We start from the raw sequence: 57671 nt of genomic DNA, 5'->3' as shown, positions 1-57671 counted from the left end.
TGTGGAACTTATCCATCATATTCTTACCCATCCCCGCGTTCTGGATCAGTTGTTGTGAAAACATGACAGTATGGATCTCCACATCATCCGACGCTGCCAGCAACTGTACGAAACTCTCTGGCGGAAGCGCTATCAACTCATTCGCCCGAATCCGGTATTCGGTATGATTGATGATTGTTTTCAGGGAACCTTTGCTGCAGAGGACAAAAATCCCTCCCTCTGTCTTATAGGATTTCTCCAATAAAGGTTCCAACTTATGAACTGTGATACACTTGTAAGCAGTGAAGCCTGCATGTATATTGAATTTACTTATGCTCATCTCTTTCCTTTTAGGTATGCAAAATTGAAAGATATCGGTATATAATCAACAGGAATAACCGTTAAATCCGACTCTTTATCTCTTTCTGTCCCGTTAAAAGATGTAAAGGTGTGAACGATGGAATATATCTGTGCCAAAATGGAATATTGATTTCTTCCGGTTTGTTTGCCAACTACCTGTTTATGCCCGACCTTTGTCACCCTACACGATAAACATAATCCTATGAACCCCGATATACCTCAGGAAGTACGGATAGTGAACGCCATTGCCGAACAATTGTTCGATGTATGGCCCGTAAGCATTGTCATGATCGATCTTGAAGACCGCATCTGGCGTATGAACAAGCAGATGAGTGATGAACTTCAACAGGATGCGGACATCATTGGAAAGCCCGTCGTCGACATGCTAGAAGTGGTGCAGGACCGAGAGAACGTCCTGCCCCGTTACCTACAGGATCTGCATGAAGGCCGTCAGAGCATTATCCACTTGTCTTCCAATTGCTTCATGCTTGAACCAAAGAGACATATTAGTTTTCTTATACAAGGTGCTCTGATGGGCATATATGAGGAAAACCGGCTGGTAAGAATCGTACTTTACTACCGCAACGTGCTGGAAGAAAGTACCCGAAAACATCTGCTGAACATCGCCCTGAGCCGCACGCAGATATTCCAATGGTCTTACGACATGGAGCGTAACCTTATGATTATCGATCCCCGCTACTTCGAATATTTGGGTATTCCCACAAGAGATTATACTCTTACTCCTGAAGAATTTGCTTATTTGATGCATCCCGATGACCGTCAGTCGGTATTTGACGCTTTGACCCTCCAACTGGATGGCAGTCTGTATGAAGCCCCCGTGGAATACCGTCTTCGCCGTGACGACGGCAGTTGGGAGTGGTTCGAAGCCCAGTCCACCTACGTCGGGCAGTTGAAAGAAACCCCTTTCCGCGTTGTCGGCATCTGCATGAGTACCCAGAAATATAAGGATACCGAAGAAAGGCTGAATGAAGCCTTGCGCAAAGCCCGGCGCAGTGACGAACTAAAAAGTATCTTTCTTGCCAATATGAGTCACGAAATACGTACGCCACTCAATGCTATCGTAGGTTTTTCTTCTCTGCTGGCTTATGGCGAATCGGACTTGACCAAAGAAGATATCATCGAATTTACCTCTCTGATTGAAAAGAACAGCCGGCTGTTGATGGTCTTGATCTCCGATATCTTGGACCTTTCCAAGATAGAGTCAAACACCATGGAATTTAGTTTTTGCAGTGTTTCCCTCCATCGGGTATTGAATGAGATAGGCAGTGCGCAAAGGATAAATATGCGCGAAGGAGTGGAACTGCTGCTGGACCTTCCCGGACAGGAGGTGACTGTTTATACCGATCCCGCCCGGTTGAGCCAGGTGATAAACAATCTGGTGAACAATGCGATAAAGTTTACTTCCGAAGGAAATATTCGTATCGGATACCGACCGGCCGCTTCCGGGTATGTAAATATATTTGTGGAAGATACCGGAACAGGTATGTCAAGAGAAGTGCTTGAACATATTTTTGACCGTTTTTACAAAGGAGACTCTTTCAAGCAAGGCACGGGCCTGGGGCTGTCCATTTGCAAAACAATCGTTAAACGTTTTGAAGGCAAGATCGAAGTGACGTCCACACCCGGAAAGGGTACATGCTTTACAATCACCTTGCCGCTGAAAGTAGAAGAATAAGTTGGTGCATACCGGAAAAGAAAAGAATACAAGAGTGATAAGGTGGTAAGGTGATAGGGCGATAAGGTAGCTGCACTATATACCACAGAGCGTTATCCCGCTATCACTTTATCACCCTACCACCTTATCACATTTTGTTCATTACCGTATAGAAGTGAATGAATTCCGCCAACGAGTTACAATAATATAGGCTTCCGATGTCATATCCCACAGGAAATCGTTACCTTTGCAGCCCTGAACGATAAATTCATTGACACTATGATATCAGTAGAAGGACTGAAGGTAGAATTTAATGCAACCCCTCTGTTCGAAGACGTCTCTTACGTAATCAACAAAAAAGACCACATCGCCCTGGTGGGCAAGAATGGTGCGGGTAAGTCTACCATGCTCAAGATATTGGCCGGACTACAGCAGCCCACTTCCGGCGTCGTTGCCATTCCCCGCGAATGTACTATCGGTTACCTGCCACAGGTGATGATTCTCAGTGATAAGCGTACCGTGATGCAAGAGGCGGAACTGGCTTTCGAACACATCTTCGAAATGCAAGCAGACATCGAACGCATGAACCGGCAACTTGCCGAACGCACCGATTATGACAGCGAAGAATACCATAAACTCATCGACCGTTTCACTCATGAGAACGAACGTTTCCTGATGATGGGCGGCACCAACTTCCGTGCTGAAATAGAACGAACCCTGCAAGGTTTAGGTTTTAGCCGCGAAGACTTCGACCGCTCCACCAGTGAGTTTTCCGGTGGTTGGCGTATGCGTATCGAGCTTGCCAAACTCCTGCTTCGCCGTCCCGATGTGCTGTTGCTCGACGAACCTACCAACCACCTGGATATTGAGAGTATCCAATGGCTTGAAAATTTCCTTTCCACACGTGCCAATGCCGTGGTATTGGTGAGTCACGACCGTGCATTTCTCAATAATGTCACCACACGTACCATTGAAATTACTTGCGGACAGATTTACGACTACAAAGTGAAGTATGACGAATTTGTCGTACTGCGGAAGGAACGTCGTGAACAGCAACTCCGTGCCTATGAGAATCAGCAAAAACAGATAGAAGATACGGAAGCCTTTATCGAGCGCTTCCGCTATAAAGCCACGAAAGCCGTGCAGGTGCAGAGCCGCATCAAACAACTGGAAAAGATAGAACGCATCGAGGTAGACGAGGAAGACAACTCTGCATTGCGCCTGAAGTTTGCTTGCAGCAGCCGTAGCGGAAGTTACCCTGTCATCTGTGAGGATGTCCGGAAGGCCTATGGCGACCATGTCATCTTCCACGATGTCAACCTGACCATAAACCGTGGTGAGAAAGTGGCGTTCGTAGGTAAGAACGGTGAAGGTAAATCCACCCTGGTAAAGTGTATCATGGGAGAAATCACCGACTATACCGGTAAGCTCACCCTCGGTCATAATGTACAGATCGGTTACTTCGCTCAGAACCAGGCACAACTCTTGGATGAAAGCCTGACTGTATTTGATACCATCGACCGCGTAGCCGTAGGCGATATCCGCACGAAGATACGTGATATCCTCGGTGCCTTTATGTTCGGCGGTGAAGCTTCTGATAAGAAAGTGAAAGTGTTGTCCGGTGGAGAGCGTACCCGCCTCGCAATGATCAAACTCCTGCTGGAACCCGTGAACTTCCTGATACTGGACGAACCGACCAACCATCTTGATATGCGTTCGAAGGATGTGCTGAAAGATGCCATCCGCGAATTTGACGGTACAGTCATTTTAGTAAGCCACGACCGTGATTTCCTGGACGGACTTGCGACTAAAGTATATGAGTTCGGTGGTGGAATTGTGAAAGAACACCTCGGTGGCATCTACGACTTCCTGCAAAAGAAGCAGATAGAACACCTGAACGAATTACAGAAAGCACCCGCACTTTCTACCTCACCTTCCGGTGGAAGAGAGAATACGGATACCGCCACTCAATCTTCCGGTGCCAAGCTTTCCTACGAAGAACAGAAGGAACTGAACAAGAAGCTCAAAAAACTAGAACGTCGCGTTGCTGACTGTGAATCGGAGATTGAACAGACCGAGTCTGCCATCGCCATTCTCGAAGCCCGAATGGCAACTCCTGAGGGAGCTTCGGATATGGCCCTTTACGAGCAGCATCAGAAACTGAAGCAACAGCTCGACTCTGTGATGGAAGAGTGGGATGCCGTCTCTACCGAACTGGAAGAAGCCAAGCGAGAACAATAAAACGATATGGTGAATACCTTCCCCTTATCACTTTATCACGCTATCACTTAAATATTATTTATATCTTATGAAAGTAACTCATTATTTACCTTTAGCCGCAGCTTGCCTTATGATGGTGGGATGTGGTACGGGCAAGCAGAAAGCTGAAATGACAGCCGGTATCCAGCTTGCCAATCTTGACACAACTGCCCTTCCGGGGAGTAGTTTTTATCAGTACGCCTGTGGCGGTTGGATTGAAAGCCATCCACTTTCACCTGAGTATTCACAGTACGGTTCTTTTACAGAACTTGCCGAGAATAATCGTAAGCAGATACAAGGTCTGATTGAAGAACTGGCTGCCACTCAGCACGAAGCAGGCAGTGTAGCGCAAAAGGTAGGCGACCTCTACAAGATTGTCATGGACAGCGTGAAGCTGAATAAGGAAGGTGTTGCTCCTATCAAAGCCGATCTGGAACAGATTGCTTCCCTGAAAGATAAAGAAGCTGTTTATGCTTTGCTCGCCGATCTGCGCAAACAGGGCATCGGTGCTTACCTCGGCCTTTATGTGGCTGCTGACGAAATGAACAGTAACGAGAACGCCGTGCAGCTTTATCAAAGCGGCTTGAGCATGGGCGAACGCGATTACTATCTGGCTACTGATCCTTCTACTACCGCTATCCGTGATGCCTTCCGTACTCATGTACAGAAAATGTATCAGTTGGCAGGTTTCGATGAGGCTACTGCCAAGAAAGGTATGGAAGTGGTTATGGACGTGGAAACCCGTCTTGCTAAAGCTTTCCGTTCTCGTACCGAACTGCGTGACCCGCATGCTAACTACAATAAGATGAGCATGGAAGAGGTGAAGAAGAATTATCCTACTTTCAACTGGGACGCTTACCTTTCAGGTCTTGGCCTGACAGATGTGAAGGAGATCATTGTCGGCCAACCCGCTTCGGTTGCTGAAGCTGCCAACATCCTGAATACCTTACCCGTCGATCAGCAAGCTCTTTATCTGCAATGGAAACTGATTGATTCAGCTGCCGGTTATTTGAATGATGAGATGGCTCAACAGAATTTCGACTTCTACGAACGTACCATGTCCGGAACGCAGGAAATGCAACCCCGTTGGAAGACTGCCGTTTCTGTGGTAAGTTCCGCACTGGGTGAAGCCGTAGGACAGATGTATGTAGAGAAATACTTCCCTGCTGCTGCCAAGGAACGTATGATATCTTTGGTGAAGAACCTTCAGACCAGCTTGGGCGAACGCATCAACAACCTTGCCTGGATGAGCGACGAAACCAAGAAGAAAGCACAGGAGAAACTGGCCACTTTCCACGTGAAGATCGGTTATCCTGATAAATGGAAAGACTACTCTACCTTGGAGATCAAAGACGATTCATATTGGAACAACATCAAACGTGCCAATCTTTGGGGATATGCCGAAATGGTTGCCAAAGCCGGTAAACCGGTGGACAAAGACGAGTGGTTGATGACTCCGCAAACCGTAAACGCTTATTACAACCCGACAACGAACGAAATCTGTTTCCCTGCCGGTATCCTGCAATATCCATTCTTCGATATGAATGCTGACGACGCCTTCAATTACGGTGCAATCGGTGTTGTAATCGGTCATGAGATGACACACGGCTTCGACGACCAGGGGCGTCAGTACGACAAAGACGGTAATCTGAAAGATTGGTGGACGGAAGAAGATGCCAAGAACTTCGAGAAACGTGCCGATGTAATGGTTGCTTTCTTTGACAGCATCGAAGTTGCACCGGGGGTACATGCCAACGGTCGTATGACACTGGGTGAGAACATTGCCGACCACGGAGGTTTGCAAGTATCTTACCAGGCATTCAAGAAGGCTACCGCTGCCGCTCCGCTGGAAGTAAAGGACGGTTTCACTCCCGAACAGCGTTTCTTCCTGGCTTATGCCAATGTTTGGGCTAACAATACTCGTCCCGAAGCCATCCTGCAATTGACGAAGATCGACGTGCACTCTTTGGGCAAATGGCGTGTAGACGCTGCATTGCCGCACATTGCAGCATGGTATGAGGCATTCGGCATTACAGAGAAAGATCCGATGTACGTACCGGTGGCAGAACGTGTCTCTATTTGGTAAGTCTTGCCATCGCTTTGGCACAGTTGTGCCATGAGCATGGCATAGTCTTGCCAAGGTGATGGCAAAACTGTGCCAAGGCCGTGGCACAACTCTGGCACAGTGGAGTGGTTACTTCTCCGTTTAGCAAAAAAGAAAGAGAAAGGCAGTAAATCCTAAATAGGATTGCTGCCTTTTTTAATTATACCTAATTTATTGTGTTTGAGTATGTGTGCAAATAAACATTTTTAGTACCTTTGCACATCAAATACTTATATACGCAATTCCATGTCTGAAACAAAAAGAATTAAAACCGCTTTAGTATCGGTTTATCATAAGGAAGGTTTGGATGAAATCATCACCAAACTGCATGAAGAAGGAGTTGAGTTTCTGTCAACAGGCGGAACTCGTCAGTTTATAGAATCACTGGGTTATCCCTGTAAAGCAGTGGAAGACTTGACCACGTATCCCTCTATTCTGGGTGGACGTGTGAAGACCCTGCATCCGAAAGTGTTCGGTGGTATTCTCTGCCGTCGCGGACTGGAACAGGATATGCAACAGATAGAAAAATATGAAATTCCCGAAATAGACCTCGTTATCGTCGATTTGTATCCGTTTGAAGCTACCGTAGCTTCCGGTGCCGACGAGCCGACTATCATCGAGAAAATAGATATAGGCGGTATCTCACTGATCCGTGCTGCTGCCAAGAATTACAATGATGTGGTTATCATTGCTTCTCAGGCACAATACCAGCCGTTCCGCGATATGTTGATGGAACATGGAGCTACCACTTCGCTGGAAGAACGTCGTTGGTTTGCCAAAGAGGCGTTTTCCGTTTCTTCCCATTACGATTCAGCCATCTTCAACTACTTCGATGGCGAAGAAGGTTCTGCGTTCCGTTGCTCTGCCAATAATCAGAAGTCTTTGCGCTACGGCGAGAACCCGCACCAGAAGGGTTACTTCTACGGAAATCTGGAAGCTATGTTCGACCAGATTCACGGAAAGGAGATCTCTTACAACAATCTGCTCGATATCAATGCAGCCGTTGACTTGATCGATGAATTTGAAGAGACTACGTTTGCCGTATTGAAGCATAACAATGCTTGCGGTCTGGCTTCACGTCCCACGGTGCTCGAAGCATGGAACGATGCATTGGCCGGCGATCCTGTTTCTGCTTTTGGTGGTGTGCTCATCACAAACGGAGTGGTCGATAAGGAGGCTGCTGAGGAAATCAATAAAATCTTCTTTGAAGTAATTATTGCCCCTGATTACGATGTAGACGCATTGGAAATCCTGGGACAGAAGAAAAACCGTATTATTCTGGTTCGCAAGCCTGCCTCACTGCCTAAGAAGCAGTTCCGTTCTCTCCTGAATGGTGTATTGGTACAGGACCGCGACCTGAACATCGAGAAGCCTGAAGATTTGAAAACTGCAACCACGAAAACACCTACCGCACAGGAAATAGAAGACATGCTCTTTGCTAACAAGATTGTGAAGAACAGCAAGTCCAACGCTATCGTACTGGCTAAAGGCAAGCAATTGCTGGCAAGCGGTGTGGGACAGACTTCACGTGTGGATGCTTTGAAGCAGGCTATCGAAAAAGCTAAGAACTTCGGCTTCGACCTGAAAGGTGCCGTGATGGCATCCGACGCTTTTTTCCCCTTCCCCGATTGCGTGGAGATTGCCGGAAATGAAGGTGTGACCGCAGTTATTCAACCGGGTGGTTCCATCAAGGATCAGCTTTCGTTCGACTATTGCAACGAACATGGCATCGCGATGGTGACCACAGGAATTCGTCATTTCAAACACTAATATTAATGATGAATTATGAATGATGAGTTAGTTGCGCCGAGCATGCTGTCATCTTCATAATTCATAATTTATAATTCATAATTAACAACATGGGATTATTCTCTTTTACGCAAGAAATAGCGATGGACCTTGGTACCGCCAATACCATTATCACAACCAATGGTAAGATTGTGGTGGATGAGCCTTCGGTGGTAGCTCTCGACCGTCGCACCGATAAGATGATTGCCGTGGGTGATAAGGCAAAGATGATGCACGAAAAGACCCACGAAAACATACGTACCATCCGTCCGCTTCGTGACGGTGTAATTGCCGACTTCTATGCTTGCGAGCAGATGATACGCGGTTTGATAAAGATGGTGAATAATCGTAACCGTCTGTTTTCTCCTTCGCTCCGTATGGTTATCGGTGTCCCCTCAGGTAGTACTGAAGTGGAGCTGCGTGCCGTGCGCGACTCTGCCGAACATGCCGGCGGACGTGACGTCTACCTGATTTTCGAACCTATGGCTGCTGCTATCGGTATCGGTATTGATGTGGAGGCTCCGGAAGGAAATATGATTGTGGATATAGGTGGTGGTTCTACGGAAATTGCCGTTATCTCCTTGGGTGGTATTGTAGCCAACAACTCCATTCGCATTGCGGGTGATGACTTGACTGCTGATATTCAGGAGTATATGAGCCGTCAACACAATGTGAAGGTCAGCGAGCGTATGGCCGAGCGTATTAAAATCAATGTAGGTGCTGCCTTGACCGAACTGGGTGAGGATGCTCCGGAAGATTATATCGTTCATGGTCCGAACCGTATCACGGCTCTGCCTATGGAAGTGCCTGTATGCTACCAGGAAGTAGCGCACTGTCTGGAGAAATCAATTTCAAAGATTGAAACAGCTATCTTGAATGCATTGGAAAATACGCCTCCCGAATTGTATGCCGATATCGTGCACAACGGTATTTATCTGGCAGGTGGTGGTGCATTGCTCCGTGGACTCGATAAGCGTTTAACTGATAAGATAAACATTCCGTTCCACATTGCCGAAGATCCCCTGCACGCTGTTGCCAAAGGTACGGGTGTGGCGCTGAAGAATGTGGATCGTTTCTCATTCTTGATGCGGTAATAAAGGCATATGCGAAATTTACTGAACTTTCTTATTAAATACAACTACTGGTTCCTCTTTCTACTGTTAGAGGCAGCCAGTTTTGTTTTATTGTTCCGCTTCAATTACTATCAGCAGAGTGTGTTTTTCACATCGGCCAATAGTGTGGCGGGGAAAGTTTACGATGTTTCGGGAACTATAACTTCTTATTTCCATCTGAAATCTGTCAATGAGGACTTGCTCGACCGTAATATGTGGCTGGAGCAACGAGTGGCATTCCTGGAGAAAACATTGAATAATAAAGGAATGGACTCTGTGCGGCTCTATAGTCTGGAACGGCTTGAACCGGAAGAATACCAAATATTCAAGGCGAATGTCATCAAAAACAGTTTGAACCGGGTGGATAACTATATTACACTTGATGAAGGCTCGTCTGCAGGTATCCGTCCGGAAATGGGCGTGGTAGATGCTAATGGAGTAGTGGGCATTGTCTATAAAACTTCTCCGCATTACTCTACCGTTATTCCGTTGCTGAACAGTAAATCGAGCATCAGTTGTAAGATTGTAGGCAGCGAGTATTTTGGCTATTTGAAGTGGGAATATGGAGATTCTCGCTTTGCATATCTGAAGGATTTACCTCGCCATGCAGAGTTCAACTTGGGTGATACGGTGGTGACAAGCGGCTATTCCACAGTATTTCCGGCAGGAGTCATGGTGGGAACGGTGGATGATATGTCCGATTCTCACGACGGTCTCTCTTATCTGTTGAAGATAAAACTGGCTACGGATTTCGGTAAGGTGAGCAATGTGCGGGTAATTGCCCGTACCGGACAAGAGGAGCAGAAAGCGCTGGAGAAGGAAGAGGAGAAGTGATAGAGTGATAAGGTGATAGGAGTGATAAATGATAGGGGAGTAACCTCAATCGTAAATCGTAAATTGTAAAATTGTAAATCAAATTGGTTCTCAATTATCTGCATAAAATAGGTTGGTTTATCGGTTTGGTACTATTGCAGGTACTGATATTGAATAATGTGCATATTGCCGGATATGCCACTCCTTTTCTATATATCTATCTCATACTGAAATTCGAGTCGGAAACGCCGCGGAATGCTTTGATGCTGTGGGCGTTTTTCCTGGGATTGACGGTGGATATCTTCTCGGATACACCGGGTATGAATGCTGCGGCTACGGTGGCTCTGGCTTTCTTACGCCCTACTTTCCTACGTCTGTTTGTACCGCGGGATACGCTTGAAAATATAGTTCCTTCGGTTAAGTCGATGGGGATTGTTCCTTTCCTGAAGTATTTGATTGTTAGCGTTTTTATTCATCATGCAATATTACTTACCATAGAGTTCTTTTCGTTCGCCCATATCGGAACGTTGCTGCTGAGAATTGTGGCAAGTGCGTTGCTGACTGTAACCTGTATCATGGCTATAGAAGGAGTGAAGAAGAAGTAAGATGGCAAAAGATTATACACTCGAAAAGCGGAAATTAGTGATAGGTGGGGTAGCAATTGTGATTGTTATCATTTATATCATGCGTCTTTTTGTGTTGCAGATCATGACTGATACTTACAAGAAGAACGCAGATAGTAACGCTTTCCTCAATAAAATCCAGTATCCTTCACGCGGTGCGATTTATGACCGTAATGGAAAGTTGCTGGTGTTCAATCAACCTGCTTATGACATCACATTCGTGCCGCGAGAGGTGACGGAACTGGATACTCTCGATTTTTGCCGCACACTGAATATTACGAAAGAGCAGTTGCTGAAGCGAATGAAAGATGTGAAGAACCGTTGGATGAATCCCGGTTATTCCAGATATACGCATCAAGTGTTTATGACGCAACTCTCAGCGGAAGAGTGCGGTGTATTCCAGGAAAAGCTTTTCAAATTTCCGGGTTTTTATATTCAGAGGCGTACTATCCGGCAATATACCTATAATGCTGCCGGGCATGCTTTGGGGGATATCGGTGAAGTTTCAATGAGAGATATTGAGGCTGATGATTATTATATCCGTGGTGATTATGTAGGTAAGCAAGGTATAGAGAAGTCTTATGAGAAATACCTGCGTGGTGAAAAGGGGGTAGAGGTTTTGCTTCGTGATGCGCACGGGCGTATTCAGGGGCATTATATGGATGGTAAACTGGATCGGCCATCGATACCGGGAAAGAACCTGAAATTGGGATTGGATATTGATTTGCAGATGTTGGGTGAGCGTCTGATGAAGAATAAAATCGGTGCTATTGTGGCTATTGAGCCGGAAACGGGGGAGATTTTATGTCTGGTATCGGCACCTAATTTTGATCCGCATCTGATGATCGGACGTCAGCGTGGGAAAAACCATAATATGTTGCAGAAAGATAAACAGAAGCCGTTGTTGAACCGTGCGATTATGGGTGTTTATCCTCCGGGATCTACTTTCAAAACAGCCCAGGCGCTGACATTCTTACAAGAAGGTATCATACAGCCGTCCACATCGTTTCCCTGTTCTCATGGATTTATTTATGGAGGCCTGCGTGTGGGATGTCACGGACATGGATCTCCACTTCCGTTGATACCGGCAATTGCCACTTCGTGTAATGCTTATTTCTGTTGGGGGCTTTATCGCATGTTTGGTGATAAGAAATACGGTTCGCCGCAGAATGCACTTACTGTATGGAAAGATCACATGGTTTCTCAAGGATTTGGTTATAAGCTGGGAACGGATTTGCCGGGTGAGAAACGCGGATTTATTCCAAATGCAGGTGTTTATGATAAGGCCTATCGTGGATCATGGAATGGATTGACGGTAATCAGTATTTCTATCGGTCAGGGTGAAGTTTTAAGTACACCTTTGCAAATGGCAAATTTAGCAGCTACCATTGCCAATCGTGGTTATTTTGTGACTCCGCATATCGTGAAGGATATTCAGGATGCAGAATTGGATAGTACCTACCGGGAACGTCGTTACACTTCTATTGACCGCTCTTATTATGAAGAAATTGTAGAAGGTATGCGGGCTGCCGTTACGGGAGTTACCGGAAGTGCTACTTGCCGTATAGCCGGGGCGATCCTGCCGGGGGTAGAAGTCTGTGGGAAGACGGGTACGGCACAGAATCGCGGACATGACCACTCTGCATTTATAGGTTTTGCCCCAATGGACAAGCCGAAGATCGCTATTGCTGTTTATGTGGAGAATGGTGGTTGGGGGGCAACCTACGGAGTACCTTATGGTGCTTTAATGATGGAACAGTATTTGAATGGAAAACTTTCGCCTGCCAGTGAGGAAAGAGCGGAAGAAATGAGTAATCGTGTGATAATGTATGGTGACGAGGAGAGATAGTATATGGAAATCACTGGATTGGGTAACAATCTGTGTTTACTTGATTCTGATTGCATTCGGTTGGTTCAGCGTTTGCGGGGCAAGCTATGATTATGGTGACCGCGACTTCTGGGATTTCTCCACTCGTGCAGGCAAACAATTGGTTTGGATCATCTGCTCTTTCGGATTAGGGTTTGTGCTGTTGATGCTTGAAGATGATATTTATGATATGTTTGCCTATCTGATTTATATAGCACTTGCCATATTACTTGTGGTTACTATCTTTATAGCTCCTGATACGAAGGGATCGAGGTCGTGGCTGGTTATGGGGCCAGTAAGTTTGCAGCCGGCGGAGTTTGCCAAGTTTGCTACGGCACTGGCGTTGGCCAAGTATATGAATTCCTATTCGTTCACCATGAAGAACTGGAAGAATATCTGGATGATGGTTTTTCTTATTCTGTTCCCGATGATGCTTATTATCTTGCAGCGAGAGACTGGATCCGCATTGGTATATACTGCTTTCTTTTTGGTTCTGTATCGGGAGGGGATGCCGGGTGTGGTTCTGTTTTCCGGGTTGTGTGCAGTAGTTTACTTTGTGGTAGGCATTCGTTTTGATCAGGTGTTTATTGCCGATACGCCGACGCCGATAGGAGAGTTTGCCGTACTCTCGATGGTCTTGCTGTCTGCAGCAGGAATGGTGTGGGTTTATAAGAAGAAATGGGAACCAGTACGCAATATATTGTTAGTTACCATTGGAGTGTTGTTGATCGCTTATTTTATATCGGAATATGTGACTCCGTTTAATTTGGTTTGGGTGCAATGGGGACTGTGTGTGCTGGTAGTTGGGTATCTTATTTTCCTTTCGTTAAGTGAACGTCATCTTAGTTATTTTCTGATAGGTATGTTTGCTATCGGTTCTATCGGTTTCTTATATTCCAGTGATTACTTCTTTAATAAAGTATTGGAGCCTCACCAGCAGATACGTATCAAGGTGGTATTAGGCATGGAAGAAGATTTGGCTGGTGCCGGATACAATGTCAACCAGTCGAAGATAGCTATCGGTTCCGGTGGTTTGACAGGGAAAGGATTCCTGAACGGTACTCAGACTAAGTTGAAATATGTACCCGAACAAGATACAGATTTCATTTTCTGTACGGTAGGTGAAGAAGAAGGATTTATAGGTTCTACTGCCGTGCTACTCTTATTCCTTATATTAATACTCCGTCTGATTGCTGTGGCGGAGCGGCAACCGTCTACTTTTGGTCGAGTCTATGGGTACTCGGTCGTTAGTATATTCCTGTTCCACCTATTTATTAATGTAGGTATGGTGCTGGGATTGACACCTGTGATTGGTATTCCGCTGCCATTCTTTAGTTATGGCGGTTCTTCGCTTTGGGGATTCACTATCTTGCTGTTCATCTTCCTGCGGATTGATGCAGGACGTAAAAAGAGACTGTCAGCGTTTTAATTTGATTCCTACATCGTTGATACCGGGAAGAACTTCGTCCGGTAGAAGGTGTATGATTTTGAAGCGGTATTCCCCGGCTTTTCCAATACGGACGAAGCCTGCTGGAAGGGTTGATTGATATAACCCACCCCAGCCATCTCCTAACCAAATACCTGCATTGTCAGCAAGTCGCAGTTCCAATGTATCCCGCTTGATATTTGGGGCTTCCGGACTGTCGTAGTAGACGAGTAAAGGTAGATTCTGATACGGATAATTATTCCGGTTTCTTACTTCTACGGATACATTGTAGAGTGTAGCGGAGTCTGCAACCGAAACATTGAAGAATAGTGTGTCATTCCGCTGCCAGCCTTCCGTTGGCAGGGATTGAAAAGAATGATATACAGTCTGTTCATCGCAGGCTGTGTGGAAGCCTGCGATGAACAGCAGTATTAAACTCTTCAGGAGAGATGTTTTATTCTTGAGCAGGTTTTTCATTTCCGACAGGTTTCTCTCCTTGTGGTCTGGGTGGATTGTTGGGGCGTTTGGGTTTGTTGCGCCTGGGCTGTTCTCCCCGTCGCTGATCGCCTTGTGGTTTGGGCTTATCACCTTGCGGTCTCGGTTCACCTTGTGGACGTGGTCTGGATTGTTGATCTCCGGGTTGATTCGGATTTCCTTTTTTCTTTTTCTTGCGGTTGTTATTACCGCCGTTTCCATTTCCACCACCGTTATTTTCTCCGCCGTTTTTACCTTTACGGCTACGGTCAAAGCGGGTTAAGCTTTCCTGTTCCAACAAATCTATTGGCTTCTTGGGTTCCACTTGGCGTGCTTCTTCTACAAGACTTTCTGGTTTAGTACCCCGTTTGTTCATACCGATGATTTCAAATGCACGCTTACCACTGATTGTTACCAGATTGGCAGGAATGTTCTTGTCGGTAGAGTAGGTTATCTGATTGCTCAGAATATCTGCCTTAAAGAAATAGAAAGTACCGTCTTTGGTTTCCAACTCGATCTCCCTGGAAGGAAGACGCTTCTGAGCTTCCACATAGCAGTCCACTTCATAGTTGAGACAGCATTTCAGTTTGGCACATTGTCCTGCCAGTTTTTGCGGATTGAGAGAAATATCCTGATAACGGGCGGCGCTTGTGGATACTGACACGAAGGAAGTCATCCAGGTGGCACAGCAGAGCTCGCGTCCACAAGGACCGATGCCACCGATTCGTCCGGCCTCCTGGCGTGCACCAATCTGCTTCATTTCAATACGGACATGGAAAGCATCTGCTAATACCTTGATCAGCTGGCGGAAGTCTACACGTTCGTCGGCAATATAATAGAAAATAGCTTTGTTGCCGTCTCCCTGATATTCCACATCACCGATTTTCATGTTGAGATTCAGGTTGAGGGCAATCTGCCGGGCACGTATCATGGTGTCATGCTCGCGTCCCTTGGCTTCATTATATTTGTCCATATCTACCTGCTTGGCTTTGCGATAGATGCGCTTGATATCAGCCTCAGACTTGATGTTAGCTTTTCGCATTTGCAGCGGAACAAGGCGTCCGGTTAGGGTCACTACACCGATGTCATGTCCAGGCGTTGCTTCTACGGCCACGATGTCGCCCTTTTCAAGAGGTATATGGTTGCTATTGCGGAAATATCCTTTGCGGGTATTCTTGAACTGAACTTCTACCAGGTCGCTTTCTTCTCCGTTTCCGGGAATGTCGGCCAGCCAGTCGTAGGTGTTCAGTTGCTTGTCTTGCCTGCCGCAACTTTTGCAGCAGAGACTTCCGCTTCCGTTATGTAGTTTAAAATCCATTTTTTTATTTATGATTGAGATTACTACTATATATCTGATTTCTACTGTTTCAATAGAACTATCATTTTCAATGAAAAATCAAAAAAGACCATCCTTGCATTTACATTTTGTTCAATATGTATCTGCGCCTCGCTCAATTCATCCATCATTCCCATTACATTCCGTTCGTTGATAAAAGGGGCGAAGCGGGTGGCAAAGTTTTGTTCGGGCAAAGTCATGTAACTCATCTCTTTGCAATGCAGGTTATAGATGAAATTCTCGCGTATCATACGCTGGGCGTATGTCAGGAAGTTCTTCTGTCGTTCGCGTCCCATGCCTGCCAGTTGCTCACTCCATTGCTTCATTTCACGTATCTTCCGTTGATAGGAAAGACGCATGAGGCTGACAAAGAGTTCAAAGAACAGTTCGTTTTCTTCGTTCAGGTGAATGGTTTCCAATGCTTTGATAAAGTCACCGTTGGCAAGATGCGCCAGAGTGAAACTATCATTAGGGCGTACACCGTATTTCTGTTGCAAAGCGTTGGCAATATCTGTTTCTTCTATTTTACGGATGTTGAAACGTTGCGTACGGCTCAGGATTGTCGGCAGTATCATGTCCGGAGTTTCGGATATCAATAAGAATACTGTCTTTTCGGGAGGTTCTTCCAAAAGCTTCAATAACTTATTGGCACAAACTACGTGCATTTTCTCCGGTAGCCAGACGATAGTAACTTTGTAGCCACCTTCGCTCGATTTCAGACTGAGTTTACGTACTATCTCGTCACTCTCCTTTGCATAGATGATGGCTTGTCCGTTTTCAGCATCCATCTCATTTAGCCAGTGGTTGAGACTGAAATAAGGGCTGTTCAGCACCAAGTGGCGCCAGTCAGCTATGTAATCGTCGCACACTTCTTTCTTCCCTTTTTTTACGATGGGAAAGACGAAGTGTACATCCGGATGTACCAGCTTATTCCACTTTACGCAGGAGGGACAAGTGCCACAGGCATCTGTATCTGTACGGTTCGGGCAACAGATGTAACGGGCATAAGCCATTGCCAACGGAAGTTTTCCCACTCCCGATGGACCGCAGAAGAGCTGAGCATGAGGAATACGCCCCTCTTGCACTTCCTGCCGGAGCCGCTGTTTGGCTGCTTCTTGTCCTATTACCTCTTTGAAAAACACGATATTATATATGGTTTTATAATTTACAACTAATGTTACTTGATTTCGGTCTTAGTATACCAGCTTTGCAACTTCTTTTATACTGTCCACTGCACCGATGGAATAGAAGTGAATACTGGGTACTCCATGTTCCATTAATTCCTTACATTGCTTAACACACCATTCGATGCCTACTTGTTTGGCTTCTTCATCCGTTTTGCATTTCATCGCTTCGCATGTCAGTTCTTCGGGCAAGTCCACTTTGAACGTCTTGGGTATCATGCTGATTTGAGATATCTTCTTGAACGGTTTGATACCTGGAATGATGGGAATGGTAACTCCGGCTTTCCGGGCACGTTCTACGAAATCGAAATATTTTTGGTTATCATAGAAAAGCTGTGTAACGGCATATTCTGCACCGGCTTCCATTTTCTTTTTCAGCCAGTAGATATCAGTGTCAATATTGGGAGCTTCTTCGTGTTTTTCGGGATAACACGCCACGCCATAGGAAAATGGTGTATTGGTCACTTTCATTTCCGAGCCATCTACGAAGATACCTTTATTGAAGTTATTGATTTGTTCTTGCAGTTCAGTGGCATGGTGGTAGCCATCACCTTCGGGAGTGAAGACGGACTCATGTTTTGCTTTATCTCCACGTAACACCAGTAAGTCGGTAATACCTAGGAATTGCAGATCGAGCAGTACATATTCTGTCTCTTCGCGGGTGAAACCACTACAAAGAAGATGCGGAACTACAGTGATATTATATCTGTTTTGGATGGCGGCAGCTACGGCAACAGTTCCCGGACGGCGGCGTAAGCGATTGCGCTGAAACAAACCGTTTCCCAGATCTTTGTACACATATTCGCTGCGATGTGTGGTGATATTGATGTATTTCGGGTCAAACTCCCGTAAAGTATCTATGGTTTCGTACAGCTTTTCGATGCCTGTGCCTTTCAGCGGTGGCAGTATTTCAAAAGAGAAAGCTGTCTTCTCATTGCTGTGTATCAGGTCGATAATTCTCATTTCTTTTTCGTTGTCTTTGTTCGGTGAACAAAACTTATTTGTACATTGGGAACAAAAATACGAAAAAGAAATGAGATATGCTTTTATTTGTTGGGCTATTCTTTTATACAACGTATGGAAAAGGCCTTATAGTAAGTTTCATTTTTAACATGAGTTGCGGCGACAGAAAACTTGGTGCTGCTTCCGGTGAAACTTATTGATTGTTCTGGTATGCTATTTTCTGTCTCATTTAGTGTCCAGTAGCATACTAATTGTTTTTGAGATATATTTTTTCCTGCTCCCCAAATCCCTACGGGATATGCTGAGAAACCGGTTAGATTAGAGCCAGAATCAATCGTGTCACCCTCTTTTAAGACTTCCCATTCTCCGGCTTTTAATATCGAAGCACTGTCTTTGGTGTATTCTTTTAAGGCTTGCCAATCATCACTATCTGGAATTTTCCATCCTGCAGGTGCCAACTCTCCTTCAAGTACAGCTTCTCCATTATAAAAATATGTTTCTGTACTCTGAGGTCTGAAATAGCCAGGACCTTCTCCCAACTGAGTTTTTTTATTCAATGTAGTTCCATTCCTGTACCCCGTCGCACATAAATCTTCTCTCATCCAATATTGAGTGCCTATTTTTACGATTGGATACTCATAAGTATTTCCCTTTCGTATATCCCTGATGGTATAGCTGACAATATCTATGCTGATTGGATCTTCTGTTTCTTCCAGTAGGATTTCCCCCTTTTCATTAAGATAGAATTTGTCAACAGACTGGAGATTCCCTCCTGTATAAGCAAAGGAACTATCGTCTGTATTCCAGTTTATGCTTCCTCCACTTATCGCTCTTTCATCATCCAGTAGTTTCAGAACAACGCCTTTGCTCAGATTGCTCGTTTCATCTTCTTTCACCGGGTATGCAACAATTGCTCTTGAAGTTATTTGATCAGATTTTAGATATTCTTTACAAACTTCTGCCATTGGATTGCCGTCATGGTAGATTCTGTATATGTTCGATTGAGAGAAAGTGAGTGCCGCCAAATGAATAGCTGTAATGCCGCCACTGTTATTAGTATCTTTACTATCTCCGGGCAGCCAGTCTTCAACTGTACTGGTTATTCCGGTAAGAGAATGGCTGGTTGTCTGCATAGCCTCGATATCGATTTGGCATTGTGTACTTCCTGTCATATTCAGTTTTGGCATTGGGCAGGTATATACTTTCCCGTTCCATTCCATTATAAAAGATTGAGCGTTAGCATCAGCATCTTGTGGTATGATGATGAATTCTTTTCCTGTTAAAGTCCCTTTTACTATGTTCCATTCACCATATGGGATGATATCTGCTTCCTCTGTCAGCTTTATAAACTTGTCCGTATCAGTATTATATTCTGCTTTGGTCTTGAAGCCTACTGCGATAATTTGAGGATTCGCTTTATATATCTTTGTTATATCTTCTCCAGTACCGGCTGTGATTGTGATTTTTATCTTGGTCAACTTATGCTTGTAATGAAGTACGACGGCATCTTCGCTGCTTTCTACATTTTTTTCGGAGGCTATCATGAAATCGGATATGGAGAGAGCTTTTGCGCTGCTTTGGTCGGTTTGTACAGATACAGGAATGGTAGATTGGCCTGTTTTTATTCCGGTTGACTGATAGGGGTAATAACTGATAAAATTGAGTGTGGCATCTCCTGCCGGATAGAAAACTGTCTTTTCAGGGATGAATGCATTCTTTTCCCCACATTCCAGTTGTAAATTGTCAATGTAGCGCTTTTCTGTAATTGGAGTAGATGGAAGCATTGCATATAAACCTACTTTATCTCCTTTTTCAAAGGCAGTATTAGTCACGCGTGTATCAGCTTTGCTGACTTTTGTTGTGAAATTGATGGGGATAGTACCGGGAACAGCATCGGGAGAAGTTTCTGAGTCTAATTCATTGACACAAGAACTAAATAAGAAAATAATACAGAATGAGAATAAAGTCAGTCTGTTGTTTTTGATAGTTGTTTTGTTCATAATAGTATGTTTTTTTGTGAAACACGACTGTCGCATTTCAAATTTATGTGTTAATTAAAGCATCGGAATATCTGGGGTGGGTAAGGACCATAATTGGTATAGAAAAGTCAGTGGCTTTGGGATGCTAATTAAGTGAATTCACGCTTGAACTCCGGTTCTGTTCCATCTTAATGTTTTTCAATGTTCATTAACTTTACAGGCGGCAAAGGTAGGATAATATTTTAAATACATGAAAGGAAAGAAGCTTTTTTGTTGATAATTTTATCTATAATGCTTTGTATGAAGAAGATAAATAACTTGAAATAGCTCTACATTTTCATTCTTTCGCGGGAGATTTCAAAATTATCAGTACCTTTGTACTCTAAATTAAAGATAATCTGATAACTTATGCCATTAAATTTACCTGATAAGCTGCCGGCGATAGAGTTGCTGAAAGAAGAGAACATATTTGTTATTGACAACTCCCGCGCCACGCAACAGGACATCCGTCCGTTGCGCATCGTTATCCTGAACTTGATGCCTTTGAAGATTACCACGGAGACAGATCTTGTGCGTTTGCTCTCCAATACACCGCTTCAAGTGGAAATCTCGTTCATGAAAATCAAGAGTCATACATCAAAGAATACGCCTGTAGAACATATGCAGACATTCTATACTGACTTTGAAAAGATGCGTGGCGAGAAGTACGACGGTATGATTATTACCGGTGCCCCTGTAGAACAATTAGATTTCGAAGAGGTGACTTACTGGGATGAAATAATGGAAATATTCGATTGGGCGCGTACGCATGTCACATCTACCCTTTATATATGCTGGGCTGCACAGGCCGGACTCTATCATCATTATGGAGTGCCCAAGTACGCGTTGGACAAGAAGATGTTCGGCATATTCGAGCATCGTCCTTTAGATCCGCTGCACGCTATTTTCCGTGGTTTCGATGATATGTTCTATGTACCCCATAGCCGCCATACGGAAGTACGGAAAGAAGATATCTTGAAAGTGCCTGAACTTACTTTACTTTCGGAATCGGAAGATGCAGGCGTACACCTGGTGGTAGCACGTGGTGGACGTGAGTTCTTTGTCACCGGACATTCGGAATACTCTCCACTAACGCTGGATACGGAATATCGCAGGGATGTGGATAAAGGTCTGCCCATTGAAGTACCTCGTAATTATTATGTGGATAATGATCCGGACAAAGGTGTGATGGTACGTTGGCGTGCCCATGCCAATTTGCTGTTCTCTAATTGGTTGAACTATTTCGTTTATCAGGAAACTCCGTACAATATTAATGATATAAAGTAGTTACAAGTTACGAGCTACGAGTGACAAGACCTTGCGGTATATAGTGTATCACTCGTAGCTTGTAGCCTGTAACTTGTAACTAAAACGATATGATAAAGCAACGAAAGATAGAGTTACTGGCCCCTGCCAAGAACATGGAATGTGGCATTGAAGCTATTAACCACGGTGCGGATGCAGTGTATATCGGTGCGCCTAAGTTTGGCGCACGTGCAGCAGCCGGCAATTCGTTGGAAGATATAGCTGCTTTGGTGGCTCATGCCCATTTATATAATGCCCGGATTTATGTGACTGTCAATACCATCTTAAAAGAAGAAGAACTGGCCGAGACGGAGAAAATGATTTGGGACTTGTATCGTGCGGGAGTAGATGCCCTCATTGTGCAAGACATGGGAATCACTCGCTTAAACCTACCGCCTATTCCCTTGCACGCCAGTACCCAAATGGATAACCGTACACCGGAGAAAGTACGTTTCCTTGCAGAAGCCGGTTTCCGGCAAGTAGTATTGGCACGTGAGCTTTCCCTTCAGGAAATCAGCCATATTCATAAAGCTTGTCCGGAAGTGCCGTTGGAAGTATTTGTACATGGGGCACTTTGCGTCAGTTATAGCGGGCAATGTTATGTCAGCCAAGCTTGTTTCGGACGTAGTGCCAACCGGGGAGAATGTGCACAATTCTGTCGTTTGCCTTTCAGTCTGGTGGATGCCGACGGAAAAGTAATTGTACGTGATAAGCATTTGCTATCTCTCAAAGATTTGAATCAGAGTGATATTCTGGAAGAGTTACTTGATGCAGGTGCTACTTCGCTCAAGATAGAAGGTCGTCTGAAAGATGTTTCTTACGTAAAGAATGTTACGGCTGCTTACCGCCAAAAGCTGGATGCTATCTTTACACGCCGTAAAGAATACGCCCGAGCCTCTTCCGGTACTTGCAATTATACATTCCGTCCCCAGTTAGATAAAAGTTTTAGTCGTGGATTTACGCATTACTTCCTGCACGGACGCAGTGAAGAAATTTTCTCTTTCGATACTCCGAAATCCCTCGGTGAAGAGATGGGAACCATGAAGGAACAACGTGGAAACTACCTCACAGTAGCCGGATTGAAATCATTCAACAACGGTGACGGTGTTTGTTATATTGATGAGCAAGGACGTCTGCAAGGATTCCGTATCAACCGTGTGGACGGGAATAAACTCTATCCGGCAGGTGAGATGCCCCGTATCCGTCCGCGTACTGTGCTTTACCGTAACTACGATCAGGAATTTGAGAAGTTGCTGACACGTAAGTCTTCCGAACGAAAGATTTCCGTATCCTTGCTTTTGGCAGATACCGCCTTCGGCTTTGCTCTGACTATCACGGATGAGGATGATAATAGCGTTACACTTTCTTTCCCTTATCAGAAAGAACTTGCCCGTACCCCACAGGCAGATAACCTGCGTACCCAACTCAGTAAATTGGGAAATACTCCTTTTGAAGCCGGAATATTAGCGGATAATCGTTCGTCCGAAACAAATTCCGCCATAGAAATCCGTTTTTCTGATAATTGGTTCCTTCCCGCTTCCGTAGTAGCCGACTGGCGCCGTCAAGCCGTAGACAAGCTGGTTACCGTTCGCCGTATTAATTATCGGCAGGAAGTGGTAGTCTGGAAACCTACAACTCATGCTTTCCCTTTGCCGGGAACTTCTTCTAAGACAACAACTTCCGCTACTTCATTAACCTACCTCGGTAATGTAATGAATACCCGTGCCGCCTCTTTCTATGCCGATCACGGCATTGCTACCGTAGCTCCGGCTTATGAGAAACAATCTGTACCGGGTGCTGTTTTAATGTTCTGCAAGCATTGTTTGCGTTATAGTATGGGTTGGTGCCCTACTTATCAGAAGGGACGTTCACCCTATCGGGAGCCTTATTGTTTGCAAGGAACTGATGGTAAGCGCTTCCGCTTGGAGTTTGATTGTAAGAATTGTCAGATGAAAGTATATGCAGAATAAGAGAGAACATATTCGTTATCACCACAGAGCGGCACAGAGTAACACAGAGTTTCTTAAATATCAAAAAAGACTCCGTGCAACTCTGTGCTACTCTGTGGTGATAGCGATTATTATCAGTCTGGTTTCCTGCCGTTACTCCCGTCCCAGTCTGGATGATGAAGGTATCAGTGATAAAACCCGCGACTCTCTGACCTACCTTTACGACCGGCATTATACGTTGAATACGAATCTGGAAGTGGTGCAGGATTCCGTGGTGCTTGCCTGTCTGCCGGTGAAGGATTGCTACAATACTCTGTATAGAGGAGACCGTGTAGTAGTGGCCGAATTTGCCATTCATTCTGCTGATAGTGTGGACAGTGTTTGGGTAAAACTGGCTCATTCCCAAGAGATACAGGGCTGGATCGGGGAGCGGGAAATGATGCAAGCTTTTGTACCTACGGACAGTATCTCACAATTCATTTACTTGTTCAGTGATACACATGCTTCTTACTTCGTGATTATTTTCGCCTTGTTTATCGGTGCCTGGGTGTTCCGTCTGTTCCGTCGGAAGCAGTTGAAGATTGTTTATTTCAATGATATTGATAGTGTATATCCGCTTTTACTCTGCCTGTTGATGGCATTCAGTGCTACGGTGTATGAGACGATGCAAGTCTTTGTGCCCGAAACGTGGGAACATTTCTATTTTAATCCTACGCTTTCACCTTTCAAGGTGCCGTTTATTCTCTCAGTCTTTTTGCTGAGCATCTGGTTGTTTATCATTGTACTGCTGGCAGTACTCGATGACTTGTTCCGTCAGTTGACTCCTGCCGCTGCCGTATTCTATCTGTTGGGATTGGCTTCTTGTTGTATCTTCTGTTATTTCTTCTTTATACTGACTACACAAATCTATATCGGCTATATTTTCCTTGTTGTTTTCCTTGGACTTTTCCTAAAGCGAATGTGTACTACACTTGTCATTTACCGCTATCGTTGCGGGCGCTGCGGACAGAAATTAAAAGAAAAGGGGGCTTGCCCAAGCTGTGGTGCTATCAATGAATAATAGGGTGTAGCAAGTTCTCTTAACCCTTTCATGCTTATGATACTTACTTTTCCCCTCTTTCCTGCTTAGATGTAATGTAAAAGATGCCATCTTTTGCATAACGGGTTAGGGAGATGTATGGGGACGGAAGTAATGATCTCTATCAGAACCTGCAACGTAGTTCGATTCCCGCCTGTATGGGGCGGCCTTTCTGCATGAATCCGTTGCCCATGCTTTCAAAGTAGAAAGCAGCGTAGTCTTTATCCAGTGCATTGCGAACCCAGAAGTCAATCTGTCCGTTGCCTTTTTGCAGGCTGAGGCGTCCGTTCAATGTGCCGTAGAAGGCTTGGCTGACATCATTCTGCTCGGTCCAATAGATACGTCCTGCACCGGTGTAGTTGGCATTAAGTTGAATACGGTCCAGCCAATGTCCCGGGTTGATGCGGAAAATGTATTGTCCGCCCAGGCTCAGGGTGTGCTTGGGGACGAAGGGGACGTAATTGCCATTGTAACTTATTTCAATCACTTTATTATCTGCGCTTTTCGCATTCGTCACATACTCTTTGAATGTGGCGTATGTGTAGCCATAATTTGCAGTCAGCGTGAAGTTGGTAGTAACTGCGCCCGCCAGAGATATTTCAGCTCCGAGGCTGCGACTCTTTCCTGCATTTACCGTTTCACGTCCGAGGCCGCTTTGGGCAAAGCGTGATATTTGTTGGTCGCGCGTTTCGAGCCAGAAGAGGGCGGCATCGGCACGCAGACGGTTCTGGAAAAGATTCAGGTGGGTGCCTGCTTCATAGTTCCAGGTCTGTTCAGGTTTGTAGACGGTGGCGGCTTTGGCATCCGGGTTTACTCCGGCGTCAGGAAAATGTCCTTCTACCAATGCCTTATAAGCATCGGGAACATGCGGCATGATTTCTTCTTTAGATTGTTTCATCATATCATTGCGCAGGCTGGATTGCAGCAGGTCGGAGAACATCTGGATGTTGTAGCCGCCCGAACGGTACCCTTTGCTGACAGTCACATAGACGTTACCGGTGTTTTTCTTGAAATCATATTGCAAGGCAAATTTCGGCAACAATTGCAGATAATCTTTGCTGATGGAACCTTCATATCTTGATTCAACAGTCAATGCGGTTTCCGGCATCATCGGGATGTCTCTGATAACTTGTCCGTTCTGTACCATCTGGCCTGTGATGCCTACGGTGTAGTCCATGGCTGTGCCGGAGTTATAGTCCATCTTCATCTTCTCATAGTCCAGTCGAAGCCCGGCGGTGAAAGAGAGTCCGCCAAGTCCGAATACGTCCCGGAAGGTGGATTGGTGAAACAAGGCTCCGTTCAGAAGCGGTGTCTCGAAATCTCCGTTGATGGGCAGGCGGGTGCTGGCTATCTTTAATGACGGCATGATGTTCATGCTCGATGTCGGCCCCATCGGCACTTCTATCTTCGATGGAATCACGCTGCCCAACATCTGATCCATCATCGCCATACCGTCTTCCTTGAATGTGACGGGGGCAGTAGTATTCAGCCATTGATAGAAGCCGAAGATGCCCGTTGCCCATTGCCAGCGGCGGTTTTCCTTGCTCTTCATCACAATTTCTTCACTGATGGTATTGATGCGTTGTTTCTGTTCCAGTGTATACGTATCTGAGGCTGTGAAATCCTGATCCAGAAACATACGATCCTTTAGATGCTGATATCCGGTTACGGCACTGAGTGTGAAATTCTGCGCCTGGTACTCTACATTAAGTCCGGCATTCAGCAGGTTGCGGTAATAGCTACTTTCATCATTGTAAGCCGTCTTGGCTACATCTCCGGTTTCTTTATTGTAGAGTCCATACGGGTAACCGCCTTGGTCACCATATTCATAACTTACATTAAAGTCGAGCTTCCAATTATCGCTGGGCAAGTAGATGGCGCGGATACGTCCACCGGCAGACTGCCCTTTATCTACCTTTTTATTGTTGAGCGCTGCATTGCGGAAGAAACCGCCTTCGTATTCATAAAATCCTCCAGCCGAGAATGCAAAGCGCTCATTCATCCGGTGATAGTGAGTGACGGAAGTATTGTATTGATTGTGTGTACCTGCCCCTATCCGGAAGTCAGTACCTTGATAAGAGAAAGGAGATTTGGTATGTACTTTAATAAGTCCACCCATCGCATTTCGTCCGTACAGTGTACCCTGCGGACCGCGCAGCACATCAATACGCTCGATGTCGGAATAATTGAAATCGAATGCGGATTTATCTATATAAGGTATATTGTCGACGTATAATCCTACGGAAGGGGTGTTGATACGCGAGCCGATACCGCGGATATAAACGGCGGAAGTCAGGCGCGAACCGTAGTCGGGAATAAATATATTGGGGACAAGTGCGGTCAGGTTTTTGATTGAGTTCACTTGTGCAGCCTGCATATCTTGTTGCGAAAGTAAGGTGACGGCATTGGGCAGCTCGCGCAACTTACGGTTCTCTTTGGGTGCTGCAATGATCAGGACTTCTTCAACGTCCACTATTTTCAGGGTATCCACTTCCTCTGCACATACGTTCCCTATCGACAGGAGTGCCAGGGCAAAGGCTAACAATTTACTCTTATTCATTCTTTGTCTTTTATTATTTTGCCTGCAAAGAAAGAGGATTCTCTTCGTTCCCGCAATCCTCATTTATTAGGATTTGTGGGGGCGGAAAGGGATGTTTGTCGTAACGGTACTGTTACGGGCGGCGTAATAGGTCTGTTACGGGTGGCGTAAAAAAAAGGGTGCTCAAATCCGCGCTTAAATATCAATTCGCATTTAGATGCGGTCCGCTTCTACATATCCGTGCATTACAGCATAAATCGTTAGTCCGGCCACTGATTTAATGCCCAGCTTCTCCGTAATATTCTTTCGGTGGGAGATGACGGTAGTCAGGCTGATATTCAGTTTATCGGCTATTTCTTTATTGATAAGTCCTTTGGTTATCAGTACCAGTACTTCTATTTCGCGGGGAGAGAGATCATGTTCGCTGTCGGCATGAGGATTACCGCACGGATGCGCTGTTGCACCGTGGGGATGTCCGTGGGGGTGGCTATGAGGATGTCCGCCTTTGTGTCCGAACTGATGCAGTTGCAGGATGTTTCTGATCAGTGTTTTCTCGTCCTGATAAATATTCAAGGTCGGTATTCCTGCCAGCTGAGGCTGATTGTCACCGTTTGCCAATACAATGGTCTTGGGCTTGCGCGGTAGGAAAAAAGCGGTATGCTCAAAATATATCTGTGCTGAAACAAAATAATGCGCGTACATATCGGGAGTATCGTCCATCAGTTCCTCGAACGAACTGAATACACGGATGACGGCCATCGGGATAATTTCTTCTAGAAGGCTTTGCAATCCCATACATGATAAGGTGTTGGAGTCGACAATTGCTATTTCGGGAGCTACCATAGTATTTCTTGAATTTCTGCAAAAGTACAGATAAATTTTAGGATGTTGGCTATTGTGGCTGAAAAACAGTAACTTTCCTTAATAGGTTTCTATAGAACTTTGTGCTTTTCTCTTTTGTTGTTAAGTATATAATTTACTTAATACTACTGATTTATGAAATATGATATAGCTATCATCGGCGGTGGTCCTGCCGGATATACGGCAGCCGAAAGAGCGGCTGCAAACGGGCTGCAAACAGTTTTGTTTGAAAAGAAAGCTATTGGCGGTGTTTGTCTCAATGAGGGGTGTATTCCTACCAAAACTCTGCTCTATTCCGCCAAGTTGTGGGACAATATGAAAGGCGCGTCCAAATATGGCATCTCAGTGCCCGACGGTTCGGCGTTCGATATGAAAAAGATTATCGACCGTAAAGATAAGATTGTGAAAAAGCTGACCGGTGGTGTGAAGATGACGGTCAATTCGTATGGTGCTGTTATTGTACCACAAGAAGCCATTATTGTGGGTGAGGCGGACGGACGCTTTCAGCTTTCGGCTGCCGGTGAAGTATATGAAGTGACTTATCTGTTGGTATGTACAGGTTCCGATACATTGATCCCTCCCATTAAAGGGTTATCTGAAATTGATTATTGGACATCAAAGGAAGCATTGGAGATCACAACTTTGCCCCGTTCACTTGTCATTATCGGTGGTGGCGTTATCGGAATGGAATTCGCTTCTTTTTTCAATAGCATGGGTGTGCAGGTGCATGTTGTTGAAATGATGCCCGAAATATTGGGTGCCATGGATAAGGAAACCAGTGGTATGCTGCGTTCGGAATATCAGAAGCGTGGGGTTAATTTCCATTTGAATGCCAAAGTAATTGAAGTCGGCAAAGAGGGTGTCACTATTGAAAAGGAAGGTAAGACTGCACTTATCGAAGCCGAAAAGGTACTCGTCAGTGTGGGTAGGAAAGCTAACTTGTCCCAAGTCGGTTTGGATAAACTGAACATTGAACTGCAGCGCAACGGTGTGAAGGTGGATGAGCATATGCGGACTTCCCATCCTCGTGTTTATGCCTGTGGTGATATTACCGGACACTCTATGCTGGCACATACTGCCATTCGTGAAAGTGAAGTTGCTGTCAATCATATCTTGGGAGTGGAAGACCGTATGAATTACGATTGTGTACCCGGTGTGGTGTATACCAATCCCGAAGTAGCGGGAGTAGGTAAGACTGAGGAAGAACTGAAAGCATCCGGTATCAGTTATCAGGTACAGAAGTTACCGATGGCCTATTCCGGTCGTTTTGTAGCCGAGAATGAATTGGTGAACGGGCTTTGTAAGTTGATATTGGACGATGATGATCGGGTGATAGGTTGCCATATGCTGGGAAACCCTGTTTCCGAATTGATTGTTCTTGCCGGGCTTGCCGTGCAGCACGGATATACGGTGGAAGAGTTTCAAAAGACTGTTTTTCCACATCCGACGGTCGGTGAAATCTTCCATGAAACTTTGTTTGCGTAATGTTTTGTATTGATAATCGCTGTACGGATATTTATTTTAATCTGGCAGCAGAAGAGTATTTGTTGAAACAGAAGCGAGGTAACTTCTTTATGCTTTGGCAGTCGGAGCCATCTGTAGTGATTGGGAAACATCAGAGTGTGGCGGCGGAAGCGGACGAGAGGTTTCTGGATGAAAAGGGAATAACCTTGGCACGCCGTTTCTCCGGTGGAGGTGCTGTATATCATGACCGGGGAAACATTAATCTGAGTTTTATTGAAACCGTAAAGCAGCCGGACTTTGTATATTACCTGCAACAGGTCGTTGATTTCCTTGAAAAGGTAGGCATCTCAGCTTATGCTGACCAGCGTCTGGGCATTTATGTGGATGAACGGAAAATATCAGGTAGTGCGCAATGCATACACAAAGATCGTGTGATGTATCATTGTACTTTGTTGTTTTCTACTGATCTGGATACGTTAAATGCGGCATTGAATGGCGATCCAGATGCGGAAAGCCGTATACCGGGCTCTCGTACTGTGCGTGCGGTACCTTCCGTACGGAGTGAAGTTGCTAATATAAAAGAGTTTTTGTCCGAACCCATGGCTATCAAGCGTTTCATACACTTGCTCTTTCACTCCTTTGTAGATGATGACGATAACCGGATTTACCGTTTTTCTGCCGGAGATATGGAAGCCATCGAACGGTTGAAAACGGAAAAGTATGCCTGCAAAGAGTGGATATATCATAAATCCGCATTAACTTTTACTTAAGTTAAAAACTTACTACTCAGTTGTTTGTTGTATAATAATAAACCGAGAACCTAAAACTTAACTATATGTCAAGATTTGAAATAAAGATGCCCAAATTGGGTGAAAGTATAACCGAAGGTACCATCATCTCATGGTCGGTACAAGTAGGAGACATCATTAAAGAAGATGATGTGTTGTTTGAAGTAAATACCGCTAAGGTTAGTGCCGAAATACCATCTCCGGTAGAAGGTAAAGTCGTGGAAATTTTATTTAAGGAAGGAGATACCGTAGCTGTGGGTACGGTGGTGGCTATTGTCGATATCGGAGGTGAGAACTCCGAGGATGAGGATAGCGTAGAGGCTCTCCAAAGTTCCGCTACTGATGAGAGTGTTGCGGTTGTTTCTAAGGCTGCCTCTGAGGAAACTCCTCAAGTCAAGGCTGTAAAATCGGAAGAAGAACGTTGGTATTCGCCTGTAGTTCTTCAGTTGGCTCGTGAGGCCGGCATTCAGCCTAAAGAACTGGATACTATTCCGGGTACCGGATATCAGGGACGGGTGAGCAAAAAGGACATCAAGAGTTACATTGTCCGGAAACAAAGTGGCGGTATAATGATTGCTAAACCTGCTGCAACTCCTGAAGTACAACGTATTACACCAGCTTCCGGCACATTCTCAGCAGAAGGTGTTGAAGTTAAAGAGATGGATCGTGTACGTAAGGTGATAGCCGACCACATGGTAATGTCGAAACATACTTCCCCGCACGTAACTAATGTTGTGGAAGTGGATGTAACGAAACTTGTGAAGTGGCGTGATAAGAATAAAGATGCTTTCTTCCGTCGTGAGGGGGTGAAACTGACTTATATGCCTGCCATCACAGAAGCTGTGGCGAAGGCGCTGGCTGCTTACCCGCAAGTGAATGTATCGGTAGAGGGATATAATATCCTGTTCAAGAAACATATCAATGTCGGTATTGCCGTTTCTCTGAATGATGGCAATCTGATTGTTCCGGTGGTTCGTGATGCCGATCGTCTGAACCTGAACGGACTTGCCGTAGCCATTGATTCACTGGCACTCAAGGCTCGTGATAATAAGCTGATGCCCGATGATATTTCCGGTGGCACTTTTACGATTACGAACTTCGGTACATTCAAGTCTTTGTTCGGTACACCTATCATCAATCAGCCTCAGGTAGCTATCCTGGGAGTAGGATACATCGAGAAAAAGCCCGCCGTAATAGAGACCCCGGAAGGGGATGTGATTGCCATCCGTCGTAAGATGTATCTGTCCCTCTCTTATGACCATAGAGTCGTGGATGGTTCATTAGGTGGCAATTTCCTCTATTTTATTAAAGATTATCTGGAAAATTGGAAAGAATAACTTAATACCTTGATAAGTATGAAAAAGTACAATATAAAAACCACAGATGTGGAACTACTGAAGAAATGGTATTATCTGATGACGCTGGGGCGTGCGCTTGACGAAAAGGCACCCGCTTACCTGTTGCAGTCCCTTGGCTGGTCCTTTCATGCTCCGTATGCTGGACATGACGGGATACAGTTGGCCATCGGACAGGTATTTACCAAAGGAGAAGACTTCCTCTTCCCTTACTACCGTGATATGCTGACTGCCCTTTCCGCCGGAATGACGGCGGAAGAACTTATACTGAATGGCATCTCCAAAGCCACTGATCCGGGAAGTGGCGGACGCCACATGTCCAATCACTTTGCCAAACCCGAATGGCATATCGAGAACATATCCTCGGCTACAGGTACGCATGATCTTCATGCAGCCGGTGTGGCACGTGCAATGGTATATTATGACCATAAAGGAGTTGTTATTACTTCACACGGCGAATCTGCTTCCTCTGAAGGTTTTGTCTACGAAGCTGTCAATGGTGCCAGCCTTGAACGCCTGCCCGTTATTTTTGTATGGCAAGATAATGGATATGGTATATCTGTTCCGAAGAAAGACCAGACGGCAGCCCGTAAAGTGGCGGATAATTTCTCCGGATTCAAGAATCTGAAGATTATCCATTGTAATGGAAAAGATGTGTTCGACTCCATGAATGCCATGACTGAGGCTCGTGAGTATGCATTGTTGAACCGGAATCCGGTAATCGTACATGCCAATTGTGTCCGTATCGGTTCCCATTCCAACTCTGACAAAGATACTTTGTACAGGGATGAAAATGAACTGGCTTATGTGAAAGAAGCTGATCCGTTGCTGAAGTTCCGCCGGATGCTGTTGCGTTACAAGCGTCTCACGGAGGAAGAGCTGAAAGAAATAGAGGAGAAAGCAAAGAAAGATCTGGCTGCAGCTAATCGTAAGGCGCTGACAGCTCCCGATCCTGACCCTAAAACCATTTTCAACTATGTATTGCCGGAACCTTACGAACCGGAAAAATATAAAGATGGAACACATCGTGAGACAGAAGGAGAGAAGAAATTCTTTGTAACTGCCATCAATGAAACGCTGAAAGCAGAGTTCCGCTATAATCCTAATACCTTCATCTGGGGGCAGGATGTTGCCAATCGGGATAAAGGGGGCGTGTTCAATGTAACCAAAGGAATGCAGCAGGAATTCGGCGAAGCTCGTGTATTCAGTGCACCTATCGCTGAAGATTATATTGTCGGCACAGCAAATGGAATGAGCCGTTTTGATCCTAAAATCCGGGTAGTGATAGAGGGGGCGGAGTTTGCCGACTATTTCTGGCCTGCCGTAGAACAATATGTGGAATGTACCCATGAGTATTGGCGCAGCAACGGACAGTTTGTTCCTAATGTAACTTTGCGTTTGGCTTCCGGTGGTTATATCGGTGGCGGACTCTATCACTCGCAAAATCTGGAGGGCGCTTTGGCTACTCTGCCCGGAGCACGGATTGTTTGCCCGTCCTTTGCCGATGATGCTGCCGGACTACTCCGTGCAAGTATACGCTCCCGTGGGTTCACGCTGTTTATTGAACCGAAAGCATTGTATAATTCCGTAGAAGCAGCCACCATTGTTCCTGATGATTTTGAAGTTCCTTTTGGGAAAGCGCGTATTCGCCGTGAGGGCAGTGATCTGAGTATTATCACCTATGGTAACACAACGCATTTCTGCTTGAATGTTGCCGAACGTTTGGAAAAAGAAGGCGGTTGGAGTGTGGAAGTGATTGATATCCGTTCTTTGATACCGTTGGATAAAGAAACCATTTATGAGTCTGTGAAGAAGACCAGTAAAGCCTTGATTGTTCATGAAGATAAAGTCTTTGGTGGCTTCGGTGGTGAGATAGCAGCCAGTATTGGTACAGACTTGTTCCGTTATCTGGATGCACCGGTACAGCGTGTAGGTTCTACCTTTACTCCTGTAGGTTTTAATCCGATACTTGAACGTGCCATTCTGCCGGGTGCAGATAGAATTTATGAAGCAGCCAAGAAGCTGTTGGAATATTAATTTAATAATAAGTTATTATGAAAGAGATAGGATTATTTTATGCAATGAATGCTGCCAAGACTTCTCATATCGCAGAGAAGATACGTGAGAAGCTCGGACACAAAGAAGTAGAAATGATCATGATAGAAAAAGCTTGGCAGAATGATTTCCAGGCTTATGATAAACTGATAGTAGGTGCTTCTACTTGGTTTGACGGTGAATTGCCCACCTATTGGGATGAGATGATACCGGAAATAGAAAGCCTCGATCTGAAAGACAAGAAAGTAGCCCTCTTCGGGCTTGGTGATCAAATCGGTTATCCCGATAATTTTGTGGATGGTCTGGGAATACTGGCTGATGCTTTTGAAAAGGCAGGGGCTATCCTTGTCGGATTTACGTCTGCCGAAGGTTATTCATTTAACCGGTCAAGAGCTTTGAGGGATGGTAAATGGTGTGGACTGGTGATTGATATAGAGAACCAGTCGAAGCTGACGGATAAACGTATAACGGACTGGTGTGAACAGTTGAAAGAGGAATTTTGATATAATATGAGGGGCTCGTTAGAGAGCCCCTTATTTTATATTACTTTGATTCCATCAGGAGCTTTGACCGTAGAAACTATTTTCCCATCAGCTCCTTTGACATGCTTGATGTAGACTATCCCCAATGGAGTAGGGAAGGTGCCTTCCGCCCATTCCAAATCACCAAGATGGGGAGTTATGCGAAGAGTTTTACAGCCTGCATCCACTATCTCAACACCTAAAATATGCTGTGTCATCCAAGGGGTAGGGCCGGAAGCCCAGCCGTGGCAGAAGCTATGTCGGAAACTGGGATAACAATAATCGCCGAAATCTCCATGAATATCATCTTTGCCCTCAGGAACGAAATCATCCAGTCTGGCGGCATTATGGATCCAGTCCAGATTGAAATCTTCCCAAAAAGTGGTTGCTCCTAAATCTAACATTCCTCCCCAGTACTGACGGATAATGTCAAGAGCTTGCTGGTATTCGCCTGCTTGTGCAAGGGCCTGCAACATGTAGTAGCCATAAAAAGTGGAAAAGTCCTTGGCACCATCTACTGAGATAACTTCGCTGCATGCTTGCTCGGGCTTCATTAATCCTGCGATGGACATTAGTGCGGCTGCTTGTTTCAAACCGTTAGGTTGTTTTATTTGTTTTTTCAGTCGCTTGGATATGGCACGGCATTTTTTTGCATGTTCTTGTTCTTCCAGTAGATTGCATAATACCTCTGCATCTTTCAAAGCCCAGCTAAGCAATGCTCTGCATCCTGCTTCAACCCCCGGCTGATTAGGACTTGACGGCCAATCCAGAAAACGTTGTTTTGCCAGATTTTCATTGCCTTCCTCGTCTACACATTCATCTATGCGGTCGATAACTCCGGTGATGTAGGCGCGATGGTGACGTAAAAAATCAATGTTTCCATTATGCACATACCATTCGTGCTGGATAATCAGGTACCACATTGAATAAGTACTGATGCCATTCAGCCATTGGGGCAGGGGGAACTGTTCGCAAGCCAGGTCTATGCTCTTGTTTACTACTTCGTTATGCCCGAATACGCTTATAATGGTTGCTACTTCGGGGTGCATGTCGCCCAGCCATATCAGGCGGTCGCGCTTTATGCCATCCCATAAATATTCCTGCATATTCAGGTGGACGGTGTATGCTCCGGTCATCCATATATCATTCAGACGCTGATCGTTGCAACGGAATGAACCCAGATAAGGGATATTCCGGTAGCGGAAAATGGCCGGAGCTTCTTTCAGATAGATAGTCATATCGGGAGATAGACAGTCGATACGGATGAAGCGGAATCCGGTGCTTCCTATTTCAATTTGTCCGTCACTTGGAACCTGCATAACCATATCACGCATGGCATGGTCGTTTGTGGAATATCCCTTTCTCCGTTTGCCGCCATCATTCTGGCTACAGGCCTCACTTACGGATTCTCCGAAACGAATGCGTACAGAAGCTGTTCTCCAAGGTTTTGCCGAACCTAATACAAGTTTTAAGCCTCCGTGCAACTCCCGTCCATAATCCAGTAGAATGGAAGCTGTATCACTTTTTGTAGTATGCATGGAGCACATGCTCTTTCTGCCAAGTTCCGCTTGTCCCGTACCGGGAAGAAGCAGTACTTCCGCATTGCTGACTAAAGAGTCATTGCTAATCCACATGACCTTTTGAGGAGGTACATATAGGCGTGTCATTTCATCCGTATGGATGTTCAGACTGTCTGCGCCAAAAACGGGAGGAACGTAAGTCTGGGCTTTTGTTACTCCTGCTATGCATAAAGCTATTGCTGTTATTGCTACTCTTATCATACAAATTCTTTGTTACTGTCGTTTACTTAACTTAAAGCAATCAATATCCGGTGCCCATCCGAAGTTGTTTCCCATACGGATTACGTTGTTACCGGCTACTAAAGTTACAGGAATGGTTACGGATGTTACTTTTTCTTTGTTGCCGCTATTCAGGTCTTTTATTTCTGTCTTGGTTTCATTTACAGATACTTCCAGTTTCCTGTTTTTGTCGCAGCTATAATAAATAGTCATATCATATTCGCCCCCTTTCTCACTGTACACTTCTTTCCATTCCGCAATATTTTCTTCACTGCCTCCGATATTTGATACTTTCATCTTACCGGAACAAGCCGGAGATGCAGCATAGAATATTTGTTTAGGGTTCTTGCCCAAGTCATCATAACAAGGTAAATAGGCCCATTCTGCCTCATAGAAAGTCGGTTCCAGACGCTTCTCTGCTTCCAATCTCCATATTGCAACGCTATGTGGGGAAACTGATAACCGGATGGTGTCTGTCATATCTCCCAAATCCTTGCATTGTATCACATCGCGAACTTTTACCGTTCCACCCATTTCCAATTTTTCGAAAGGTACATTGAAGTTGCATACCGTATCTGATGGATTATATAAAGCAACAGCACGCACAAGTCCCCGTTTTTGTTCAAGGTCTTTCACCAGTACATACTCTTCAGCCTCATGCTGTACCACGTATGCTTGCAGTCCTAACGGATCCTGATTCAGTGCTATCAACTCCTTATTCTTCAGCAAAGCTAATGAAGCTTCGGGAATGGTTGTCATATCGCAACCGATAAGCAGGGGCGAGCTCATGATACACCACATTCCAAAATGTACTTCTTCCTCTTCCTGCTTCAATCCGCGACCGACTTCCAGCATATCCATGTCATTATAATGCCCTTCACCGGCATAAGCTGATAAATAGAGATTCTTTCGGATAATATTCTTCACGGATTCCCAGCGGGGACGTATATCCGGACTGATGCGCCAGGAACGCGCCATGCTTTTTGCCCAAGTACCAGGGAAAGCCCATCGGCAAATATTAATGGAAACATCGGTGCGTCCGGTATTCTTGATTGCTTCGCAAATGGTTGCGTAACGCTTTTCTTCATCAAGCCCTAATTCTCTACCACCGCAATAATCTATCTTGATGAAGTCATAGTTCCATTCTTTCAGATAAAGGTCTATATCCTGTTGCTCGTGCCCGTAGAGACCGGAGCCAACTCCATTGGCATCATCGTCGTAAATAGAACCGCAGGTGTTGTCGCCTGCATCCGAATAGATACCTGCTTTCAGACCTAATGAATGGATATAGTCGGATATAGGTCTCATGCCGTTAGGAAAACGTTCGGGATGTGCATGCATCTTTCCTGTTTCATCTCTCCAGCCGAAAAATCCGTCATCCACATTAATATATAGATAACCGGCATCTTTCAACCCATGAGTAACTAACGCATCCGCTTGTTTCTTTATCAGCTCTTCGTTGATATTCACATGATAGGTGTTCCAGGAACTCCAACCCATCAGGGGTGGTGGAAAGGATTCCGGCGCTTTTTTTTCATGGGTTGGTGTACAACTTGTAGCGAGTATAAGAGCCAGAAGGCTTCCTGTTATAACATGTTTTTTCATAAGTATTCTTACTTTTATGTTCGAAAGTTAATCAATTAATTTGAATTTGTATGTACCTGGCTTCCTTAATGTTAATGGCTTACCTTCTCCTTTGGTGATAACCTTAACTATACAACCATTGGGAATTTCGATTGTACTTTCACCGGTTGCATTCAGTTTTACACTGATAAAGCCTTCTTTGACGGGAATCCTTGAGGTTATCCATCCGAGATGTAAAAGTTCAGGTTTAATGGTGTATTCATTGGGCTTTTCTGCCGATTGGCTGAAACCAATGAGGCCGTTTAAGGCGCCTACTACCGCAGGCACTCCGTTGGCACCGTGGCAAAGGCTTAAACCGTAAGGACGTCTGTAAAACTCCAGTTGCTTGGCTCTTGAAGCCTCTGTCTGGAAGTTTTCGGGAAAGCGGGTATGTCCTTGATCCATCCAATCGCCGAATACACGGTACATGAAATCCCATAACTCCTTTACCCGTCCTGCCTTGGCATATGCTAGGAATTCATATCCTTTTTCATAGCTGACAGTGGTATAATAGTGAGGCAAATTGGGAAGGATATTCTCGAATAAATTGTCATAATGTTCTTTCGGAAATATATCTGCCAGGATAGCCCAATATTGTGCATGATGTGAAATTCGCTTGTCAATAGTGGTGCCGTCATTCATCGTGCCATTGATGAATGCTTTTCTTTCATCATCCCAGAAGTGTTTGAATATCTTTCTCTTTAAATCTTGTGCCAGCTTACTGTATCTGCTTGCAAGTACTTTCTCTTTCCATAAGTTGGCAAAGTAAGCACCTGTCATGTAATTGTAATACAACATGATCTGTGCATAAGCAGCCACACCTTTTCGCGCAGGACCATTGTAGGTAGACCATCCCGGAGTATAACCGAACTGTCTGTCACCATAGTTACCATGCACAAATCCGTTCTCATCAACGATGGAAGCATAAAAGTCAAGCAGTTGGGTAATCCGGTCTTTGTATTGGAGGGAGGTTGTTAAATCTCCGAAACGCAGGTAATTCTGCTTTAACCCAAATAGTGCGTGGAGCGGATAGTCGGGTATACCTATATCGGATAGTTTGGGGTTAAGCGGCATCAGTGCTATGGATATTCCGTTTTTTGAAACCTGTTGATCACCGAACAGGTAGTCGCCTCCCAGTGTGCTGACCAGTGCATCCATCGACCAGGGGAGGAAATCACGTTTCACTCCATCCAGATAGAAGCGGTGCATACTGGTGTGAAGTGTAGCGCTACTCATTTTGAACAGATTGTTGATGTACTCATCATCCGTTTCAAACTGCATCTGATATTCTACCGGCCACATGGAGGCATCAAATTTTAGGGAAGTAATTTCAGCACCTTCATCACATTCAAGAGAAGCATATCTGAGTGCACGTTCAGGTATGCTGATGACACTGCCTGTTTCTGACAATTTGATGGGAGGCAACGGGTATTGTTCCAGCTTCTTGTCATCTCTTTCCAGAGCTTCTTCCGGAGTTTCACCTACTCGTACGGTTACAGTGCCTTTTCCCTTTGCCTGAAAAGTGAGAGTACCGATTTCCAGATGAAAAAAGTCTATCAAAGCATAGCCGTTCTTGCCGATTTGTACTCCATCTGTTCCAATGGTTTTGGCATTACGCATTGGAAGAATTTCTTGTGGCTTGATTTGAGCGATTATGTTTTGAGGAGCATCTGGTCGAGTGGCGGGCTTATTATACATGGAGGCACTCTCAGGAATGCTCCAGTAGTTTTTATCCATACTGACTTGCCATTCATTTGGATTTTCCATACCGTCACCTTTTAGTATAATGCAAGGCAAAGAATCGTTCGTTATCACTTCAAATAAAAGGGAAGATTTACCTGCGGGCAGTGTTATCTGCTTATTAGTTGTGGATTGTTTTATTCCATTGACGTAAAGGATAATATCGGATGGGCCTTCCCAACGAAGATTATTTTCCTTGTGCAATTTTATTTCTCTTTTGAAATAAGCGCGGTTGTTTTTAGCAAAGAACTTTCCCGGGTATCCTACGTTCACACAGCGTTCTTTGGAAATTTTGGCTGATTGTTGTTGATAGAAGGCGGCTAATTGTCCCGGATACCACATATAATTACTGTTCCATTCTTCCTGGGAAGGTGCTGGGATTACCGTGACTTTAGAGTCTAATAGGGGGTCGAATTCTTTGATTTGAGCATAACAATTAATGGTGGTTATCCAAAAAATGCCTGCTATTAATTTTAGTCTTTTATTCATGTCTTTAATGGATATAGTTTAATTTTTCAATGTGTTTCTATTGTTACTTCTTCTAATTGATGATTGTTTTCAGGCGAAGAGTTCCTTTTAAGCCCACTGAAGTAACTTTTAGTTTCACTTCACCTGCTTCCCGATTACTGCGGAGGATAATTTGCATACGTCCTTGATGCATCCGTTTGGTAGTGATGCCATTGAAAAGATCGGATGTATAATGGTCGCTGTTATCCAATGCTACTAACCGGGCAGAACCTTCTATTTGCAAGGTAAGCGGTTCGTTGTATGTCCATACGGGGCGTCCTTTTTTATCAACTGCTGTGACATTGATGTATTGCAAGTCCATACCATCGGCTTTCCAGTCGGTTGGTGTTTCCGCTTCTATCTTGAGTGCTACAGCTTTTCCTGCACTTTCAATGCGATGACGAGCAACTTCATTTCCATTTTTATCGTGGGCAATAGCCTCCAGTGAGCCACCATTGCCATATGGGACATCTTTCCAATAGATCATATTACGCAGATTGATCTTTGTCGTATCGTTTAGTTGGGTGCCTATACTTTTACCATTTACCAATAGTTCTACTGAGTGGGCATTGGTGTAGGTGAAGAGTGATTGTTTGCTGTCTGGTTCATAATTCCAACGTTCATTAAGTGCCATGCGCCCCACTATCACGTCATTCCAACTGACACTCTCGGCACCGGCTGCATCTACTACACCAATATGTACTTCCGGAACAGCTGGCATGAAGGCGGATTTGATAAGATAAGCTTGGGGATAAGGATGCATGGTGTGGTCAAAGAATGAATAATTCCATCCTTTTTTGGGCCATTGGTTAGATTCTCCCCAGTATTCGGCAGAACCCCAATAGGCTATACCTACTGTGCGCTTTTTATCCATGTTATAGAAGGGCTCCAGTAATTTGTAGGTCTCGGCTTCACTTTGAAACAGTATGAGGTCTGGTTTATGCTGAAGATAAGCAGTGTACTTATCCGATTGATAATTGAATGAAGCAACTTCTGTGGCGCAAGCCAGTTCGGGCGGAACAAGGTAACTGTCGAAGTCTTTGTCGTGGCGAGTGATGGCACCGGCACGTGCAGGGAACATTGCAACTGTTGTCAGGCGGCTGTCATCAAAACGTTTCACTAATTGATTGAAGATGCGATAGGTGGTGATGCCCCAATCATTAATCCCTCTAAAACCTGCCCATCCTTCACGAATTTGCAATTCGTTACCTAAACTCCAAAGAATGATTGACGGACGGTTACGGTCACGTTTTATCCACTCTATAATCAGGTCAGACCAAATCTGAGTGAATGGTCGGCGTCCACCCCAATAATCATTATCACTCCATTTGTCTGTCAATTCATCTACAATGAGCATACCTACGCGGTCTGCAATACGGGCGAAACTGTCACTGTAGGGATTGTGCGAACAACGAATTGTATTATAACCGAAAGCTTTCAACTGTAACATCATGCGTTCAATAGCTTTATCGTAAGAAGCAGCCCCTAATGCGCCGAGATCATGATGGTTGGCATTGCCTTGTAGAAATATCTTTTCTCCATTGAGTTTGAAACCAAATTCAGGTGAAAACTCTAACTTGCGGATACCGAATTGTTCTGTAATACTGTCTACTACCATACCATCTGCTACCACAACCACATCTGCACTATACAGTTGCGGTGTATTGCACGACCAGAGTTGTGGGTTCTTCAAAGTTATTGCAGGCAACTTTAACTCAGTACAAGTTTGGTGGGTATGTTTGGGCATGGTGTTATGGGCAGAACCCACAACTTTTCCTTCTGGGTTGCGAACTGTGGTGCGAACCAATACATCATGTTTTTGCCAACCGTCTACTTCCACTTGTACGGCAACTGTTGCCTTATCCGATACAACTTCGGGGGTAGTAATGTAAATCCCGTGCCGTGCTATATGGGTAGGATTTTGAACTTGCAGATAAACATCGCGGAACAATCCGCCACCTGTATACCAACGAGAACCTTTTTTAGGACCGGTAGATGCATATACTGCTACTATATTTTCCTTCTCAAAATGCAGATAAGGAGTAAGGTCTGCTTCAATGCCTACATATCCGTAGTCTGTTGAGGCTATCTTGTGTCCATTCAGGTAGACATCACCTAAGTAGATGATTCCCCCGAAATCCATCACTACACGTTTTCCTTTCCATAATGGATCTGCTTGGAAAGATTTACGATACCATCCTTCACACATCGGCTTGAAGCCGCGTGCACCGCCACCTGCCTTCGTCCAGGGTTGCTCGAACTGGAAATCATGTGGCAGGTCAAGAATACGCCAGGAGGAATCATCCAATGCAGGAGCAGCGAAATTAGTGCCCTTGTTTTCTTCTGTAACTAATTGGAATTTCCAATCGAAGTTGAAGAGTGTTTTTTGTTGCGACACAAATTTTTCTAAAGGTACATTTACCAAAGAGGCTTTTTCTTGCACATTTTGATATTGTGCCATAATTACACTGCTTGGAATAAGCATTGATAGTAAAGTAATAAGAATGTTTTTCATTGAGTACATTATTATATAAAAAGATTCAAGTCGAATAAATTCAACTGGTTGTTATTTTATTGTTTTGATTGATATTTATCGTTATACAAATGTCGGAACTTCAAGAAGGTTAGGGAATGTATTCCAGTTCAAAAAACTGTATTTTTGTGCGAAAAGTATTAGCAGACTATAAATTAGCATATATCTGTATAATTTTAGCTCATAATGGTAATGTGTACACCTTAAACAAAAAATGAGGGCATTCTAAGCCCTCATCTTTTTGTGATATTTCAATAAATGTCAGAATACTTCTCCCGGCTGAGGCCAGTTTGGTGTAGGTATGTGCATTTTTTGCATTTCTTGATCGAACTCTCTTACCATTTCAGGGTACTTGTCTGCAAGGTTGGTGGTTTCTTCCGGATCCTCTTTCAAGTTATACAATTCTAAAGGTTGGTTAGGTTTGATGGTTACACATTTCCAATCTCCTTTTCTGGCGGCACGTTGTTTGCCCGGGAATTCCCAATATAGTAAACGGTTATCCGTATCAATCTGTTTCCCATGAAAGAGAGGTAAGATGTTTATGCCGTTGATATACTCCGGCAAAAATTCCGTACCCTCAGCCAATGCAGCTAATGTAGGCATTACATCAGGAAAATAGATGATGTTGTCAAGTGTCTGTACAGGTACTTTCCCGGGTTGGTTCACGATGAAAGGCACTCTGATTCCTCCTTCGTAGAGCATTCCTTTCCGGCCTTTGAAACCTGCGTTGCAATTCAAAACTTTAATGGGGGCTTGAATGGCAGCTCCATTGTCCGAGGCAAAAATAATCAGAGTGTTCTTCCGCAGGTTGAGCTGCTCCAGCTTGTCCAGTAATCGTCCGATGGCAGCGTCCATGTGGGTGATTAGCGAGGCGTAACGTTTGGTGTCCGGTTCCCATGTTTCCTGTCCTTCGTACCAACCTGTTTGATCAATGTTATAAGGTTCATGGGGGGCATCGAATGCTAAGTATAGGAAGAATGGGTGGTCTTTGTTTCTTTGAATGAAGGCAATGGCATCATTGGTGCTCAAGTCATTGTTGTGGATGCCATGTTTCCCGTTTGCATTTTCAGGGATATTGATGAGCGAGTCGCCGTGAAAGCGGTAATAGGGATAATAATAAGGAGAATTGCTGTGCACGGTAGAGATAGTCCACCCATAAAACTCGTCGAATCCGCGATGATTGGGTGAGGCCTTTTTGTCATAGCCGTCCAAATGCCATTTGTTAACCAGGCAAGTACGGTAGCCTGCCGCACTCAGTACGGTGGCGATGGTCGTGTCTTGTTGCAACAGATTGGCTCTTCGGACGATGGTAGAATCACCATTCGGATTTATCTTGACTCCGGCAATTCCCCCGGCTGTACACATATTATCCCTTATACGGGTATTTCCTGTGTTTTTGCCTGTCATCAATGCGCATCTTGATGGCGAACTGATGCCGCTTCCTGCATAGCATTGGTTAAACCGTGTTCCTGTTTCGGCTAATCGATCAATATTCGGAGTTTTCACATATTGATTTCCATAACAGGACAAGTCGCCATATCCCATATCATCAGCTAAGATGAAAATGATGTTCGGTTTATCAGGGCTTACTTCTCCATTCTTGTCACTGGCAAAGATTATTTGCGGTAATATTATGCCAGTAGCACATAGGCTGCTGGCAAGAAGACTCTTTTTCATGTTTTATAGGTTGTTAATATAATTCGTTCTGTTTCCAGTCTCCCGATAGTTGAATTTGGTCATAAGGAATCCCAAACAGGATAGCGGCAGATGAACCCGTCCACTTCCATGTGCCGGGAGTGCCGGTGACATCGGATGCATTGCTTACGGTCATGCCATTATTACCGGACTGAAGAGTGGGATTGAGTCCTTGTGTACGGTGGGCAAAGTGTTTTTCCATCACTTCCGTAATTCTTCCTTTCCGAACCAAGTCATACCACCTGTGCCCCTCGAAACATAACTCTAACATTCTTTCATTTTCGATGGCTATATCCATCTCTTCCCGTGTAGTGGCTGTTGTATTGGCCAGTCCGGCACGCGTCCTCACTTGATTCAGGTAGTTGGAGGCAGATTCGGGAGTTCCTGTTTCATTCAGGCACTCAGCGTACATCAACAATACATCTGCAAAGCGGTATATAATGTTGTCGTTGCCGCATGCGCAGGTTGTCATACCTTCATTCCCGAAATCGAAGTATTTCAATGTGACAGGGAGATAAGTGTATCCTTCTTGAGTTACATCCACTTCTTCGCTGGCTACCGATACATATTCATTTGTGTAAATTCCGTTATAGACTAACTTTTGGAAACGTTGGTCATTGTTGTTAGCTTTAAATTCATTGTAAAGCTCCCATGTCATCAGCATACAACTGGTGCCCTGTGAAGTGGTAATGGTCGATTTCGTCCCGTCCGGATAAATATAGGCGGGCTGGGTAGATGGCGTAGCAGCCGGAATGGAGCGTCCCATCAGCGGATTGGCCACCATTGTTGCACCATTGTTGTATTGCGCCGCAAAAATGATCTCTTTTCCCATGGGATTATTCGAAGAATAGATTCGTAGGACATCACTTTCCAAACCAAGTCGTTCACTATTTTGATTGGCATAGGTTAGTATGTTTTCTATAGACTTCTGTGCGGAAGTGAAATCTTGCAATGTCATGTAGACATCCGCCTGCATGGTATAGGCTGCTATCCTTGTTGCCCGTCCCTTCATATTGTCGGCGGAATAGTTATCGGGAAGGCTGCTTATGGCCGTTTCCAAATCTTCTTTTATCAGATTGTAGACTTCGTCCATGCTACTGCGTCCATAACTGTAGAGTGTGGAGTAGTCCTCAATTGGCATTTTAGTAATAGGTACCGGCCCAAAAAGTCTTACGAGCGTAAAATAAGCATAGGCCCTGAGGAAGCTGGCCTCACCTTCGTATTGCGTCCTGTTTGCTGCAGTAGCATTGTCCAGTTTCAGGAGTACGTTGTTGCAGCGGTTTATCATATTGAAACAATGTTCCCATATCTCACTGGTGATTCCTAATGTTGCGTCCCATGTACTTTCGTTCAGGTTGATATGATCCACAGAATTGTTTTTCTTGTAGTCGTATCCTTCGTCCGTAGCCAGGCTATTGACGTAGTTAACATTTAAGGTAATGTCCTGCAAATGATAATAGCCATTGAAGAGTATATTTTGCAATTCGGTATCGTTTTTCAGATAAGTTTCCATCTGCATGGAATCGGTAGGATAGCGATTGAAAAAACTGTCACTACAAGCAGTATAGACAAGGCTTGTCATGGAAATGATTGCAAGTGATATTAGTTTATTGAAAGTTTTCATACTACTACGTTATTTTTAAAAGTTAAAATTAAGGCCGAAAGTAAAGGTACGTGAGATGGGATACCCACCGAAGTCCACACCATTGTTTGTGGCGGAGTTTCCCTCATAGTTTGCTTCCACGGAATACCCCGGATATTTATCAAAAGTCCACAGATTCTGTACATTGGCACTGATGCGCAACCCCTCTATACCTATTGTTTTGCAGAATTTCTTTGGCAATGTATATCCGAGGGATATATTGCGGATACGCAGGAAGTCCGCGTCATAAAGGTATCTTGTGGAAGGTCCGATGTTGCTGCCCAAGTTGTTAGTACCGGCCTTGTGGGATGTACCGTTTCCGGTATTAGTTGGTGATATCCAACGCCCCAGCCCGGACTCTGCCAGTACATTGTCATCGTAGCGGTTCAGTGAGAAGGCGCGTGCTGCCGCATAAATTACATTACCGCCACATTGCCCGTCGATAGTAATAGCCAAGTCAAGGTCTTTATACTTAAAAGTATTATTCCAGCCAAAGGTGAAGTCCGGTTGATAGTTTCCTACCAACTGATAGTCATTGACGTCAATAGTACCATCTTTCTTGTAGTCTTCAAAAATTAAGTCGCCAATGCCTTGTGTACCGTTTGTGGCATATTTGGCCAAGTCTTCCTCTGTGTTAAATGTTCCTATTACTTTGAGCATATACATGTCACCCATTGGTCGTCCTACGTAGTTCCTTATCACATTGCTCCATTTGGTACCTGCTTTTGCGTTGGCAAGTTGGTTTTGGTTATTGGCAAGCGACAGAATCTTATTGTTGTTCTTTGACCAACTGAGTGTTGTTTCCCAAGAAAATTCTCCTTTGAATGGGGTAGCGGAGACTTGAATTTCTATACCTTTATTCTCTATTTGTCCGGCATTCATGTAGACGCTGCCTGATATACCGTTGAAGTTGGGGATATTAGCCGGCATCACGATGTCACTGGTTCTCTTATAGAAATCCACAACAACATTAAGAGCATTAAATATGCCGATGTCGAATCCTAAATCTATCTGTTTATTCTTTTCCCATCCTAACTGCCTGTTTGAATAGCCGCTGGGGTAGTAGGTAGATATGGCTGTATTGCCGAATACCACATTTTGGTCGGAACTAATGCTGGATATCCATGCGTAGTCATTGCCTATCTGATCATTGCCTGTCACCCCATAGCTGGCACGGAGTTTGGCAATGTTGAGCCAGCTTATGTTTTTCATAAACTCTTCTTCCGTTAGGTTCCATGCCAACGATCCGGAGTAGAACCATCCGGCACGTTTGTCCGGTCCGAACTTACTGGAACGGTCGCGCCGGACAGAACCCGAAAAAACGTATTTATAGTTATAGTCATAAACTACACGTGCAAACATGGCATCGAACACATAGTTTGAGTAATTGGAAGACCCTGTCCACAGTGTCGCGCCGTTTATGTTGGTGATGGATGTATTGTTATAGGCGATAGGGTTATCGGAGTCTGTCCGATCATCCTGCTGCACATCAAAGTCGTTATTGTATTCGAAGTCATATCCAATCATGGCATTCAAGTGATGCTTTTCGTTGAACATGACATCGTAAGTTGCCGTAGTAGACCAATAGGTGTTATAGCCGAAACCGGACATACGATAGCCATCAATGCTGGTTAAATCAGGTGTAGATTTGTTGCCTGTGTACTTCTTGCCCAGCAGATAAGCGGATTGGTAGTAATCTTTCTTGGCAGAGTTGGTTGTGAAGTTTATCGATGAGCGCAATGTCAATCCCTTAATAGGCTTCACTTCAAGATAAGCATTGGACATTGTGCGGATGGACCATGCGTCATTCCGATTTTCCATCAAATTCGCAACGGGATTTCGGAGTTGGTTATTGAGGCCTAAGCCGGCATAATGCTGTGCTATTTGAGTATAATCCCCATTAGGCTGATAAACGGGAAGTATGGGTGGCATTGATAATGCTTGAGCGATTACGCCCGTTACGTCTTCGGTATTTCCACCTGTTGGTTGCTGAATGCGTTTCTTGCTATAAGTCGTGTTCAAGTTTACGCCAAGTTTTACCTTTTTGGATAGATTAGCTTCAAACCCTCCTTTTATTCCCGTTCTGCGATAGTAAGAGTTCAGTAAAATGCCATCTTCGTTTTGGTAGTTTGCAGAGAAGTTGTATTTTAAGGTTTCTGTTCCTCCTGTTATGGTGGTGTTACCTCTATAATTCAGTGCATTGCGGAAAATGGCATCCTGCCAGTTCGTATTCGTATAGTTTCCGCTCTCTCTCATCTGAACCAGTTGAGGAAAGTCTTGAATGGTTCCGTTGTTTGTACGGGCTTCAATAATCATATCCATATAGTCATTGGCTTCGAGTACATCTACATAATTTTGAGCTTCGCTCCATCCCACCTGTGTGGAGAAACTAACTTTGGCTTTTCCTGTTTGACCTTGTTTGGTAGTGACAATAATTACGCCGTTACCTGCCTTGGAGCCATAGATTGCAGATGAAGCCGCATCTTTCAATATTTGGATGTCGGCAATATCCGCAGGGTTGATATTGTTGAATAGTTCTGCGTCTGTTGTCGGGTATCCGTCAATGACAAATAGAGGGTCGTTTCCGCTATTGATAGAGCCGGAGCCACGAACGCGAATAGCCGGTGCGGCACCCGGTTCACCACTGATTTGTTGTAAAGTGATGCCTGATGACATACCTACAAGACTTTGCGATATATTCGATGTCGGCATATCAGAAATCTTTCCACCTTTTACAGTTGAGATTGCGGTGGATACCGAACGTTTCTGTATGGCACCATAGCCTACTACCACTACCTCGTCCAGCGTCTCAGTGTCTTCTTCTAATACTATAACAAGTTCTTGGTTTTTGTCCACGTTGATTTCTTGTGTGATATAGCCTATATAAGAAATGATTATCGTTCCTTGGCTGTTCAGTTGCAGACTAAAGTTTCCGTCAATATCCGAGACTGTACCGTTAGCAGTTCCTTTTTCTATGATTGTTGCACCAATAATAGGAATGCCGGCTTTGTCTTTCACAACTCCTGTCACTTTATTGGTCTGTTGGGCAGTGACTCCTGCCTTCGCCTTACTCATCAGCATGATATTCTTGCCTTCCATGGCGTAATAAATATCAGTTCCTTCGAACACTTTATTTAGTACTTCGGCTACCGATTTGTTCTCTGCATTTACCTGAACTGTGCGTTTCAGATTGACTTCGTTCACCTTGTATACGAACAAATAATCTGTCTGCTTTTCTATTTCATGGATAACTTTATCTGTCGATATCTTATCAGCTACAACAGTCACTTTCATCGTTTGAGAATAAGTTTCTGTAGCAAAGGTAGTTCCGACAAATATGAACAGGATTAAGGCTGTGATTTTCATAATATGGAATAAATGTTTATTTTCTACAATAGATTCCTGATACAATATATTTTTCATATATTTGCATTACTAATTTTAGGTTTATACTTAAGATTATTAGGGAAAAAGCAGTCAATGCATAATTGACTATCCATGGGATGGTGTTGGCGCACTGTCCCATTTCTTTTTATTCGAGGTGTGTTATTTCATAGGCAAAATTATGTTAGAAGGTTAATTAATGGTGATTACATTCTTCTCGTCATCTTTCTTATAGGTGAATTTATTATTCAGCTTTAATACCTTTAATACATGTTCTACCCCATCTCCGGTTCTAAACTTACCGGTATAGCGATTGTTCAGTATTTTGGTATTGTTTACAACGATGTCAACTCCATAATATAGTTTCAGCTTTTCCAGCATATCCTTTACGGATACGTTATTGAAGCAAATAAGGCCTTCACGCCACAAGAAGTGGTCCGGGTCTTTAATCCGTCCTTTAATCAGCCGGTCTTCTTTCAAACTGGCCATTGTATTCGGTTCCAACTTCATCCCATTCATGGTGGCACTAGGGCTTAAGATTTCTATTGCTCCTTTCAGCAGTGCTGTTTCCCAGATACTGTCTGTTGCATACGCCATTACATTGAATTCTGTACCCAATACCTTGACGCTGCATTTGTTTGTTTCTACAATGAAAGGTTGTTCTGCATTCTTAGTCACTGCAAAGTAGCCTTCACCGTCCAGCTTCACATTTCGGATATCGCCGGTAAAGTTTCCCGGAAAAGTCAATGTACTCAGCGAGTTCAGCCATACTTTAGTGCCGTCTGCCAACATAAGTTCGGCTCGTTGTCCGGCAGGTACGTGTATGGATTGAAGTGATTCACTTTGCTCTATAGAATGTTTTTCGAACCAAAAGTGTGTACCCAGTAGAATGACTGCAAATATTGCTGCGATTTTTGCTGCTTCTATCCATAGTGTGCGCAATGAGAATATCTTCTTGGGTTGCCTTTTCTCTTCTGCAATCGGTGCTGTGCGCCATAATGCAATGTCATACAACTTGCGTTGTGCCATGTATTCACGCATATTCTCCGGGCTTTCTTGCATCCACTTGGTGACGTGCTGCTTTTCGGCTTCAGTGGCATTGCCGGATATATATTTCTGGAGTAATTCAGTATTCATGCTTTATGCTATTTTATATATTAACGACTAAGTAGAAGACAACCCTAAATGGAGATTGGAAAAAATGAAAGAAATCTCATTTTTGCACTCTGGAATGACGCAGAAACACGGGGATTCTAATAATAGAAGAAAAAATAGAACAGGGGAAGATAGTCTTTTAAGGTGATCCGTAATGCCTTTAATGCTTTTGATATATGATATTCCACTCCCTTTACGGAAATCCCCATCAGTTCGGCTATTTCCTTATTGGACTTGTTCTCGAACCGGCTTAGTAGAAATATCCGTTGGGTTTGTTCAGGGATTAATTTCAATGTTTCCCGGATGATACTTTCCACTTCATCCGAGAATATTTCATTGGGATCGCATGACTCTAAAGTTGAAATACGAATAGAAAGTTCCTGTTGATGCCAATCGACCATAGATTCAAAAGCCGTGCGTTTGACTTCTTCGTGCTTCAGATAGTCTAAAGCTTTATTCTTTAATATGGTAAGTAGGAGTGGCTCTATATAATCTATTTTCTCTGTTTTTAATTTTTCCCATAATTTAATCAATGACTCGGAAGCAATATCTTCTGCTGCCAAATCATCATGAACATATGATTTGGCAAAGAAGAATGACTTCTTGTAGTAAGAAGTGTATATCTCATTAAAAGAATTTACGATAGCATTGCTCATTGGTATGTCAGTTGTGCTTCTCATTATGTACATTAAAAAGGTATAGCAAAGTTAGCAATAAACATCCATATAACTTTATGCACTGTTGGAAAATCATTTGCTTTGCTAATGATATTTTGTTAATGTGCTAGCTATCAGCGAACTGTATTTACCGACAAGTTACCTCTTTATGTAAAAGCATTTACCGCAGGATGTAACGACCTTTACCCCTTATTGTAACGCTCTTTACCTCGGCATGTAACGGCTTTTACTCCGGCATGTAAATGAAGTTACCATTTAGGGTAAACAGTGTTACCGTGAAAGGAAAACAATTGTTATAGCTTGAAGTAGTTAGCTACTGCTTCTGCACATCGTTCCCCATCAATGCCGGCAGAAACAATGCCACCTGCATATCCTGCTCCTTCTCCGCATGGAAACAATCCTTTAATTCTTACATGCTGCAAAGTTTCCCTATCTCTTATGATCCGTACCGGTGCAGAGGTTCGTGTCTCCACACCAATCATTACCGCTTCATTAGTCAGGAAGCCACGACTGTATTGTCCGAACCGCTGAAATCCTTTGCTGAGTCGTTCTGTAATGAACGATGGCATCCAGAAGTGTAGGGGAGAAGATATTAGCCCCGGAGCATAGGAACTTTCCGGTAAATCATAGCTCAATTTCTTACGTGTAAAATCCTGCATACGTTGTGCAGGAGCTGTCTGACGCATATTGCCTTGTCGCCAGCAATTATATTCTAATGTCTCTTGGAAATACATCATATTGAGTTGAGAGTTGAGAGTTGAGAGTTGAGAGTTAGCTGCGCTATCATGCTGCATAGTCCACTCTCCACTCTCCACTCTCAATTCTCCACTCAATAAGTCTTCTGGCCTCAATTCAACTACCATCCCTGAGTTGCTCCAATGCGATCCACGGTTGCTGGGACTCATTCCGTTGACTACAATCTGTTGCGGACCACTGGCGGCGGGTACAACAAAACCACCCGGGCACATACAGAAACTGTATACTCCTCGTCCGTCTACCTGTGTCACAAAGCTGTATTCGGCGGCAGGTAGATATTTCCCCCGTCCGTTCTTACTATGATATTGTATCTGGTCAATCAATTCCGAAGGATGTTCCAAACGTACACCGACTGCAATACCTTTAGCTTCAACTTCCACTTGATTGGCAGCCAACCAACGGTACACATCCCGTGCCGAATGCCCTGTTGCCAGGATCACCGGACCCAGAATCGTTTGTCCTGTATGGGTTTCGATACCTTTTATTTCATCTTCCTCAATAATTAAAGCATCCATACGCGTCTCAAAGTGCACTTCTCCGCCACATTCGAGAATCGTATTCCGCATATTCTCTATTACACGTGGTAGTTTATCCGTTCCAATATGCGGATGTGCGTCTACTAATATAGCTGTAGAAGCACCATGCTGACAGAATACGTTTAATATCTTATCTACATTTCCACGTTTCTTGCTGCGAGTATAGAGTTTCCCGTCCGAATAAGCACCTGCGCCTCCCTCACCGAAACTATAATTAGATTCCGGATTCACTGTGTGCTCCCGGCTGATCTGAGCCAGGTCTTTCTTCCGGTCACGTACATTCTTTCCACGTTCTACAATGATTGGGCGAAGTCCCAGTTCTATCAGTCTCAGCGCAGCGAACAGCCCACCGGGACCGGCACCCACGACGATGACCTGTGGCTTTCCTTCTACATTCTTATATATAGTAGGTTGATATTCATTATCTTTGGGCATTTCATTCAGATATACCCGTACATTCAAATTGACGAAAATAGTCCGTTGCCGGGCGTCAATACTGCGTTTCAGGATTCGTGTTGCGTTGATGTCCCGTACATTCAATCCTTTTTCCTGTACGAGGTACTCCTTCAATCGTTGCTCATTGGCGGCTACTTCGGGCAGCACGCGTAGTTGGTATTCTTGTATCATTTCATTTTAAAATAAGTGACAATGCCTGCGCTGACACGTAGTCCGCTCCAGTTTGCGTCATAAGAACTCTTTTGTTTTCTATCTCCTTTCAGGTGCAAATTACCAACGGGGTCCCATTCGTAACCGACGCTTGCGATAATGGCTGCAAAGGTAGTGATTTTATAGCGCACTCCTATGGCAGGTTGAAAGAAGACATTGACACCGGTCAAAGTTCCATTTTCTTCCTGTACTTGTGAGTCTACACGTACGTATTCTTCCATCTTGCAAGTATTGAAAACGAGCCCTGTGGACAATTCAAAGAATGGACTGAATCTTTCTGTCAGTAGATGAAAGCGATAGAATGTTCCCAGTTGGTTTCCGCTATTCTTTATTTTTAGCCTGTATTCTCCGGTAGCATCGGCCAGATGATTCTGCCCGCTTGTATTCTGGTGGCTGAAAGTGATACCTACCTGATGCTGCTGTATCTGTACACCAACCCGAAAGTTATGTGTAAAGTTCCCCGGAAACTTATCGGTGGTTTTTACTCCTTTCAGGCTACTGCCGGCTGCATTACTCAGAAAATCTTTCATCTCGGACATATTGTATAACCCATACCCGATATTATATTCCAGTGTAAATTCCTGTGCTTGCATGCCGGTTATTCCCAGTAACATGCAGGCTAATGCTATTATAATCTTTTTCATGGTTTCTTTAGATAAGGTTCTACGTTTATGGCTGCTCCTGCCCAACAAGTCAGAATATTGTTTGCCAGATATGGACTGGCATCTTCACTTCTCATCCGGAACAGTTCATCTCCATTCTCGTTCGTAATGAGAACATAATAAGAATTCCGGAACAAATAGTTTCCGGTTACCGGATCAATGTTGCAGAAAGCGTATTCTTTCCCTTTTGAGATGGTACGAACAATCTCTCCACTTAGGCAATTAAGGATAGAAACCTTGTTGTTCTCAGTGCTTACTATTATAAGTTCATGCGGGTGGGTTGGGTGGAAAAAGTAGTTGCTGTAACCATGTGGGTAGAAAACAGTTTTTCCTTTTTCAAAATTCTGCAAAGGGGTAAGGTAGAAACCGTAATGTTGCACAGGCTCGCACAGGTAGTTCTCGCTTATCTGATAATACCAGGTTGCCGCAGAGTGTTCTTCTGGGAAATCGGTTTCCGGCAGAAATATATTCTTCTCAAGTTGTCCGTTATCTGTATTATAAATATAGACCTTGGAGAGGTGATTATAGTATAGTACTAATTTATGATTTGATGTAAATAGTATATCTTTGGGAGCATAAGCCACTTCCGGATAGTTTATTGTGGCAATAAGTTTTAATTCTTTTCCGGAAAAGATACATATTTCGTCAGAATAATCTACCGCTATCTTGTCTGAATTGAGTGCTGCGGCAATAGGGGTTCCATTGCCTTTGCCATTTTTATATTCACTGATTGTGGTAAGTGACGGAATAGCATAAGAAGTCACCTCATTGTATGAACTGGCATATAATGTATTAGAGTAAGAATTGTATAGACTTTTCATTTGGCTTCCTTTTAATGAGACGCCAGGTCCTGAATACGTGTATCCTCCCGTTATGGAATGGAAAGGTTCATTGCCGGCTTCATCTACTATCCGTACTTCTATATAATTCTGTTTACCAAAGCTGGGAGCTGGCAAAGTGATACTGGTTTCTTTAGTCTTTGCAACTACAACCTCTCCTTTGTCTATAACTTTAAAGTAGAAGTTCTCCAAGTTGAATGTCCAATGAATGATAATATTTTCCAAAGAACTTTCTTCGGGAATTTGATAAACTGTTAATTTTGGAGTGGTGAAGCGTGCCGGCCAACTCATTTCACCCATGTATGTTTGTCCTCCATAGGCTTGATCACGTATGCTTTCGCCTTGCTTTAGTGATTTTGTGATAATCTCGCATTTCACCTGATTGTTTCCCGTCAAGTTATTATTGTAGACATCAAAACTGCCTTGTGGACTGTTTGTTTCGCAAACCAGATTATTACCAATGTAAAAAGAGGCAGAGATCAGCCGGGATTCCGGTGTGTTTATCTGAAATCCTACTTTAAGGCCTTCTATTAATAGAAGTTCTCCACTGCTGTTTTGCTCTGCGTCCAGCTTTATTTCTATAGGGGTTTCCAGTGGCAGCGGTTCCGTTTCCACGTAGTTGTCGTGCAATGTTACCTCGCAGCCGCAGAGCGACAGCAGGATTAAAAGTGATAGATAATGTAATTGTTTTTTCATAGTAGTATTATTGATTGTTTCTATTTCTCTTTATCCGAATAGTGCTCTGAATGCTTCCTCTACCTTTCTTACCGGTATTAGTTCTATCTTGAGTTTCTTCGTATCAATTCCTTGTAAATTGTATTTCGGCAGTACAAACCGTCTGAATCCCAGCTTCTCCGCCTCGCCGATTCTTTGCTCAATTCGGTTTACCGGACGGATTTCGCCGGACAAACCTATTTCCCCTGCCATACAGACTTCCGGTTCGATAGCCGTATCCATATTGCTGGACAGTATGGCACTGATGACAGCCAAGTCTATCGCCGGATCATTAACTTTCAATCCTCCGGCAATATTAAGGAACACATCCTTCTGAGCCAGTTTGAAGCCTACCCGTTTTTCCAGTACTGCCAATAGCATATTCATTCTTCGGATATCGAATCCCGTGGCCGAACGTTGCGGATTACCATATACCGCACTGCTCACTAATGCTTGAGTTTCAATCAGGAACGGACGTATCCCCTCTATGGCTGAAGCTATGGCTATGCCGCTCATACCTTCGTGATCCTGGCTTAACAATAACTCCGATGGATTGCTGACTTGGCGTAAACCATCCTGTCGCATTTCATAAATACCCAGTTCGGCTGTGCTGCCAAAACGATTCTTGATACTACGCAGGATGCGATACATATAATGCTGATCACCTTCAAACTGCAACACCGTGTCTACGATATGTTCCAAGACTTTTGGTCCGGCAATGCTGCCTTCCTTATTAATATGTCCGATGAGCAATACCGGTGTATGTGTTTCTTTGGCAAAGCGCAGGATGCTTGCTGAGCATTCGCGTACTTGTGCAATGCTTCCCGGCGATGATTCAATGCTCTCTGTAGAGATGGTCTGTATAGAGTCAATGATTACCAGTTCCGGACGGGTGTTCTTGATATGTACGAATATCTGCTCTAATGATGTTTCGCAGACAATAAGGCAATCGCTGGAATTGTGCGATAACCGGTCGGCGCGCAATTTTAATTGGCGGGCACTTTCTTCACCCGATACATAGAGAACGCGCTTTTTGGGTATGTGGAGCACAGTTTGTAGCACCAAAGTTGATTTACCGATTCCCGGTTCACCGCCAATCAGTACTAGGGAGCCCGGAACCAATCCACCTCCCAATACCCGGTTCAGTTCTTCATCGTGCAGGTCGATACGTGGTTCGTCATCCGCCTCTATTTCACTAAGAACAATAGGTTTTGGTTTTTCTGTTTCTATTCCGGAGACCGGGCGTTTGTTGACGACTTCCTTTCGTATCACTTCTTCCACATATGTGTTCCATTCTCCGCACGACGGACATTTGCCTACCCATTTCGGAGACTCTTGTCCGCAGTTATTGCACACATAAACCGTTTTTTCTTTTGCCATAAGGGAATTTACTTGCTGAATGATTGGTCAAAGATACAAATTTAGCTGTTCGCTTGTCCGATTTAGAAGGGATTTATTCAGGTAATGTATATGGATTGGTAAGAATTCTTGCTGCATTTAGGTCATACTAAGGGCTTATCAAACTCTTAGTTGCTCCGTACCTTTCCCGCATAGGGGTACCTCTATAGGGAGATGGTACGGAGTTGCTACGGTCCAGCTATGTTTCAACTACAGTCTTGACCTCTTTCGGGCACAAGGATAAAACCTTGTTTGCCGCTAATGGGTTGCTTTTTTAAATGGTAGTAATTTCTCCCGCCATTGGAGTACGCATTCTCTTTCGTACCTCCTCAGGCGTATAACCGTGGCCCAGTAGAAACATCAGTTTAGTAACGGCAGACTCCGTTGTGCTGTCATATCCGCAAACTACTCCCGCCTGCATCAGCTGATACCCCGTTTCATAACGTTCCATCTCTACGGTTCCGGCACTGCACTGGGTGACGTTGACGATGACTATCCCTTGCTCGCAAGCATTCCGCAAGCGGCGTATGAACCACTCTTTGCGGGGAGCATTTCCCGAACCGTAAGTTTCGAGCACGACAGCCTTCAATCCCTCAATGCCCAATATACTCGATACTACATTCTCCTGAATACCCGGAAAGAGCTTTAGGACAGCAACATTGGTATCTAATAGATAATGTGGCTTCAGTTCCCGTTCAACTTCCTTAAAGCGGATTTGTACATTATTATATTTAATATGAATACCTGCTTCTGCCAATACGGGATAGTTGAATGAACGGAATGCATTGAAGTTCTCTGCGTTCATCTTGATGGTACGATTGCCGCGCATCAGGTGGTTCTCAAAAAAGATGCAGACCTCGGGTACAAGCGGATTGCCTTTTGCATCACGTGCACTGGCTATTTCAAGACTGGTAAGAAGGTTTTCTTTTCCGTCCGTGCGGAGTACTCCGATAGGGAGTTGTGAGCCGGTGAGGATGACAGGCTTACTCAATCCTTCTAACATAAAGCTAAGGGCGGATGCTGTATATGCCATCGTATCCGTGCCGTGCAGAATTACAAAACCTGTGTATCTATCGTAATGGTCACTGATGATGTGCACCAGTTTGCGCCAGGCTTCCGGGTCCATATCCGAAGAGTCCATCGGAGGATCGAACTGGTAAGTATCGATATGGAATGTGAAATTTTGCAGCTCCGGTACGTGCTTTTTCAGCTGCTCGAGATTGAAATTCTCTAAAGCACCCGTTTCGGGGTTTTCTATCATTCCGATGGTTCCACCGGTATAGATTAGCAAAATGGAAGTTATATTTGGACTCATATGCATTCTCTTACGATAATTTAGTGCAAATATAATGATATATCTTGGATTTAATATCAAAATGTTATAAAACTATGCCATTGGTAACGGGATATTGTATGGTTATGTGTGAAAATGACACTTCGCTCTTTTGC

General features: G+C 44.3%; 39 protein-coding genes (1 of these 39 cut by a window edge). 17 read left to right on the top strand and 22 right to left on the bottom strand.

From position 1 onward, the window contains the following. A protein-coding gene (locus tag BACINT_RS22485; protein ID WP_007667595.1) for a helix-turn-helix domain-containing protein crosses the window boundary here: on the bottom strand, positions 1–319 show its start. It extends 527 nt beyond the left edge of the window; only the first 319 of its 846 coding nucleotides appear in the window; the start codon lies at positions 317–319; its stop codon lies off the left edge, out of view. Positions 320–541: 222 nt separating this feature from the next. Between BACINT_RS22485 and BACINT_RS22480 the strand changes: the two genes are divergently transcribed. The 9 genes from BACINT_RS22480 (at position 542) to rodA (ending at position 14009) form a co-directional block, all read left to right on the top strand. Then, the gene (locus tag BACINT_RS22480) at positions 542–2035 is read left to right on the top strand and encodes a sensor histidine kinase (protein WP_007667589.1); all 1494 of its coding nucleotides are present in this window, start codon (positions 542–544) and stop codon (positions 2033–2035) included. A gap of 258 nt (positions 2036–2293) precedes the next feature. Next, the gene (gene abc-f, locus BACINT_RS22475) at positions 2294–4255 is read left to right on the top strand and encodes a ribosomal protection-like ABC-F family protein (RefSeq protein WP_007667586.1); all 1962 of its coding nucleotides are present in this window, start codon (positions 2294–2296) and stop codon (positions 4253–4255) included. 67 nt (positions 4256–4322) lie between these two features. Next, positions 4323–6359, top strand: a complete 2037-nt coding sequence (locus tag BACINT_RS22470) for a M13 family metallopeptidase (RefSeq protein ID WP_007667584.1) — start codon at positions 4323–4325, stop codon at positions 6357–6359. A 264-nt stretch (positions 6360–6623) separates the two neighbouring features. Continuing rightward, positions 6624–8147, top strand: coding sequence for a bifunctional phosphoribosylaminoimidazolecarboxamide formyltransferase/IMP cyclohydrolase (gene purH / locus BACINT_RS22465; protein WP_007667581.1), 1524 nt, complete (start codon positions 6624–6626; stop codon positions 8145–8147). An 89-nt stretch (positions 8148–8236) separates the two neighbouring features. Continuing rightward, positions 8237–9259 carry a rod shape-determining protein gene (locus BACINT_RS22460; protein WP_007667579.1) on the top strand — a complete coding sequence of 341 codons (1023 nt, stop codon included), beginning with the start codon at positions 8237–8239 and terminating at the stop codon, positions 9257–9259. Positions 9260–9268: 9 nt separating this feature from the next. After that, positions 9269–10111 carry a rod shape-determining protein MreC gene (mreC, locus tag BACINT_RS22455; RefSeq protein WP_007667578.1) on the top strand — a complete coding sequence of 281 codons (843 nt, stop codon included), beginning with the start codon at positions 9269–9271 and terminating at the stop codon, positions 10109–10111. A gap of 83 nt (positions 10112–10194) precedes the next feature. Next, positions 10195–10695, top strand: coding sequence for a rod shape-determining protein MreD (gene mreD, locus BACINT_RS22450; protein WP_007667576.1), 501 nt, complete (start codon positions 10195–10197; stop codon positions 10693–10695). 1 nt (position 10696) lies between these two features. After that, on the top strand, positions 10697–12562 hold the full coding sequence (gene mrdA / locus BACINT_RS22445) for a penicillin-binding protein 2 (RefSeq protein ID WP_007667574.1): 1866 nt from the start codon (positions 10697–10699) through the stop codon (positions 12560–12562). Continuing rightward, positions 12543–14009, top strand: a complete 1467-nt coding sequence (gene rodA, locus BACINT_RS22440) for a rod shape-determining protein RodA (protein WP_007667572.1) — start codon at positions 12543–12545, stop codon at positions 14007–14009. The genes mrdA and rodA overlap by 20 nt, the downstream gene beginning before the upstream one ends. Here the strand turns inward: rodA and BACINT_RS22435 are convergent. From BACINT_RS22435 to BACINT_RS22415, 5 genes are all read right to left on the bottom strand, one after another. Beyond that, positions 13998–14483, bottom strand: a complete 486-nt coding sequence (locus BACINT_RS22435) for a gliding motility lipoprotein GldH (RefSeq protein WP_007667559.1) — start codon at positions 14481–14483, stop codon at positions 13998–14000. The genes rodA and BACINT_RS22435 overlap by 12 nt on opposite strands. Beyond that, positions 14461–15798, bottom strand: coding sequence for a PSP1 domain-containing protein (locus BACINT_RS22430; protein WP_007667556.1), 1338 nt, complete (start codon positions 15796–15798; stop codon positions 14461–14463). Before BACINT_RS22430 ends, BACINT_RS22435 begins: the two co-directional genes overlap by 23 nt. A 41-nt stretch (positions 15799–15839) precedes the next feature. Beyond that, complete coding sequence (locus BACINT_RS22425) at positions 15840–16958, bottom strand: DNA polymerase III subunit (RefSeq protein ID WP_007667553.1); 1119 nt, start codon at positions 16956–16958, stop codon at positions 15840–15842. Between the two features lie 51 nt (positions 16959–17009). Continuing rightward, on the bottom strand, positions 17010–17963 hold the full coding sequence (gene metF / locus BACINT_RS22420) for a methylenetetrahydrofolate reductase [NAD(P)H] (RefSeq protein WP_007667551.1): 954 nt from the start codon (positions 17961–17963) through the stop codon (positions 17010–17012). Between the two features lie 95 nt (positions 17964–18058). Then, positions 18059–19963 carry a fimbrillin family protein gene (locus BACINT_RS22415; RefSeq protein WP_007667550.1) on the bottom strand — a complete coding sequence of 635 codons (1905 nt, stop codon included), beginning with the start codon at positions 19961–19963 and terminating at the stop codon, positions 18059–18061. Positions 19964–20350: 387 nt separating this feature from the next. Between BACINT_RS22415 and metA the strand changes: the two genes are divergently transcribed. The 3 genes from metA to BACINT_RS22400 all read left to right on the top strand — a co-directional run bounded on the left by metA (position 20351) and on the right by BACINT_RS22400 (position 24295). Further along, on the top strand, positions 20351–21268 hold the full coding sequence (metA, locus tag BACINT_RS22410; protein WP_007667549.1) for a homoserine O-acetyltransferase MetA: 918 nt from the start codon (positions 20351–20353) through the stop codon (positions 21266–21268). A gap of 89 nt (positions 21269–21357) precedes the next feature. Further along, a complete protein-coding gene (locus tag BACINT_RS22405; protein ID WP_007667548.1) occupies positions 21358–23256 on the top strand; it encodes a peptidase U32 family protein in 1899 nt (632 codons plus the stop codon). After that, a complete protein-coding gene (locus BACINT_RS22400) occupies positions 23246–24295 on the top strand; it encodes a hypothetical protein (protein WP_007667546.1) in 1050 nt (349 codons plus the stop codon). Before BACINT_RS22405 ends, BACINT_RS22400 begins: the two co-directional genes overlap by 11 nt. A 142-nt stretch (positions 24296–24437) precedes the next feature. Here the strand turns inward: BACINT_RS22400 and BACINT_RS22395 are convergent, their stop codons facing one another. Next, positions 24438–26873 carry a TonB-dependent receptor gene (locus BACINT_RS22395; protein ID WP_021967144.1) on the bottom strand — a complete coding sequence of 812 codons (2436 nt, stop codon included), beginning with the start codon at positions 26871–26873 and terminating at the stop codon, positions 24438–24440. A 192-nt stretch (positions 26874–27065) separates the two neighbouring features. Beyond that, positions 27066–27695 carry a helix-turn-helix transcriptional regulator gene (locus BACINT_RS22390; protein ID WP_007667544.1) on the bottom strand — a complete coding sequence of 210 codons (630 nt, stop codon included), beginning with the start codon at positions 27693–27695 and terminating at the stop codon, positions 27066–27068. A gap of 153 nt (positions 27696–27848) precedes the next feature. Between BACINT_RS22390 and lpdA the strand changes: the two genes are divergently transcribed. The 5 genes from lpdA to BACINT_RS22365 all read left to right on the top strand — a co-directional run bounded on the left by lpdA (position 27849) and on the right by BACINT_RS22365 (position 33878). After that, complete coding sequence (gene lpdA, locus BACINT_RS22385; RefSeq protein ID WP_007667543.1) at positions 27849–29198, top strand: dihydrolipoyl dehydrogenase; 1350 nt, start codon at positions 27849–27851, stop codon at positions 29196–29198. After that, positions 29198–29947: a lipoate--protein ligase family protein gene (locus tag BACINT_RS22380; protein ID WP_007667542.1), complete on the top strand. Its 750-nt coding sequence runs from the start codon at positions 29198–29200 to the stop codon at positions 29945–29947. Before lpdA ends, BACINT_RS22380 begins: the two co-directional genes overlap by 1 nt. A gap of 65 nt (positions 29948–30012) precedes the next feature. Beyond that, positions 30013–31302 (top strand): dihydrolipoamide acetyltransferase family protein, encoded by a 1290-nt coding sequence (locus BACINT_RS22375; RefSeq protein WP_007667539.1) that lies wholly within the window; start codon positions 30013–30015, stop codon positions 31300–31302. Positions 31303–31320: 18 nt separating this feature from the next. Further along, positions 31321–33357: an alpha-ketoacid dehydrogenase subunit alpha/beta gene (locus BACINT_RS22370; RefSeq protein ID WP_007667536.1), complete on the top strand. Its 2037-nt coding sequence runs from the start codon at positions 31321–31323 to the stop codon at positions 33355–33357. Between the two features lie 17 nt (positions 33358–33374). Then, positions 33375–33878, top strand: coding sequence for a flavodoxin (locus tag BACINT_RS22365; protein ID WP_007667533.1), 504 nt, complete (start codon positions 33375–33377; stop codon positions 33876–33878). A gap of 35 nt (positions 33879–33913) precedes the next feature. Here the strand turns inward: BACINT_RS22365 and BACINT_RS22360 are convergent, their stop codons facing one another. The 14 genes from BACINT_RS22360 to BACINT_RS22295 all read right to left on the bottom strand — a co-directional run bounded on the left by BACINT_RS22360 (position 33914) and on the right by BACINT_RS22295 (position 57537). Next, a complete protein-coding gene (locus BACINT_RS22360; protein ID WP_007667531.1) occupies positions 33914–35677 on the bottom strand; it encodes an alpha-L-rhamnosidase-related protein in 1764 nt (587 codons plus the stop codon). Between the two features lie 12 nt (positions 35678–35689). Then, the gene (locus BACINT_RS22355; RefSeq protein ID WP_007667529.1) at positions 35690–37300 is read right to left on the bottom strand and encodes an alpha-galactosidase D; all 1611 of its coding nucleotides are present in this window, start codon (positions 37298–37300) and stop codon (positions 35690–35692) included. A 27-nt stretch (positions 37301–37327) separates the two neighbouring features. After that, the gene (locus BACINT_RS22350) at positions 37328–39547 is read right to left on the bottom strand and encodes an alpha-L-rhamnosidase-related protein (protein WP_007667526.1); all 2220 of its coding nucleotides are present in this window, start codon (positions 39545–39547) and stop codon (positions 37328–37330) included. Positions 39548–39599: 52 nt separating this feature from the next. Next, positions 39600–42080, bottom strand: coding sequence for a glycoside hydrolase family 2 TIM barrel-domain containing protein (locus BACINT_RS22345; protein ID WP_007667524.1), 2481 nt, complete (start codon positions 42078–42080; stop codon positions 39600–39602). A gap of 279 nt (positions 42081–42359) precedes the next feature. Beyond that, the gene (locus tag BACINT_RS22340) at positions 42360–43775 is read right to left on the bottom strand and encodes a sulfatase-like hydrolase/transferase (RefSeq protein WP_007667519.1); all 1416 of its coding nucleotides are present in this window, start codon (positions 43773–43775) and stop codon (positions 42360–42362) included. 13 nt (positions 43776–43788) lie between these two features. Further along, positions 43789–45417, bottom strand: a complete 1629-nt coding sequence (locus BACINT_RS22335; RefSeq protein ID WP_007667516.1) for a RagB/SusD family nutrient uptake outer membrane protein — start codon at positions 45415–45417, stop codon at positions 43789–43791. 15 nt (positions 45418–45432) lie between these two features. Continuing rightward, positions 45433–48858 carry a TonB-dependent receptor gene (locus BACINT_RS22330; protein WP_007667513.1) on the bottom strand — a complete coding sequence of 1142 codons (3426 nt, stop codon included), beginning with the start codon at positions 48856–48858 and terminating at the stop codon, positions 45433–45435. A gap of 153 nt (positions 48859–49011) precedes the next feature. Continuing rightward, positions 49012–49956 carry a FecR family protein gene (locus BACINT_RS22325; protein ID WP_007667511.1) on the bottom strand — a complete coding sequence of 315 codons (945 nt, stop codon included), beginning with the start codon at positions 49954–49956 and terminating at the stop codon, positions 49012–49014. A 116-nt stretch (positions 49957–50072) separates the two neighbouring features. Further along, a complete protein-coding gene (locus BACINT_RS22320) occupies positions 50073–50654 on the bottom strand; it encodes an RNA polymerase sigma-70 factor (RefSeq protein ID WP_021967529.1) in 582 nt (193 codons plus the stop codon). Positions 50655–50944: 290 nt separating this feature from the next. Beyond that, entirely contained in the window at positions 50945–52570 is a 1626-nt protein-coding gene (locus tag BACINT_RS22315; protein ID WP_007667507.1) for an NAD(P)/FAD-dependent oxidoreductase, read from the bottom strand. Then, entirely contained in the window at positions 52567–53253 is a 687-nt protein-coding gene (locus BACINT_RS22310; protein ID WP_007667505.1) for a hypothetical protein, read from the bottom strand. The genes BACINT_RS22315 and BACINT_RS22310 overlap by 4 nt, the downstream gene beginning before the upstream one ends. Then, positions 53250–54806, bottom strand: a complete 1557-nt coding sequence (locus BACINT_RS22305) for a hypothetical protein (RefSeq protein WP_007667503.1) — start codon at positions 54804–54806, stop codon at positions 53250–53252. The genes BACINT_RS22310 and BACINT_RS22305 overlap by 4 nt, the downstream gene beginning before the upstream one ends. A gap of 30 nt (positions 54807–54836) precedes the next feature. Next, positions 54837–56204, bottom strand: coding sequence for a DNA repair protein RadA (gene radA / locus BACINT_RS22300; protein ID WP_007667501.1), 1368 nt, complete (start codon positions 56202–56204; stop codon positions 54837–54839). A 292-nt stretch (positions 56205–56496) separates the two neighbouring features. Then, positions 56497–57537 (bottom strand): asparaginase, encoded by a 1041-nt coding sequence (locus tag BACINT_RS22295; protein ID WP_044155428.1) that lies wholly within the window; start codon positions 57535–57537, stop codon positions 56497–56499. Between the last annotated feature and the right edge of the window lie 134 nt (positions 57538–57671).

The organism is Bacteroides intestinalis DSM 17393 (assembly GCF_000172175.1).
Lineage (GTDB): Bacteria > Bacteroidota > Bacteroidia > Bacteroidales > Bacteroidaceae > Bacteroides > Bacteroides intestinalis.
Note: the sequence above shows the minus strand (reverse complement) of the source record. Positions and strands in the feature narration are given on the sequence as shown.

What these genes read in the sequence shown, in the direction of transcription:
- BACINT_RS22480 (WP_007667589.1), top strand. Translation starts at nt 542, where the DNA reads ATGAACCCCGATATACCTCAGGAAGTACGGATAGTGAACGCCATTGCC.
- abc-f (WP_007667586.1), top strand. Translation starts at nt 2,294, where the DNA reads ATGATATCAGTAGAAGGACTGAAGGTAGAATTTAATGCAACCCCTCTG.
- BACINT_RS22470 (WP_007667584.1), top strand. Translation starts at nt 4,323, where the DNA reads ATGAAAGTAACTCATTATTTACCTTTAGCCGCAGCTTGCCTTATGATG.
- purH (WP_007667581.1), top strand. Translation starts at nt 6,624, where the DNA reads ATGTCTGAAACAAAAAGAATTAAAACCGCTTTAGTATCGGTTTATCAT.
- BACINT_RS22460 (WP_007667579.1), top strand. Translation starts at nt 8,237, where the DNA reads ATGGGATTATTCTCTTTTACGCAAGAAATAGCGATGGACCTTGGTACC.
- mreC (WP_007667578.1), top strand. Translation starts at nt 9,269, where the DNA reads ATGCGAAATTTACTGAACTTTCTTATTAAATACAACTACTGGTTCCTC.
- mrdA (WP_007667574.1), top strand. Translation starts at nt 10,697, where the DNA reads ATGGCAAAAGATTATACACTCGAAAAGCGGAAATTAGTGATAGGTGGG.
- rodA (WP_007667572.1), top strand. Translation starts at nt 12,543, where the DNA reads ATGGTGACGAGGAGAGATAGTATATGGAAATCACTGGATTGGGTAACA.
- BACINT_RS22435 (WP_007667559.1), bottom strand. Translation starts at nt 14,483, where the DNA reads ATGAAAAACCTGCTCAAGAATAAAACATCTCTCCTGAAGAGTTTAATA.
- BACINT_RS22430 (WP_007667556.1), bottom strand. Translation starts at nt 15,798, where the DNA reads ATGGATTTTAAACTACATAACGGAAGCGGAAGTCTCTGCTGCAAAAGT.
- metF (WP_007667551.1), bottom strand. Translation starts at nt 17,963, where the DNA reads ATGAGAATTATCGACCTGATACACAGCAATGAGAAGACAGCTTTCTCT.
- BACINT_RS22415 (WP_007667550.1), bottom strand. Translation starts at nt 19,963, where the DNA reads ATGAACAAAACAACTATCAAAAACAACAGACTGACTTTATTCTCATTC.
- metA (WP_007667549.1), top strand. Translation starts at nt 20,351, where the DNA reads ATGCCATTAAATTTACCTGATAAGCTGCCGGCGATAGAGTTGCTGAAA.
- BACINT_RS22405 (WP_007667548.1), top strand. Translation starts at nt 21,358, where the DNA reads ATGATAAAGCAACGAAAGATAGAGTTACTGGCCCCTGCCAAGAACATG.
- BACINT_RS22400 (WP_007667546.1), top strand. Translation starts at nt 23,246, where the DNA reads ATGCAGAATAAGAGAGAACATATTCGTTATCACCACAGAGCGGCACAG.
- BACINT_RS22395 (WP_021967144.1), bottom strand. Translation starts at nt 26,873, where the DNA reads ATGAATAAGAGTAAATTGTTAGCCTTTGCCCTGGCACTCCTGTCGATA.
- BACINT_RS22390 (WP_007667544.1), bottom strand. Translation starts at nt 27,695, where the DNA reads ATGGTAGCTCCCGAAATAGCAATTGTCGACTCCAACACCTTATCATGT.
- lpdA (WP_007667543.1), top strand. Translation starts at nt 27,849, where the DNA reads ATGAAATATGATATAGCTATCATCGGCGGTGGTCCTGCCGGATATACG.
- BACINT_RS22380 (WP_007667542.1), top strand. Translation starts at nt 29,198, where the DNA reads ATGTTTTGTATTGATAATCGCTGTACGGATATTTATTTTAATCTGGCA.
- BACINT_RS22375 (WP_007667539.1), top strand. Translation starts at nt 30,013, where the DNA reads ATGTCAAGATTTGAAATAAAGATGCCCAAATTGGGTGAAAGTATAACC.
- BACINT_RS22370 (WP_007667536.1), top strand. Translation starts at nt 31,321, where the DNA reads ATGAAAAAGTACAATATAAAAACCACAGATGTGGAACTACTGAAGAAA.
- BACINT_RS22365 (WP_007667533.1), top strand. Translation starts at nt 33,375, where the DNA reads ATGAAAGAGATAGGATTATTTTATGCAATGAATGCTGCCAAGACTTCT.
- BACINT_RS22360 (WP_007667531.1), bottom strand. Translation starts at nt 35,677, where the DNA reads ATGATAAGAGTAGCAATAACAGCAATAGCTTTATGCATAGCAGGAGTA.
- BACINT_RS22355 (WP_007667529.1), bottom strand. Translation starts at nt 37,300, where the DNA reads ATGAAAAAACATGTTATAACAGGAAGCCTTCTGGCTCTTATACTCGCT.
- BACINT_RS22350 (WP_007667526.1), bottom strand. Translation starts at nt 39,547, where the DNA reads ATGAATAAAAGACTAAAATTAATAGCAGGCATTTTTTGGATAACCACC.
- BACINT_RS22345 (WP_007667524.1), bottom strand. Translation starts at nt 42,080, where the DNA reads ATGAAAAACATTCTTATTACTTTACTATCAATGCTTATTCCAAGCAGT.
- BACINT_RS22340 (WP_007667519.1), bottom strand. Translation starts at nt 43,775, where the DNA reads ATGAAAAAGAGTCTTCTTGCCAGCAGCCTATGTGCTACTGGCATAATA.
- BACINT_RS22335 (WP_007667516.1), bottom strand. Translation starts at nt 45,417, where the DNA reads ATGAAAACTTTCAATAAACTAATATCACTTGCAATCATTTCCATGACA.
- BACINT_RS22330 (WP_007667513.1), bottom strand. Translation starts at nt 48,858, where the DNA reads ATGAAAAATATATTGTATCAGGAATCTATTGTAGAAAATAAACATTTA.
- BACINT_RS22325 (WP_007667511.1), bottom strand. Translation starts at nt 49,956, where the DNA reads ATGAATACTGAATTACTCCAGAAATATATATCCGGCAATGCCACTGAA.
- BACINT_RS22320 (WP_021967529.1), bottom strand. Translation starts at nt 50,654, where the DNA reads ATGAGAAGCACAACTGACATACCAATGAGCAATGCTATCGTAAATTCT.
- BACINT_RS22315 (WP_007667507.1), bottom strand. Translation starts at nt 52,570, where the DNA reads ATGATACAAGAATACCAACTACGCGTGCTGCCCGAAGTAGCCGCCAAT.
- BACINT_RS22310 (WP_007667505.1), bottom strand. Translation starts at nt 53,253, where the DNA reads ATGAAAAAGATTATAATAGCATTAGCCTGCATGTTACTGGGAATAACC.
- BACINT_RS22305 (WP_007667503.1), bottom strand. Translation starts at nt 54,806, where the DNA reads ATGAAAAAACAATTACATTATCTATCACTTTTAATCCTGCTGTCGCTC.
- radA (WP_007667501.1), bottom strand. Translation starts at nt 56,204, where the DNA reads ATGGCAAAAGAAAAAACGGTTTATGTGTGCAATAACTGCGGACAAGAG.
- BACINT_RS22295 (WP_044155428.1), bottom strand. Translation starts at nt 57,537, where the DNA reads ATGAGTCCAAATATAACTTCCATTTTGCTAATCTATACCGGTGGAACC.